We start from the raw sequence: 57,671 nt of genomic DNA, 5'->3' as shown, positions 1-57,671 counted from the left end.
TCCATAAGCTTTTCTATCCAAATCACTCCACAAATACGGAACTATTCCAAAGTGCTGAAATAACACTACTAGCGCGGCAATAATGACCATGATAATGTACAGATAGACAAACTGTTTCAAGATTTTTCCACGGCGCATTAAAATCAAAAAGAACACAAAAGAAAAATAGAATATCAAGAAATGATACATAAACAGTGTGGTTCGTAAAATCCATGTCAAACGTCCGTTTAGGTAACTAATAAAAAAGGTAAATATCATCATGAACATACTCCATCGGATGAATGTCCACAAGTAATACATGTACTTTTCGTTATTGATAAACATGAGCAAAAAAGTACGGTTTTGGTAGAACTGATATAAAACCAGCATTCCTACAAAATCGTATAAACGCAACTCATTATTTCCAGTAATACTGTAATTGAATACTGCCAAATTGTAGAAATACGAAATCAGAATTAGGAACAGCGTCAACTTGAGGAAGGTTGATTTCCCAAGCTTTTGCATCTGCTTTTCCATATATTCTGCGCGTGTTGCCATTTACAATTCGTTGTAAAAATTGATCAGTTGTTGTATGATTGCTTTTTGTGCAAAATTTTCTTGTATGTGTGCGTGTAAATTTTCCGCTTTCGCGAGTCGTTCCAGTTGATTTCCCATTAATAATTCCAATTTTTCAGCAAACTGTGTTGCATCATTTGGCGGTACGATATAGCCTTTCGTTTCGTCGGAAACAACTCGGTTGCATTCGCCAACATCAGTGGTGAGAACGGCCAATTCATGCAACCCATATTCTAAGAGCGCAATAGGCAAACCTTCTGATTTTGAAGATAGTACACCAACATGACACTGATTCAATATGTGCGACACATCTTCTCGACTTCCATACACAAATACTTTTCCGCTTAACTCATGATCGTGAATATACAACTTGATTTGTCGCGAATAATCATCTTCAAAGTCTTTTCCAACCAAATGCAATGTCCAATCCTCTTTTTGAACCGCTTTAAAAGCTTGCAATAACAATAAATGATCTTTTTGCGGACGTAAATTTGCCAAACATATAATTCGTTTTCCGTTCACTCCGTGCAATTGTGTCGCTGCTTTGACGGTTTCACTCTTTACAGGAAAATTTGATAAATACACAACTCTGGAAACTGCTAAATTATTTTCAGCCCAATCTTTCAATCGTTGATTTACAGAAATCACACCGCTCATAGCATACGAAGCCATTTTGATTACAAAAGACTTTCGTTCTTTTAAAAACTCACTATTCCCATAATGATCGTGCCAAACCATTTTGAATTTCGGGTAGATCAATTTTGTCAAAAACACGATAAAAAACGAAGTCGCATGTGCATGTACAATCTTGATCTCGTTTTCCTTGATAAATGCTTTCAATCGCTTGATTGCTCCAAAATCCAATGTCCTTTTTCGATTCAAAAACAAATAACCAACTTCTTCCGAAACCTGATTTTTCAACACACCTTCTTTACGCGTTACACACAAAAAAGAAGCTTCTACTTCCGTTGTCAAAGCGTTTGCATACGTAACGGCTAGTTTTTCGGCACCGCCAGTATCTAAGGTATCTATGACTTGAAGGGTTTTCATTTGTTGGGTTTTGGGTTTTTAAATGTAGTGTTTCAATTTAAAATTCAAAATTTAGCATTTAACATTTTGACTTCTTTGTTTGTTTGTTGATTTGTTGATTTGTTTGTTTGTTGATTTGTCTTTTTGTTATTTGTTTTACTCTTTCCGTCAGTTCGAGTGAATTTGCAAAGCAAATTTGTATCGAGAACTACTACAACATACTATAAACTCTTCAATTTCAAAGCTATTCTCGATACTAAATTCTTTCAGAATTTCACTCGAACTGACGTTTTGAACAATTTATACTTTGAAACTTCTCAATGCTCACTACTAACATCTCAAAACTAGTTTACAATCATTATTCAAAAATATCTCGACTGCGCTCGATATGACAATTTGAGCACTTATATTTTATCTTTCATCAACAGATCATGAATGCGTTCAAAAAAACTCGTAAGCGTTAGATATTCTTCCCAAAGCTTTCTATTTGCTTGTTGTATTTCTTCAAATTTTTCTTGTGTTAGGTTTTTATGAAATTCAACCAATCGCGCTTCCATTTCCTGTTCTTTTCCTTGCGGAATTCGAATGCAATGTTGCGTCCAATCAATGATTCCTTCTAGTGGCAACAAACAATCGGTATCAATCAGCACAGGAATTCTTCCCATCGCTAAGGTTTGATAAAAACGTACTGAAAAGTTTCCTGCTCCGCGCAAATTGAAAATATAATCTGAATCGTTGATATTTTCATAAAACTCATACGTTGTCTTGTCTACCGAACGATTTGTACGCACACCAGCACGGTAACGCTCACGATAAATGATATTCGTTTTAATGTCTTTATGTTTCTCTAATCGCTTTAAATATTTGTAACGCATAAACGGCGCTGCATACCATTGTTGTGGCTCTAAACGTGTTTTTCCTAGATGAAATTTTAGATTTCTATATACAATCAAACCAACATCTTTTGCTGCTTTTAAGAGATTTGGTGTTGCTTGTCCAACAAATCCAATCACAGGTTTTGCTGCTTTTACACGAACTTGATGATTTTCTTTTTCGATATAATGCACCAACGGATCTTTAAAAAATGCAGGAAATGAAATTTGATTTTTAAGTTTTTTGCTCTTGTAACCACTATTTCGAAACACATACACATCTTTATTTGTTGGCATGACACCTTGATCTCCAGAAATGTAGGTTAATACTTTTAAATTCTTTGCATGACATTCATCAATAAAATGCTCTGCTTCTGTTTGTAAATTTTTATTCAAATAGTAATTCCACGAAAATGGTAAAAACGCTACTTCCGCTTCGTCGATAGCGTCTACCAATTGATAATAGTTTTTGACTTCAGGAAATTCATTGCGTTCATCGAACAATAAGGCATAAATCAACGGAAACTTCTCTCCTTTCGGATGTTTCTCAATGAATTTTCTATCTGTGTACACATTCAGCATTTAGAGCAATGATTTAATTTCGTTTTCAAAAGTGTCAAGCGTATAAATTCTACTCCATTCAATCGCTTTGTCAACCTTTTCTTGATATTTTCTTGGTGATTGTAATACGTTTTCTATCGCTTCTACGGCAGTGGAAACATTCGGTTCAATCAAAATTCCGCGATTTCCTTCATCCAACATATATGGAACACAGGAAATTTTGGTGACAATTGGCAAGCTTCCCCAAAACATAGCTTCTGCCACGACTTTTGGCCAACCTTCTGATTTGGATGGAAGCATCATAAAATGTGCTGTTTTATGAACTTCTTTGACTTCTTCAGCAGTTACATTTCCATGCAACGTAATGAATTCTTTCAATTGATTCTCTGCAATATACGTTTCTAATTCTTCTCGCTTTGCGCCATCTCCGAACACGTCTAAACGCACATTATGGTTACGTTTACGTAGTTCTTCTACAATTTGAATAGTCAACAACGGACGTTTCCCAGGAGCTAACGAACCCACAAAACTGAAACGAATCGTGTTCTTCAAAGTACGTTTCAAAACTTCTCCTTTATCACTGTCTCTGTACGTTGCCGTGAAAAATGATTTAATATTTTTTGTTTGATTTTTCCAATCGCCATACACCAAAACGTTCATTTTTTTGGTTAAAAATGTATTGGAAAGTATTCTTTTTTGCAGTCTATAACTTAGTGGTTGCTTGCTCTTTGGATCCCAATTTCCAGCATATTTCGCTGTTTTGGTCTTCGACGGAAAGAAAATTTGTGCAATACATCCTATCAATCCGATATTTCCAGGGCAACGCAAATGAATATGATCTGCTTTTCGCATTGCGCCAATAATTTTAAAGAAAATAACTGGCAGCACCAACAATGTTTTTAAGATTGATTTAATGCTTAGTAAATTAAACGCAGGAATCGATCTAAAATCTATATTGTCATGTTGATACGCAATATCAATCGGACGAATCTCTTTGTCTGCTAATAACGGCGCTACTATCGTGACTTTATCTACATACTTTAACCACAAGTTCATTTCTTTCACATACGGCGCGTACGCAAGATATTTTGCCTCTTTTTTGGCATGTAAAACGTGTGTGATAATTAGGAATTTCATATTAGGCAACGCTATTTCCTGCAAAGGTTATAACTTCTCCATCTTTGTAAAAAACAGTCTTATACGGATAGTTTTTTGCTTCAAAGAATGCTTCTACTTTTTTATAGGTTTGCTCCTCATTTACCCAATGATAGCTTGCAATAGCAAAATTTGGTTTAAACTTTTCAAGCACATCTACCAAACCATCCATGGCTTCTATTTCTGCTCCTTCAATGTCCATTTTAATAAAGTCCAAACGCGCTAATTTTTCTCTATTTTGGAAAGCATCAATTGTAATGGCATCTTTTAAAATCGCTTTGGCATTTTCAGGTTTGTAATGAATGGATGAAGAAACTGTCCCAGCTTCAAAGAATTCTAGTTTTGTATTTTCATTCCAAATCAATTCTTCTTGAATTTGAATATTTTTCACATCAGCATTCAGCGCAATATTCGCTTCCATTTCAGCAATATTGATTTTATCTGGCTCAAAGGCAAATACTTTTCCAGCAGGGCCTACTTTTTTCCCATAGTAAATAGATAAATACGCATGATTTGCGCCCGCATCAATGACTATATCATCATTTTTTACGGTGTAAAACGTCTCGTATCTATTGATATCCTTCACAACGTAATACATTGGGAGTTTTGTAGCAACTTCAATATTTCCGTCAAAAATTGTAGAATAACAACCGTTTTTACGCTTAAATTTTTCTTTTCGAACTTGATTAAAATACACTTCTTTCAGTGATTCTTTCAAGCCTTTTGAAGGCAATAGTTTGTATATTTTTTTGAGAAAACTCATCTTTCAATTCGGGGTTTTTGAAACCATAATGAAAACCAAGCAGCAAATCTGCCCATTGATTCCGTAAAGGCTTCCTTTTTTTTAGGCTGGGTAAATATATTTGTAAATCTGAGAAATGCCAAGAACAAAGTGGTTGTATTCCATTTTATTCTGGCTTTTAATGCTGGTTTTGGATATTTTACACGCCAAACGTACCAACCATTTTTGACGACCATTTTTCCATAATTATATTGATTCGGACGACCAGAAGCATCATGATGATGTTCCAATTGCGCCGCTGTGTTTACGTATAATTGCCCCAATTTAGAGACTCTAAGCGTAAAATCGGTGTCTTCATACAAACCATATCCATCGAAATAAGTAGAAAAATTGATTTGTTTGAAGATTTCATTTTTAAACGACGAAACGCCGCCCATAAAGACTTCCACAGGATATGTGTTTCCAGATGGAGGTAAAAATCCAACCGCTCTACCATGTGCAAACGTTGGCATAATACACGGTTTTGTATTGTCTAATAAACCTAGTTTTTTTCGCAATCTATAACGCTGCGATTCGTTTCGAAACCAACCATCATATACAAATGAATTCGCAGAAGGTTTCGTGTTTTCAGTAATCTTTATCCAACTAATTTCGTTTGTAATATAGCCACCAACACCTAAAGCATTTGGATAGGTTTCGTACGTTTCAATAAGATTTTTGAAATAGTTGACATCTAAAATAGTATCATCATCCAAAAAACATACAATTTCGCTAGTTTCAGAAACATTTCTAATGCCAAAATTACGTTGTCTCGTTAAACCACGTTCTGAATCATTTACTTTGAAATAGATTAGATTTTTAAACGGATTTTGATCTAACATTTCTTTTGTTTCATCATTTCGAGAACCGTCTACAATGAGGATTTCATTTGGATGCAACGATTGCTTTACCACCGATTGCAATAGTGTTTGCAATGGTTTCGGGCGCATGTATGTACAAATGATCAATGTAAACTTCATGATGTTGCTGCTACTAAAGATTCATACACTGCTATATTTTGATCTGCTATTTTCATAATGTCAAATCGTTTGATGGCTTCTTTTCGTGCTTTTTTTGCCATGTTTGAAGCTAATTCTGGATTTGTTAATAACAGATTTATTTTTTCTGCAAATTCAACATGTGACTTCGGATTTACCAAAAAACCAGTTTCTCCATCTTCCACAATTTCTTTTGCCCAAGGATAATCAGTATTTACAAATGGTTTTTCTAGTGCCATCGCTTCAATCGTTACCATTCCGAAAGATTCTGCCAAGGAAGGAAATACACAAACATTGGCTTCATTGATGAGTTCTTTCATGCGATCGTAGTTGACAACTCCCAAATAGGTTACTTTTTGAGATGCTTCCGCAGATAGTATTTCTTTACAAATTTCCCAAGTCGAACGTTGTTCTTTCACATCTTTCGCATCATTTCCAACTAATACTAACTGACAATTGCTATTTTTTTGAATCAATTCATTGAAAATATGTGCGAGTTCTAAAATTCCTTTTTTCCTGATTAAGGTTCCGAAATATAGAATTACACCTTCTTTTTGTTTCGTTACATCAGATTGAAAATCATCTATATAAATTCCATTCGGAATTACCGTAATGTCTTTATTTGAAGTGAATAATGAATTTGTCTTTTCTGCCACAAACTGACTCACTGCAATGATTTTATCTGCCTTTTGATAAGCTTTTTGTTCACGATTAAAATTCGCTTGTTTGATCTCTCTTCCTTCCAAATGACAGAAAAACGTATCACTTCCGTGCAAACGCATCACTTGTGGAATAGAAAAGTTCATATTGGCCGTAATTCCTGTCCAATCCACCACTTCCAACACATCAATGTTATCTTTTTGAATGATTTTATTAATGTATTTGTTAATGATTCCTTCATTCAACTTCCATGTCAACACAGGATATTTTCGCAGTTTTATTTTGTGAATCGTAATGTCACCATCTTGAAATACTTCTTGTTGATCTTGAAAATAGGTAAACACTGTAATTTGCAAACCCTTGTCTACCAAAGCTTTGAGCAAGTTTTTCGTACTTGTCCCTATTCCCGCAGATTTCGGGAGCTTTTCATGTGGATATTCAGGAAGTAAGAAAGCGATATGCATTAACTCAATACGTTTTGAAAAGCGTGATACATTCTATCTTTAACTTCATTCAACGGATGTTTTGCAATACTTTTTGCCCAAGCTGAACGTTCCTCTCGATTTTGTTGTTCTAAGGTATCAAAATCTTGTAATATTTCCGCTAATGCTGCTGGTTTTCGCAACATGTGAACTGCTTCTGAATGCTTATCAAATGTCTTAAAGTGTACAAATTGATATAAACGATCGATATCAAAATCCTTATGGCCATTTGCTTGTTTGTAATAACAATAAAACGCTGGTTTTCCTAGTAGTATTGCGTCAAGCGCCATGGTAGAACCTATATTGAATATTGCATTACTGTAATATAATGTGCTGTATAAAACTCCTAAATTCGAGTTCACTGTATACGTTTTAGGTAACGGAAATTCTTCATGATTCCATGTGGGAATGATTTCCGTGATCACATCTTTATATTGTTCCAAAATTGGAATAAATCCTTGATTGTAATCTGCTGGATTGGCGCGTAAAATGACATGATATTGCGCTGAATTCGTTTGATTATGCTTTTTTACAGCTTCTGCCAAATCCTTTAGATACAATGGATCATCCATACCAATAGATGTAAAATTCCCTGAAAAGCAGAGCAATTTTTTATCCGTAGGCAAATTGTATGCTTTGTAGAACAATTCTTTTGGAATCAAATATTCAGACTTGGTATAACATACAAATTGTGGCGTTCCAGTAACCGTAATATTATTTTCTTTGACTTCATCGGGATAATACGCAGTCATTTCTTCTTTCATATAATCACTCCAAACCAAGTAATGATCGGCTTTGAGCATTTTATTTCCTTTCGGAAGATTGTCCCATGAGTGAATAAAACTCACCACAGGAATTCCCAAATCACGCGCAGCCAAAACTGGTGCTAATGACAAACTTGAAACCTGATGCGAACAATACATCATATCTGGCGTGTTTGACTTTAAATATGTCAAACATTCCTTATAATAGTTGGAATTTCGGGTCTGATTGAAAAATGAAGCTTCTAGTTTTTGAATTCCTTTTTTAGAAGCATAGAAACGTGATAGCACACTAATCAATCCAAATTTGAGCTTTTTCTTGAAATTGCTCTTTCCCGGCGCAACTCTGTATAATAAGTGCTTTTTCGTTGCTTGCGTTTTATCATTGTAACGCAAGGTAGATTTCGCTTTTAAATAGCGTAAAAAATCTGTTTTCCCTTTGTAATCAAACTCAGGAAGTTGTTGCGTTTGAATGTTTTTGGGTAATTTTTCCAATGCGGAAGACTTGACGTTGTGCCAAAGCAGCATGTCAATGTTTTCGGGAGTTTCAAAGAAATCACTTGCATAATGATTTTCAAAACTTTGGTATCCCACAAATATGGAAATTATCTTTTTTCGCATGGGGCAATCGCGTTATTGATATTGTCCGCAAATATAGCCATTGAAAGTATTCTGAAAAGAAAATAAACGCCTCTATTCGGACTTTTTTGTTGCTTTTTTGCCAAAGCCAGTACTTTCTTCGTGTCAAATACCGATTTTAACGCATCAATGTGCTTTTCTAAAAGTAAATATAACTTCTCTCCTATTTCGTTAGATATGCGATGATTCCAGTCCTGCACAGATACATCTGATTGGATTGGGTTTCTAAAAAAAGTTAGTAAATCTTGATTGGAATTATAGATAATTTCTTCGTGAATTTGATCGTTTTTGTAACGTTTATGCGGCAAATTATGTGTTTGTTTGATGAAATCTTCATGTAAAAACGGCGTGATTTTATTTCTAAAGACAGATAATATCTTGTGTCTGTTTCCAAAATTGCCTGGCAAACGTCCTTTTCTGTAAAAATTGACTAAGATTTCTGCATTCGAATTTCCTTCATAGTTTTTTGTGATTTCAGAAGAAACGTTTTCTGGATACGATTCCATAAACACATCATAATCAGCAATAAGTGTATCTGACAAAAACTCTTTTGGCGTCAAATAGTTGTGCAATGCTTTCGTGAGATTAGTAGCTGAAGGAAAAAACATGCGCACACATTCTCCTGCTTCTCCCATGACATAACTGTAATCGTTCGGAATTCCCTGATCGACAAATTTGAGCATATCTACATACGAAACCGTTCCTAAACCACCAGAAATACTGGCGATTTGCGTTGCGTAGTATTCAAATTCATTTTCATCACACAAAGTAGTGTGATCGTAAGAAACATCTAGTTTTACAGCAATTTCCTTTCCTTGCATGACATCTGCTGCATATACATTTCCAAAGTTTCCAGTTTTGATTTGTGCATTTCCTTCCTCAACTTGACTCAACAAAGTCAAACTATCTTTTCCTGCCGTAGCACCAAAAAATAGCTTTTCCGTCACATTCATTGCATTCTTTAGTGAAAATGATGGTTTTTCAGTTGAAAATTCAATCTGTAATTCTTTGGTTATATGTTCTAAATTTGACTCAAATACATGTAATTTTCCACCTTGAATTCGTGAAATTCCTTCGTATGGCAATGGAAAAGGTTGTACCTGATAACCAAATGCAAAATGTGCTTGCACACCAATTGTATCAAATGTTAATGGAACTTGAAATGTTGTGAAGTTTTGGAAGTTTAAAAAGAATTTTAAGCAATTTTCATTTATTAAATAAAAACTTCCATTCACACCATGTAAATCACTTACAATTAATAATTTATTATTTTTTTTATCATGAATAAAAATTTCAAAAACACTTCCTAAATATTGATATGTATTTTCTAGGATTTTATCGAAATCTTCATGTAACCTATTGACAAAATCTAGAATTTTTTCTTCCGTATGATCTGACGAATACCAAACAATTTCAAACAATTCACTGTCCAACCTATACAAATTGCTTCCTTGGTTTTCTTGTTTGAAGAGTTGTACAGCAAATCCGTTCTTATCAAAAGAAATGTGAAAGTTGGTTATGCTATGTTTTTCAAACTTCAAAGTGTAATCGTTTTTGCTAATTCCGTTGCTTTTTCCCAATCTTCTAGCGTATCAATATTCACGTAAAACTTCTCATCAGATACTATATACGCCAATGAACTTCCGTACAATGAGTTTTCCTGCATTAAGACATTCGTTTTTGTCATGTAAATACTTCCGTCTCTGTGATAAGCTTTTGGTAATTCTTGTCTTCTAGGAATGATATTTTTTTCACCTGTCGCAATCTCCAAAACACCATTTTCATTGGCTTCAAACGTCCAATGGGGATTGTATTGATGCGGAACTTCTAATACTGAAACCAACGAATCTGTTTGTTTTTCTTTGAATGTTTCTACTGCTCTGTCTAAAAATCCTTTTGGTCGGAATGGACTTGTTGGTTGCAATAAACAAATAGCATCAAAGTGTTTCCCTGCTTCTTTCAAGAATGAAACTGCATGTTGAATGACTGGTAATGTTGGTGTTGCGTCTTCTGCTAAGTGTTTTGGACGTACAAAAGGAACATTCGCACCAAGCGACTTCGCAATCGCAATGATTTCGGTATCATCCGTCGTCACCACAACTTCTGAAATGTATTTTGATTGCAAGGCAGCGTCAATACTGTATTGAATTAATGGTTTTCCATTGAGTAGTTTTTTGTTTTTCCCCGGAACACCTTTGCTTCCGCCTCTTGCTGGTATGACTGCGAGTATGTTCATTTTTTTGGTATTGGGTTTTTGGTTTTAGGTCGCCTTTAGCAAATGTATTGCTTCAATTTAACATTCAAAATTTATAATTCAACAATTTAACTTCGTTTGTTCGTTTTACTCTTACGTCAGTTCGAGTGGATTTGCAAAGCAAATTTGTATCGAGAACTACTTTGAAATCTAAACGTTTTTTATCATAGCTGTTCTCGATACAATTTTTCATTTCGTTTTACTCAATGTAAAATCACTCGAACTGACCTTTGGTATAATTTAAAATTCAGCATTCAACATTTAGCATTTCAATTAGTACATAATCGTTTTGTGAGCAATTAATTCTGTGTTTGCTAATGCTTCCGCGATTTGTTTTCCTGAGTTTCCATTTCCATAGATATGCTCTGAAAGTCTTCCTTTTTGACCAATTCGTTCTTGAATAGCCGCTATGATTGCATTGGTATCGTATTCTGCGTCAATGACATTTTTCCCGCGTTGACGGCGATTTTGACGTGTTCCAATGTTTACTGTCGGCACACCAATAAACGAACATTCACGAATTCCTACACTTGAATTTCCTACCAAACAATCACAGTTTTTCAGTAAGTGTAAAAAGTCGTTTGGCTCCATATTTTTGAAGAAACGAATATTATCTGGATTGAAATTTTCACGATAGTAACGAATTCCGTTCGAAGTTCCATCAGAACCTGCATCTACATTTGGCCAAAACCAAAACGTTGGAATGTTGAGCTCATGAATCGCTTTTAAAGTACATAATACGTCTTCTCTCGCCGATTTATACCGATTGGTTTCTGGATGCTGCATGACAACCAAATAACCGTTAGAAATATCTAAATCAGCTCCAACACCGCCATATTTTTTAATCGGATCAAATTCGTAATCGTTCGAGTCTAATACTTCTTTTGCAATGTCAATGGACGGACAACCTGTGTTGATTACATATTTTGGATCTTCTCCTAGTTTTATCACACGATCTTTCGCATCTTCAGAAGCCACTAAGTGCAAATCTGCCAATTTCGTATTCGCATGACGGACTTTTTCGTCTATATTTCCTGTAACTTCTCCTCCTTGAATATGCACCAATGGAATGTTTTGATACGCCGCCGCAATACTTGTAGCAATGGTTTCAAAACGATCTGCAATCGTAATTACCGCATCTGGTTTTAGATTGTAGAACACATTAGAAAGCTCCATTACACCTAAACCTGTGGTTTTTGCCATTGCGGTTGGATTTTCACCTTCCAACACCATAAATACCTTTTCATTGATCTTAAAACCATCTTTTTCAATAACATTAACAGCATTTCCATAACGACCTAACAAAGCAGAACCTGCTACCACAAGCTGTAATTCCAAGTCTGGATGCTCTTGAATCGCTTTGAGTGCAGTTTTGATTCTACTGTATGATGGTCGTGCGGTTACTACGGCACATATTTTTCTTTTGTTCATTTGTTGGGTGTTGGGTGTTGGGTTTTTGGTCTTTGGTGTTGGGTCTTGGGTCTTGGGTTTTTAGTTTAAATTTGTGAGTCTCCAACCTTTGTTGGGAATATAAATAATTTCTCCTAATTTCAGCCTTTTCACACTGGTAAGTAAGCCATCATAAATATATTCAATACGAAATTCATCTTCTGAAAAATAATACTCTTCTTTTCCTTGAAGTGCTTTTTTCCTCAAAATTTTACTAAAAGGCACCTTATCTAAGTCTTCATCTGACACCATTTTGTAGCTTGCTACAGTAGTATAAAAATCAATTCCACTGATATCATCAAATCTATCTTTTGTTAAAGGCTTTACATTTTCTTTAAATTCATGGATTCCCTTTGCAGGTGAACCACCATAATGTTGCCAAAGTTCAACAAATTCTTGTTCAGTAATATACATTTCCTGAATTTCCTTGTATTTTTTAGCTTTAAATGCCATGATTAAATTATAAACAAACGTCTTTATTCCTTCCGAATCATTTGATATAAATTCTCTTCTTTTATGAACAATATTTCCATTGATAAAAGTTGCTATTTCTTGCTCTTCTTCTTTAGAAAGTTTCGCATTTTTATATCTTTTAGCAAGGTTTAACAACAATTTGTATCCGCTTTTTGTCTTAGGGAAATCTGAAATAGAAAGATTCGCTTTTGCCAACCATTTAGCAAATTCAATTTGTTCATACGTTTGAAAAAATACACTATCATACACATAATACCATTCTTCTCCTTGTATTTTTTTGATTTTCCCATCAGAAAGAAAACACATTCCACTTACATTAAATGGTGCTATACCTAAAAGTGAATAATATTCATTCGTTGATGTGAAATAGAATTCTATATTTCCTTCAAATTCAGAAACTTCAATATCACTAATTTGAGTATTCCAAGTTTTAAATGATTCCAATCGTTTTAGAAATTTTTCACGAGTATTGAATGCAACAGAATCTTCTTCTACTACCAAAACATCTTCATGTAAATATTGAGATAAAGATGCTGTGTCTTGATTCGCTATTGATTTTAGAAATTTTTCGACAATTTCAGTATCATTTTGTGCATTTATAGTTTGCAAGCATAAAAGAACTACTAATAAATTCAGTATATTTTTTATCATAATCGATTTTTAACGGATATCGTCATTGTTTAAAAAATCCCACTGTTTCATGTCATTCACCAGCTTTTTTCCGATGACTTCTTGAAATTTTGAAGCTAGAATTCCGTAATTCTTAGGTTTCTTGGCTTCTAAATCGTTAAACGTTAAAACATGTCCTTTTGGTAAATCTTTGTTGATTGCTAACGATTTTTCAAAGATTTGCTTTAATTCTGAATATTGTGAGTTGTCTTTTTTGTCTATAGGATGATTCAACGCTTTGTCAATGTTTCTGATGGCGCTGACTAATTTTGTGGTTTCTGGAAATGTGAGTGATGATTTTGCATCTGGACCAAACATTTCTTTGTCAAACACAACATGAAATTCTAAAATCTCTGCTCCTAACGCAGCTGCTGCAATTCCCGCTTCGATTCCTGATGAATGATCGGAAAATCCAATTTTTACTTGGTAACGGTCTTTGAGTTCTTGAATCACGTTTAAACCAAACTGTTTTGGCGCTGTTGGATATGAAGTTGTACACTGTAATATAGAGAATTCGCAGTTTTTTTCTTTAAGAAAAGCAACGGTTTCATCCAATTCTGCAAACGAACTCATTCCCGAAGAAATGATGATTGGTTTTCCTGTGTTTGCTATTTTTTCTAGCAATAGAAAGTTATTGACTTCCCCAGAACCCACTTTGTATTGTTTTACACCAACTTCTTCCAACAAATCTACCGCTGCATTGCTAAACGGAGACGACAAAAAATCTATTCCAACTTCATCACAATGCGTTTTGAGTTCTTTCCATTGTTCTAATGAAAATTCCATACGCTGCCAGTATTCATAACGTGTTGCATCTTGCTTTGAGAATTTTACTCTAAAAGGTTCGTGAATGCTACTTTCCGCTACAGCAATATGTGTTTGAAATTTGATCGCGTTTGCGCCCGTTTTTGCCACAGCATCAATGTATGCATGCGCCATTCCGAGACTTCCGTCATGTGCTTGCGCGATTTCTGCTATGATGTAGGTTTGTTTCATTGGTTCTAGGTCTTTGGTGTTGGGTTTTTGTTCGTTTGTTTGTTTGTTTGTTTGTTTGTTTGTTTGTTTGTTTGTTTGTTTGTTTGTTTGTTTGTTTGTTTGTTTGTTTTACTCTTAACGTCAGTTCGAGTGAATTTGCAAAGCAAATTTGTATCGAGAACAGCTATGATATAAAAAACTCTTTGATTTCAAAGCTATTCTCGATACAATTTTTCATTTCGTTTTACTCAATGTAAAATCACTCGAACTGACGTTTATGCTATTTATTAATTTAAAATTCAGCATTCAACATTTATCATTTAAAGCTTCCAAAAACGTCTTCAACTTTTCCAACTGCTTCTCAGCTGTAAAGCTTTCCACAAACGTTTTTCGTGCATTATCGCCTATAAATATCCGTTTTTCTGTGTTGTTATACAAATCCACCAATTGTGTGGTCATGTGCTGTAAATCGTTGCTTAAGATACTATTTTGATCGTGAATGACTTCCGGATAACAACTTGCCGCTTCTTTGGTACATACTAATACCTGCGCATAATTAAATACTAAGGGAATTCGCGTGCGTGTTCCCGTGTTGTATTCCCATGGAATGATATGGATATCGTACGGTTTTAGTTCCTTTGTTAAGTCTTCTACGAAACCTAGACATTCTATTTGATGGTCTTCCAAGCGCTTTTTCAAAGATTCGGAAGCATATTTTAGATTTCCGATGACTTTGAGTTTTATGTTTGGTAATTTTTCTTTTAAATCATTCCAACAGACTTCTAAAAATCGTTCCAATCCGATTCGATTTGCCGTTGTTCCCATACCGCCTAAATGCACTATGGAAGGCGTTTTTACTTCGCTTTTAGTCAACTCAACTTGTTGATACGTTAACGGAATGTATAATGCGTTGGAATTTCCATAGTCTTTGATTTCCTGCGTTTCTGTGTACGATGCGGAAACACAAGCTGATACACTTTTTACTAGATCCAACTCTACTCTTTTCTTTTGTTGTAGGTGGAATTTTTGTAAGAACGAAAGCTTACTTTTTAGTTTTCTTAATTTGAATTCCCAATCGTGATGCGCATACACAATCGGAACATTCAGATTTGAATAATTCGCCAAAATCGCTGTCCAACGCCATTCTGTCCAAACAAGATTGATGTCATTTTGTGAAATATATTCTTTTAGAATTTTCTCATTTGCTGAATTCACAAAGAAATATTCAAACTTTTCAGGTGCAGAAATTGCCGTTTTGATACGATCCACAATTCCTTTTGGGTGAATTTGCGCGACTTGAAAGTGTTTGATTTCAGTATAAAACCCTTGTATTTCTTGAATATATGCTGAATTTACTTCTGACGAAAGTTTTGCTTTTTGTTTATCCGAGAAATCAACTAGCAATACATGAACTTTGTACTTTAGTTTCGCCAATAATTGCAAATGACTGAAATAGACAGATGCGCCGCCATTAGCATTTGGAGAGATTTTGGTGTTATTTACTAGAAAAAGTACGTTCATCTACATGAAATATTTATTCAAAAAACCCAATCCGTTTTTTATGAAAATACGTCCAATTTTCGATTTTATCGCTATCCTTTTCGGACTTCCCCATTTTTTATGAAAAATGATGTGTCCTTGCAATAGCTTTTTACGTTCCAGCATCCAACGGTTTTGTGGTGTGTAAATATATTTTGGAATGTCCTTTTCGGGAATTTCTACATCGTCAAAAAAAGCACTTTTCTTTTTCTCTAATTCTTTGGAAACTTTACTTTCTAGGTGTGAAACTTCTGATTTTGAGACAATCACATGTTTTTTACCATATTTCTGAAGCATCAAACTATAGTCATCATCTGCATAGAAAAAACTAAAACACTCGTCTAGTAAGCCTGTTTTATCAAACATCGCTTTTTCTGCAATGATGCACCAACCTACTACATGTCGTCTTACTTTATATCCGAAAAGATAATCTTTCCCTTCAAAAAAGCTTTTCGGCGTGAATTTAGAATCATAATCTACCGGACAAAACGATTGTACTTTCGGATGCAACTGTTTTACCTTTAGAATCTCCGTAAACCAATTCTTTTGAAAGATTAAATCGTTATTGAATAAACCAACAAAATCGCCCGTAGCAGCTTTGATTCCTATGTTTAGAAACTGATGAAAGTTAAAATCTTCCGTAGGAATGATCACTTTTACATAGTCTGGAAATTGATAAGGAGAATTTTGAATTTGCTTGTTACTTTCTATCAAAAGCACTTCAAATTGAACTTCTGAACTCTCTTTTTCTGCTGCTATCATACTTTCAATACAATGCAGCGTCATGTCGAAAATCGACTGACTTTTGGTATTGGACAATATGATGGCAGAGAACAACATGTTATTTTTTTACACAGCGAAATACGTACTGAAATGTAAAATAGTTTTTGAATAATCCTAATTTCTTGAAAATTCTCGGTATCAGTGGAAATCCGCCTTTGTATGCACTGTATCGCATGACACGCGTCAATTCTTCAATTTTCATGTCTGCTTGATCCACGAGTTCTTCGATGTTTTTAAGCGTAAACCAACGCATATGTGTTTTATCGTACAATCCGCTTGGTTCGTACGGGAATTTCCCTTTGAACACCAAGTGTTTCAAGGTTTCTATGTGCTGTACATTTGGCAAAGAAATGATCATTTTTCCTGTAGGTTTCAATGATTTTTCTAGTTGTGATAATACATGCCAAGGATCAATTAAGTGTTCTAAAACATCTCCCAAAATGATATAATCAAAACCTTCGTCTTTAAAACTTTGCAACAATGCTTCATCTTCAATACTTTTTTCAATCACTTTCGTGATGTTTTTTTTAGCATTGACTACCGATTCTTCGTGTGTTTCTACACCAATGACTTCAGTTGCCATTCCTTGATCGAGCAACCATTTTCCATTGATTCCATTGGAACAACCAACATCTAAGACTTTTAGATTTTCGCCTTCAATCAGTGCAATGATGTCTTTTCGAAGTTTTATGTAGGCTTGATTCATGTTCGGGTTATTTTGAGTCTAGAGGTTCTTTTTTTATTTTCCATGATAACATTGGACGTACAATTCCTGGCCATTTTCCTGCATACGATCCGCGTACGCCATCACCTGTGGTATCATCAAAGATTTCAAAACTTAATAAGTTATCTTCTATCGCGTGAATGATTTCTGGATTGTAGTTTCCAACTGCCACTAATAAACTAAATTGTCCTTCCGCTAAGAAATGACGTGGAATTTTACAGGTTGCTGTAACAATTCCTTTGGTTTTATCATGAAAATCGAGCCAATCTGGTGCGTTAAATTCATTGGAAGCAAATAAGCGTTGACCGCGTTCGTTGATCACATGAATGATTGCTGTATTGTTGTATTCCGTATTTAAATCCCAATATTCAACATTCACATAAATATCATCACGCACACTAAAACGATTGCATAATTCGCCTTTTTCATCACGAATTGCGGCACTTTTTAAGCGTCCAAAATCATTTCCTGGCGCGGTTTCCAAGCTTTCCCATTCGTGATAAGGTTTCGTATCTAATCCTTGACTTAAGTATGCTTGAATTGCTTTGTCTGTATCGCCATCAAAAATCACTTCTCCATCAGCTAACACTACCGTACGCTGCGTTAATTTCTGAATGGCGTCCATATCATGACTTACAAATAAAACTGTTCTTCCTTCACCTTTGGCTATGTCTTGCATTTTTCCAATGGCTTTTTTCTGAAATTCCGCATCACCAACTGCCAATACTTCATCTACAACTAAAATTTCAGGTTCTAAATGTGCTGCAACGGCAAATGCCAAGCGTACTTTCATTCCCGAAGAATAGCGTTTTACAGGCGTATCTACATAGCGTTGAACTCCTGCAAATTCTACAATTTCGTCGAATTTTGATTTGATTTCTGCTTTGGTCATTCCCAAAATAGCACCATTTAGGAAGATATTTTCTTTTCCAGTCAATTCTGGATGAAATCCGGTTCCTACTTCTAATAAAGAAGCAATTCTACCTTTGGAGCGAATAAGTCCTTGTGTCGGCATCGTTACTTTCGAAAGAATCTTTAACAGTGTTGACTTTCCTGCTCCGTTTTTACCAATAATTCCCAACACTTCACCTTGTCGCACATCAAAACTAATGTCTTTGATTGCCCAAACATAGTTAGAAGTTCCAACCGTATTTCGTTTGTTTCGTTCGCCAATACGCGTATATGGATCTTCTTTTCCACGAATTTTATGCCACCAACGGTTCAAATCATGACTGATAGTTCCTGTACCAATAACGCCTAAACGATATTGTTTGGATAGACCTTCTACACGTAATATGATATCTTTCTCCTGCATTATACCGTATCTATGAAATTACGTTCTGTTTTGTTGAATATGATCAAACCGAATAGAAATATGATGACTGAAATTGCTAAAGTGATGAATATATATTGTAATGAGAATTCTCCTTCTTGAAACACCATGTAACGAAATGATTCTATCACACGTGCCAACGGATTGTATTCTACGATCCACGAAACGTACGAAGGTAATTTTTGCGTTACAATTGCCATAGGATACATCACCGCAGAAACGTACATCATCAGTTGAATTCCGAATTGTACTAAAAATGTTAAATCGCGGTATTTTGTCACCATTGACGAAATAATCATTCCCAATCCTAAACCTAATAAGCCCATAATTAGTACGATTAAAGGCAATAATAGTAAGAATGGCGAAAGATCTCCTGCTTTTCCTTGTGATGCAAAGAATATATAAAATGCTGTAAATATCAATACTTGAATTCCGAACTTTAATAAGTTAGAAACCGTAATTGATAATGGCATAATCACTCTTGGAAAATAGACTTTTCCGAAGATATTTTCATTTTTTTTGAAGGTATCGGAAGTCGCTTTGAGACATTCTGCAAAGTAATTCCAAATGGTGATTCCCGCAAGGTTAAATAAAAATGCATTGACCGTTCCTGTTTGAATGTCTGCAATTCCATTAAAAACCAAGGTGAAGATTACCGAAGTAAGCAACGGTTGAATTAAATACCATAACGGACCTAATACGGTTTGCTTGTATAAAGTCACAACGTCACGGCGTACAAAAAGCATCAATAAGTCGCGATATTGCCAAATTTCTTTGAATTTGAAATCGAGAAGATTGCTTTTTGGAGATATTTCAAATAACCAAATATGTTTTTGGGGCTTGTCCAAATGGATTGAATTTTAGGTTACCAAATATTTTCTAAATCTTTTTTTGTGTAGGTATGATTACGTTCTACAAAAGTGGTTTTAGAATCATTTTTTAATTTAAGCGCACTTTTTTTCGAGAATATTCTTGATAACATTGCAAATGGCGTTAGAAATATAAAGAATACGGCTGATAAGAGGATTCGTGTATTAATCCATCCTAAACCTAAGGCAAATTTTCCCCAAACCCATACGATGGCACTCTCAATGAAAAGAGATAAAACACCCGCTCCTAAAGCGATAAAGAATAAAACTCTAGCTGCAGTTGCATATTCAGTTTTCCAATGAAGGTAGGTTGCAATAAGCAAGAAGCCTATTACCATCACCAAGATAACTTTTGAATTATTTTCTTTCATAGTCTAAAATAATGCATAGATAAATGGTGCTACTGCTGAACTACTACCAATAACGATGATAACTCCTAATAGTAATAACACAATGATCATTGGCAATAACCAGAATTTTTTTCGCTCTTTTAAGAATCTGAATAGATCTTTTAAAAACTCCATATTTTTATTGATTTAAGGTCTTTATAAATGTTGCTAATTCGTCTCCCATTTTTTTGTTTCCTGCTGGATTAAAATGGCAATCGTCATATAAGTAGGTACTTGTCTTCGGAATAATAGAATCTGTTTTGAATACAGGAATTGAAAATCTCATACTTTCATTTACCGTTATATCATTGATGCTATCTACTTTTTGTTGTAGCATTTTTGCATTGTAACGAATGCCGCCACGCGATGTCATCCAATGCCAATTCTGTAAGGCTTCTTCCTCCGTATCCCAAGTCACTACTTGCGTGGCAAATATAAGCTTTATATCATTTGCCTGACAAATCCCGATTAAGGTTTTTAATTTATTTGTATAATTCCCGTAATCGGTTGTAGGTAATTGATTTTCAACAGGTCGTGCTTGCGTCTTTGTTACTTTTTTCTTGTAATTTGATTCTATTTCAATCGTTTCTAGTGCATTTTCTTCACTTTTGAAAGCGTAATACAAACGTCTTGGAATTTGGAATTCATATAGAAAAACACCTAACATTTTCCCGAAACTAACATTTTTATCCACTTTTTCAGTCACGTTGAATTTTAGCGGATTGTCGTCCAACATTAAACGTGTAACATCGTTGATTCCACAAAAAACAATGACTTCATCGGGTTGCAAGTGAATGATTCTGTGTGACAACATCGCCAAGTGATCTTGAATATTATCGCCCGATTTCCCAGCATTGTAGACTTTTACCGTTTTGTTTTTATAATTATCACGGTTTAAATTGTTTTGCAATACTTGCGTCCACACATCTGCATCATCTACATAGAGACTTTCCGTAGAACTTCCGCCAATAGCGAAAATTCGATATTCATTGTCTGGCTTTGGTATTTTTAATTCATCGCCACGAAAACCAACATTATTTACTGTGAAATTGGTCTTTTCCTTATAGTTTTCAAATCCTAACAAACCTTCTTCCGTTGCAAATTCGAATTTTGTATTTGGATCAAATTGCGATTCGATATATTGATTTCCAATTGGCGGAAAAAACATGTTTTGCTTGGCATTTTCATACGGATCTGGCACCGGAAAAAACTGCAAGATGATTTCTATCAGTACAATGAGCACCAATAGCACGATAAGATTGTATTTAATTGTTTTCCACACAGGTACTAATCTAATAAAAATTCTTCTTTCCAATCGTCAGCATCTTGCCAACTTGGTTGTTCCTCTTTTTTGTATACATAATTTCCTATCACCAAATAGTCCATTTCCGTTCGCATAAAACAGCGATACGCATCGTTTGGCGTACATACAATTGGTTCTCCACGAACGTTGAAACTTGTATTTACCACAACACCAACTCCTGTAATTTTCTTGAATTCGTTGATGAGTTCCCAATATTCTGAGTTCGTTTCTTTGTGTACCGTTTGAATTCTCCCTGAGAAATCAATATGCGTAATTGCAGGCAATGACGAACGTTGTACATACAATTTTTCGCGAATTGGTAATTCGTGATAGTTTACTGGAATTTCATGTTTTATTTTTGGGTGTATTTTGTGCACCAATAACATGTATGGTGAAATTCCTTTGTAGTCAAAGAATTCGTTTACATCTTCCGAAAGCACTGACGGCGCAAATGGTCGAAACGATTCTCTGTATTTTATTTTTAGGTTGAGTTTTTTCTGCATTTCTGGATTTCGCGCATCACCTAAGATACTTCTACGTCCTAACGCACGCGGTCCAAATTCCATACGTCCTTGCATCCAACCAATGGCATTTCCTTCTGAAATGTATTTTGCAACTTCTTTCGTTAAATCGTTAAAATCTGAAAAATGCGTTGCTTTTGCATTGTATTTTCTGTTAATTTTTTCAACATCTAAGTCTGAGAACTCAGGTCCTAAATACGAGCCATGCATTGCATCGTTTGGTTCTACTTTGCGTTCTTGTTCAAAGTAAGTATAATATGCTGTTAAGGCAGCTCCTAACGATCCGCCTGCGTCTCCTGCTGCAGGTTGAATGAAGATTTCTTTGAAGATATTTTCATTCTGCAATTTGCCATTCGCAACACAATTTAAGGCAACTCCACCAGCCATACACAGATATTCTGCTCCTGTAATTTCTTTGGCGTGTTTTGCGAGTTTGATGATAATTTCTTCCGTTACTTCTTGAATTGCCAATCCTAAATCGGAATGGTGTTGTTCAAATTCAGATTCGGAAGTTCTTTTTGGGAAACCAAATAATTCTTCCCACTTTTTATCATACACCATGCGCAGTCCTACCGCATAGTTAAAGTATTTTTGATCTAACCAAATAGAACCATCATCGTTGATTTTGATGAGTTTCGTTTTGATGATTTCTTTGAATTTATGTACGCGTTCTGAGCTTGGGTTTCCATACGGTGCCAATCCCATGAGCTTGTATTCTCCTGAGTTTACTTTGAATCCTAAGAAATAGGTAAATGCTGAATACAATAATCCGACAGAATGTGGAAATTGCAATTCTTTCAACATCGTAATGTCTTTACCATTTCCAAGACTTATGGAAGCTGTTGCCCATTCTCCTACTCCATCAAGCGTTAAAATTGCGGCTTTTTCATAAGGCGAAGGATAAAAAGCACTTGCTGCGTGTGACAAGTGATGTTCTGGAAAAAGTAGTTTTAGCTTTTTCTTGTTGAATGGTTGTACTTCTTTTAATTCATCCTTGATCAGCTTTTTTAAGAACATTTTCTCTTTCAACCAAACCGGAATTGAGGTAATGAAAGAAGTTACTCCTTTTGGCGAAAAACCATAATAGGTTTCTAGCAAACGTTCAAACTTCAATAATGGTTTGTCATAAAAAACTACGGCATCAAGCTCGTCAATCGTTTTTCCTGCATAATCTAAACAGTATTTTACTGCATTTGTTGGAAATGCAGGATCGTGTTTTTTACGTGTAAAACGTTCTTCTTGTGCTGCAGCTAGAATGTTTCCATCTTGAACAATTGCTGCTGCAGAATCGTGGTAAAATGCTGATATTCCTAATATCGTCATAATCGCTTTCTATTGAAATACCTAAAAAAGCATTTCATATTTGGGGATTGTTAGTTTATCTCTTTTTAAAAGGTTTCAAAAGTCTCGATACTAAAGATCGGCGTTCTTCTTCATGATAACCATTTCCATAGCTTCCATAACCATATCCGTATCCGTAACCATATCCATACCCGTAACCATACTTGGCTTTTTGACGGTAATCATTGAATATGAAACTTATATTTTTGACTTCTCCCTTTTTGTACTTTTCATTAATAATGTTCAACATGGCTTTCTTTGAATAGTCTTGTCGAACCATATATATTGTGGCATCTGCATGATTTATTAAATCCAACGCATCCGAAACCAAGCCTAATGGCGGTGTATCTAATACGATGTAATCATAACGTTGCTTTAATTCTGCGATAAATTCTTCGAGTTGTTGACTGATCAATAATTCAGAAGGATTTGGTGGCACTGGTCCTGAAGTAATCACATCTAAATTGTCATATTTTGTGTGTTGAATCACTTCATCCAATTCTTTTTGACCGATCAAATAATTTACAACTCCGGTTTCATTCGTAATTCCAAAATCACCAAAAATCTTAGGTTTACGCAAGTCCAACCCAACTAAGATGGTCTTTTTTCCTGTGAGAGAAAATACCGAAGCAATATTGATAGAACAGAATGTTTTTCCTTCTCCACTTACCGAAGAAGTGATCATTACTGTTTTCGTTTTGTCTTTATCTAAATTTTTATAGATATATTGTAAACTCGATCGAATTCCCCTAAAGGATTCTGCCACCGATGATTTTGGACTTTCAAATACTGCCAAATTCGATTCCGTTCTACTTCTGCTTACAATTCCTAGAATTGGAATGTTGGAGAGTTTTTTAATGTCATCTGGCGTATTGATATTATTATCTAACACTGTAACCAAGAATACAAATCCTAGCGGAAGCAGCAAGCCTAAAAATAACGCTATGGAATAGTTTTTCTTTGTATTTGGCAAAATAGAACCTTGTCCTAAATCTTTAGCACTGTCAATTACTTTGACGTCCGAAACATTTGCGGCTTTTACAATTCCTGCTTCGTTTTTCTTTTCTAGAAGCAATGTATACGAAGCTTCGCTTAATTTATAACTACGCTCAATATTGAACAATTGCTGTTCTTCTTCAGGCAACTTTCTGAATTCTGCATTGGCTCTTGCCGTTCTGCTTTCTACATTAGAAATATCAATATTTGTAGAAGAACGCGCTGTTTTTACATTTTCGAGCAATACACGTTTTGTGGCATCAATATCTTGATCGATTTCTTTAAAGAAGATATCATTTTTAACAGTTTCTCCCAACTTCGCTCTTCGGATAGATAATTGCACAATTTTAGATACATTGTTTACAATATTAGCATCATCAATTCCTGAAGAAGCTGGCGCTGGCAACGATCTAAAGTCGGTACTGCTTGTTAAGTAATCTTCCAAGAGTTTATAATACTCAAGCTTTAGCATATAGCCGTTTTTCTCAATACTGTATTGATTCAATTTGGCAAATACTTCTTCTCCTTTTAAGGATGGATTGAAAACTTTATTGTCTTGCTTGTATTTTTTGAGCTTTTGTTCGTCTTTTCGAAGTGAATCTTCCACTCCAGAAATCATTTTATCAATAAACGCTAGTGTATTTGTAGCAAATTGGTTTTTTTCTTCGAGTTGTTTCTGTTTTAAGATTTCGGTCGTTACATTCAAATAATCCGCCAAAATAGCACGATTCGGTCCTGTAAGACTCAACACCAGCATCGAAGCTCCTTGCACTTTTAAACCAACACCAATAGAACGATATTTAGATATCTCTGAATTGAGGTTTGTTAAGAAAATATAATACGGTTGTCCGACTTTAATTTTTGTATCACGTCGATGCGTCAATGCAAATTTAAAATACGGTGATTTTACTTCCGCATTCATAACAAAATTGCCTGTGAATGAAGGATTTTCTGGTGAAAAACTAGAAACTTTATTCAGCTTATAATTGATTCCTCTGTAGATTTCATCGCCAGAAAAATCAATACTTGCGGTATAATTTTCCTCATCCTTAAACACAATTTTAATCGGCGTGTTCATGAGTTGCGGAATATTCTCGTCCAAACTCACAATAAAAGGTGCGTTTGTGTGAATGTCTTCCAAGCGATATTGCCCATCTTTTTTGTAATGAATGTATGATTGCAACACACGTACTACATTTTCGTTGTGTGCTCTCGATTTTAAAATCGTTTTGATGGTTTCTACCTTATCACTCGCACCGCCCCAATTAAAAGTAAGGTTCATGCTCGAAGAAAAGAATGGATTCTGCTCTTCTTTGATAGAAATTAAACTTTCAACGCGATAAATTCGTTCGAGTTGTTTGTTGTAGAAATAAGTCACTACAAAAGCAATTCCTAGGGTAATCACAAATAGATACCAATAATTGAGCGCTCGAAATGCGAGTGCTTTGATATCAAAAGAATTTTGTGATTTTAATTCGTCAAATTCCTCTCCCATGCTCTTATAGATTTCTTGACAATACTAATACACTTGTAACTAGCGACAACACCGTAACTACAGTTGTAATGGATTGTACTAAGGTAGTTCCTGTTCCTAGTGATTTTTGCTTCAACGGTTTTACATATACCATATCATTCGGTTGAATATAGTAATATGGAGAACTCAACGCATCTACACTTGTTAGATCGATATGATGAATTTTTTGTCCTTGCGGATATTGACGAATGATCAATACATCTTTTCTATTTCCTACTGTCGTAATATCTCCCGCACTTGCTAAAGCTTCAATAATATTGACACGATCTTGATACAAAGTATAAATTCCGGTACTAGAAACCTCTCCGGTAACGGTAAAGCGCAGACCTGCTAATTTCACCACAATAAACAAATCTTCTGCTTTGTTAAAATATTCTTCTAGTAGTTTTTTATTGATGGATTCTTCTATTTCATCTAAGGTATAACCTAATACATTTAGCTTCCCAAGAATTGGAATTTCAATATTTCCGTGTTTAGTTACCGTAAAACCATTGTAATATAAGCTTTGCTCCGACTGCAATGCTGCTGCATTTTCGGCCGCTACAGGCTGAAACATGGCCACTAATTTCGCATCGGTAGATTTTATACTAATAGATAATAAATCTCCAATTTGAACTCTATATGGCTTTTCATTTAATTTTATCGACTGCTGAATCAGCGCTTCATCGCCTTCTTTTTCTCCAAAATACGTAAGTTCCTTATTGGTGACACAAGAAGCAAACATGAAGAAAATGATCAGAATTGATATCGGGGCTTTCAAATTCATTAAATAGGTGCTGTTGTTTAACAAGCAAATATAAGTTTTACGCACTAATAATAAAATTCTATGCAACATATCTGATCTTTTTATTTTTAATTTGTAAAAAAATCAACAACGTGAATTATTTATCCGTCGAAAATATCTCTAAGTCTTTTGGTGAACGTGTTTTGTTTCAAGACATCTCTTTTGGAATCAACAAAGATCAAAAAGTAGCTTTTATCGCCAAGAATGGAACTGGGAAAACATCTTTACTTAATATTATTACAGGTCGTGAAGAATCTGATAGCGGACAAATTATTTCCCGAAAAGGAATTCACATGGCGTTTTTATCTCAGAATGAACGTTTGGATCCGACGCTTACGATTGAAGAAACCATTTTTGCTTCCGATAATCCAATTTTAGATATCATTGCCAATTATGAACGTGCCTTGCTAAATCCTGATGATACTGATACTTATCAGAAAGCATTTGAACAAATGGAATTGCACAATGCATGGGATTTTGAAACCCAATACAAGCAAATTCTGTTTAAACTAAAACTTGAAGATTTAACTCAAAAAGTCAGCAATTTGTCTGGTGGACAGAAAAAACGCTTAGGTTTGGCTACAATTCTCATCAATAAACCAGATTTATTAATCTTAGATGAACCTACCAATCACCTCGATTTGGAAATGATTGAATGGTTGGAAGAATATTTCAAAAAAGAAAATATTACACTCTTTATGGTCACGCACGACCGTTATTTTTTAGAACGTGTGTGCAATGAGATTGTGGAACTCGAAAACGGACAATTATACAGTTACAAAGGAAGTTACTCGTATTATTTAGATAAAAAAGAAGCACGTATTCAAGCGGCACAGGCTTCGGTTGAAAAAGCTAAGAATTTATATAAAAAGGAACTCGATTGGATGCGTCGTCAGCCAAAAGCACGAACTACCAAATCGAAATCTCGTATCGATGATTTTTATGTAATTAAAGAAAAAGCGCATCAACGCCGTAACGAACACGAAGTACAATTGGAAATCAATATGGAACGTATGGGAAGTAAAATTCTGGAGTTGCATACTATTTCTAAATCATTTCAAGATAAAGTCCTGCTCGATAAGTTTGAATATGTGTTTAAAAAGGGCGAACGCATCGGAATTATAGGAAAAAACGGAACAGGGAAATCTACCTTTTTGAATATGATTACAGGACGTTTGAAACCTGACGGTGGAAAAGTGATTGTGGGAGATACTATTAAATTTGGGTATTATACACAAAGCGGAATCAATCCGAAAGAAGGACAAAAAGTGATTGATATCATCAAAGAATATGGTGAATATATTCCGCTGAAAAAAGGACGTATGATTTCGGCTGCGCAGTTGTTAGAACGCTTTTTGTTTGACCGAAAACGTCAATATGATTTTGTAGAAAAATTATCTGGTGGCGAATTGAAACGTTTGTATTTGTGTACCGTTTTGATTCAGAATCCTAATTTTTTAATTCTGGATGAGCCAACAAACGACTTAGATATTGTAACACTGAATGTTTTGGAAAGCTTTTTACTAGATTTTCCAGGTTGTTTGTTAGTCGTTTCGCATGATCGATATTTTATGGATAAAATTGTAGATCATTTATTTGTGTTCCGCGGAAACGGCGTCATTGAAGATTTTCCAGGGAATTATACCGATTATAGAGTGTACGAAGACAGTATTGAACCTGTTTCAAAATCTACTGAAAAGAAAGAAAAGAAATCGTGGCGACAAGATGAAAGCGAAAAATTAAGCTATAACGAACAAAAAGAATACAAACGTTTGGAAAAAGACATTCAACGTTTGGAAGAAGAAAAAGAAAAGATTGAAGCTGAATTTGTCTCAGGTGAATTGTCGCAAGAAGAAATTCAAGAAAAGTCGATAGAATTGCAGAAAATCATCAATGAATCGGAAGAAAAAACAGAGCGTTGGTTTGAATTGGCGGCTAAAATTGAAGAATAATTAATTATGTGGTATCAAATCTTTGCCTACTTCAAATTCTTTTTTAAATCTACCAATCAACATGGTGTGCATTCGCCTTTTGTGTACGATTTAATTACGAAGTGTTTTTATGATAAAAAGAAGTTTCATGCATATCCTATTATAGATCAATATAGAAAGGATTTACTTCAGAATCATTCCATTATTGAGGTAAAAGATTTTGGTGCAGGAAGCAGAGTATTTTCATCCAACAAACGAAAAGTTTCCGCCATTGCAAAAAACGCGGGAATTACACGAAAAAGAGCGCATTTACTCTATAGATTGACACATTATCTCAAACTGAAAAAATCGCTAGAAATTGGCACTTCATTAGGATTAGCTTCAAATGCTTTACACAACAATACGAATGAATTAATCACTATAGAAGGTTGTCCAGAAACTGCAAAAGTTGCACAAAATCAATTTGATAAGTATGAAATGGAAGAAACCAAACTCATTATTGGTGAGTTTGAAACTGAACTTTCTAAACTTACCAATACGAGCTATGATTTGGTATATTTTGACGGAAATCACCAAAAAGAAGCCACACTTTCCTATTTTGAAACCTTGCTAAAAACGGTTCATAACGACACAGTTTTTATTTTTGACGATATTCATTGGAGTAAAGACATGACCGAAGCTTGGGAGATTATTAAAAATCGTCCTGAAGTCACCGTAACGATTGACACCTTTTTTTGGGGATTTGTATTTTTCCGCAAAGAGCAAGTAAAAGAACATTTTATTGTACGTTTGTAATTGTATGATCGCACTTATCATCAAAACCATATTAGTCGTAGTTTCTCTTTTGGGAAGCATGATTTTTGTACAGCGTAAATTCAACATTTATGCTGGCTTCTCGCCTATTTTGACCTTTTGTAGCATAGGTGTTTTATTGACACTTGCACTTATGTTCAACATGCTGCAAATAGTTGCTTATCTTGTGTATGCGCTTGGTTTGATCGGTTTTGGATATTATACTTTTCAATACTTTAAAAGCAATCGTACGGAAGTTTTTATTGAATTTCCACTGCGAATTTTCATCGTACTATTCGGGTTTAGTTTTTTACTTTATGGAAACTCTTATTTTTCTGCTTGGGACGAATTTAGTTTTTGGGCAGTTGCGTTGAAAGAATTGGTTGTTACCAACGAAATGTATGGTTTAAACTTTACCGATTTTCCTGAATATCCTCGAATTACAACGCTCATTCAATACTATTTCAACAAAACCATTTCGGGTACTTTACATGAAGGCATTGCCATTTCGGCACATGTAATCTTTTCATTGGCATTTATTCCTATGATTTGCTATCAGCGAAAACGAAATTATATCAACCTAATTTTAACTTGCATTATCCTTTTTGTAGCATATCAAGTATTGTGTACGCCTATTTACTTTTTATATGCTGATAATTTCATTGCAATGTTATTAGGCGTTGGTTTGGTATTTTATTTCTTATTGGACGATAAACACAAAGCCTTGCTATTTGCGGCGATTCCTTTAGCGACATTGACATTAACAAAACCGATTGGAATTCTTTTCAGTCTTATTGGTTTGGGAATTATTGCTGTACATTATCTCTTTACAAGTAATGTTCGTGAGCAATTCATTCATAAAATAAAACCATTGGTATTTGCTGGTTTGATGGTGTTGGCATGCTTTGGAAGTTGGAAAGTATTTATTTCCTTTAAAAACACGCAACCAATTTCCAAAACCACTTCGCAGATTACGTTTGAAAATATCATGAATCCGCCCGATCATTATTATCCGATTCGCGATTCATTTATCGATGCTTTTTTCTTTGGCGGACAAGAAATCGGAAGTGCAATTTTAAAACCTGCGACACTCCAAAAAGACATTAAAAAATATACAGGAATCAACTTGTCGTTTCTGAAAGATGCTTCCAATATAAAAATCAGTGCTTTGGTTATTCTGCTGTTATTAATGAGCATTGCCTTGTATCACAGAAAGCAGCTTCTATCCTATTTTCCAAAAAAATATAGTTTCCTCATCGTAGCAATTACAATGTTTCTTGCCATTGTTGGATATGCAATTTTGTTATTATTTATTTATGCCTTTGTTTTTTATGAAATTACGCAAAAGGAAGCTGGCGAATTGGCAAGTTATTATCGTTATATGGGAAGTTTGCTATTGGCTTTCTTCTTTTTCTTTAGCTTATTAATTTACAATTCGAAAAGAAGATATACGTATTATATCATTGCGATATTGCTATTCTTTATGCTCGTTTTACCGCGATCGTTCTTTTCTAATTTGACAAGTTCAACTCCAAATGCAACCGTAGAAAACAGATTGCGCATTGGAACACAATTTGATGCTTTTATTCATAATGAAAACGTTCAGAACATAGCATTTATAACGTATGATAACATTGAAGATATTACACAATATCATTTAAAATACGAATTCTTACCTGTTCAAACCAATAGTGAACCGATGACCTTCAAAGCGCTAACAACATCAAACACTGTTCAGGAAATCAAAGAAAAGTTAGCTTTGTACGACATGATCATCATTAACGAAGAAAAAAGTGATGAAATTCAGCAATACTTTATGAAGAATGGAATTATGAATCCTGTTTTTGTATTGAAAAATTAGATATGTTTTGCTTTTAGATTGTTAGACTTGTTAGACTTGTTAGACTTGTTAGACTTGTTAGACTTGTTAGACTTGTTAGAAACTATAAATTTTGGATTTTAAAAACGTCATTTCGAGTGGTTTTTCGTAATAAAATGAAGAAAAATTGTATCGAGAAATACTTAGAATACCAATTATTACTTGCTGCGAATTCACGAATATCTTTCTTCTTTATTATTCTTGTGAAGGTTATAATTTATTTTTAGCTTGTTTATCGGCACGAGTTACAAATTCGCACTAACGTTTATTATTAGACGCGCTATGCTTTTAAATTGTTAGACTTGCTTTGCTCTTAGACAGATTTCGTTCCGGAATCCATTCATTAGATTATCCCATTTAGAAATCAGCTATGATTTTACAAATTAAACTTCGTTTTAACTCTTTGCCACAATGAACTATGTCCATTATTAGCATATTCATAAGAAGCTAATTCAATCCAATTGTCAGAACTCCACGTGAATTCGTTTTGGAGTCTTCTAGACCCTTGATTAAGCGCAAAATTGATTAAAATTGAACTTCTTCTTTTACAGTTATCAAGACTTGCTTTATTAGAAATATAGGTCTTGTCTATTTTTTTGTAATAATTCTTTAGTGCATCAACATTAAACTTCACCGTTTTTAACGATCCCCAAACATTTTCAGTTGATTCTTTCGCGTGAGTAGATTCTGGAAACCATAATTCAAGAATATCGTACAATGAATATTTATATCCATCATCTAAATTAATAAAAGATAGTTCTACAGCTCCATGATCGCAGAAAAAAGATAATTCCCAAGTTCGATTTCTATAACGAACACAATGATCTTCTTCTTTTGCAATTAGTTCAAAGTTATTTTCTTCAGCAAATATTTTCATTTCTGCCGCTACTTGTTCGGGAAATTCCTTGTAACTGTACATTGTTTTCTTGATTAATGCTAACGTATTACTAGCAGTATTTATTTCATTTCAAATGTTTTCCAAGTATCAATGATGTCATCTGTATTTTCAGATGTTATTTCTCTCATTCGGAATGTATTTGTCGCAATCTTTTCAATCCTTTTTTCTTTTTCAGGCTCTTTATAGAAGATATCAAAAGTTACTCGACCTTTAATTTTCCATTGTTCTTGGGTTAAACTGATTAATTCTAAGCTTTTAAAACGACTTGAACAAGACGTATAATATTTTCCTAATTCAATATTCCCATCGTTATTAATGTCTTCTACAGGAAAAAAGTAATCGGTTTCCAAACAAGGAACATCAACTTTTATGCGAGGAATTTTTTTGTCAGTAAAGATTGCAGAAGCGCCATTTTCATAACTATTTTCTTCAGTGATAAATAATTCTGGTATGATTATAATTGAATCATTTATTCCGTCGTAATTTATGTCTCCCAACGATTTTATAATAGAATATCTCTCAAGGTCTTCTATCAATGTTGATGTTATGACAACAATTGTGGTATCGCGTAAACATTCCTTTATTCGTTCGTGAATTTTTGAATTAGAAAGTAATTGCGCTTTTTGATTTGGATTTTCCCAATGGTCTCTCCAACTATTAAATTCAGGAAACTCTGCTTTGGTTGTATTTTTACTATTCAATTTATTTTTACACGATACTAGAATCATTATCAGAAGTAAAATTGAAATAGAGAATGTTTTTTTCATATTATTTACGTGCTTTTGTATAGTTGGCTACATTAGCAAAAACTAAGTTAGCAAAAGAAAACGTATTACAGGAAAATCTTTAGGATTTCCCAATTAATATATACATGTTGTTATGACTAGTTTTAATTCAGCCTTTCTAATTTTGGTTTACATCTAACAACAAAGTGCATCCAACAATCTAAAAGCGAAGCGTGTCTGAGGCAATATTCCTGTAAAATAACGTAATTTAATTGCAATTTTTAGTTAATTTGCATCGTCCCAATAAAAACCCAATTAAAGTGAGTGATACACGTTTACAAGAAGTCTTAGAAGTCAACAAAAAACAGAAAGAATTCTACAATGTAAAAAAGAAGAATTTTGCAACAAAGCTTTGGTCTTTTATGCGAAATAAGTTATTATCTGATTTCCGAAAAGAACTGCAAATCAACGAACAAGTTTATGAAAAACACAAAACTTGGTTGGGCGATTTGTCTGATAAGAAAGTGCTTGATTTAGGATGTTACGCAGGAAATCACCTGAGCTTATATTTAGCTGAAAACTCTAAAAGTTACTTGGGAATTGATTTAAGCGACAAAGCGATTGGACAGTTAAACGAGCGTTTGAAAGATTTACCAAATGCCAAAGCGGAAGCTGTTGATTTTTTATCGCCAGAATTTAAAGAAACTGATTTTGATATTATATATGCATACGGCGTGTTGCATCACTTTGAAAGTTTGGACCTTTTATTTGGCAAACTCAAAGAAAAACTAGCTGATAATGGAAAACTAATTTCCTATGATCCGTTAAAAACAAGTTTACCTTTGCGCATTATCCGTGGTATGTACAGACCTTTTCAATCGGATGCAGATTGGGAATGGCCTTTTTCCAAAAAAACGGTGCAACGCTTTCACAAAGAGTTTACAGTTGTGGAACGCAGAGCTATCTTAGGAAGTTCTAAATGGGCATTTTTCCTCAACTTGCTTCCTATGAGTTCGACAAAAAAATTAAATTACATCAAAAAACTGCATCAAAAAGACTGGGAACAATCGAAAACAAACGATCGACACTTGTATAAATGTATGCATTTAACGATGTTGATGGAACAAAATAGCTAATATATGAGTACAGAGTTAATTGTCTTTATTGTCATTGTAGGTGTATTAGCGCCTCTTTTATTCATAAATACTCGAAAAAACAAAAGGCGCACTAATAGCCGTAAAGATCGTCGATTTATGAATGATTATTTAAGAAACAAAGACGAAGAAAAAAATGACTAATTGGTTATTACCAGTAGCTGTAAGTGTTGGACTTTTCTTTGTGTATCTGTCCAACAAAAAAATCGGTAAAAAAATAATTGATTACTATACAAAAAAGGAAAACGAAGAAAAGAAAGACAAGTAAAATATCTAGTTTTTCCTTACTGATTGTAACAAAGACGAAAAAAAGTAAACTGATAATAGCAAAGCATAAAACAAAAAAATATGACTGTTAGAGTAATTCTTATTGGTATTGTGGTCTTTGCTGTTGCTTATATATACGCATACCAAAAAACGAAGAGAAACTAGATCTCTCAAAAAAAGAAAAAGAAAAGAATGAAAATTTATACAAAAACTGGTGATAAAGGAACCACTGCCCTATTTGGCGGAACACGTGTTCCAAAGCATCATATCCGCATTGATAGTTACGGAACTGTGGACGAATTGAACTCATATATTGGTTTAATTCGCGATCAAGATATCAATCCACATTACCAAAATGTATTGATGGAAATTCAAGATTTACTATTTACCGTTGGTGCTGTCTTAGCGACAGATCCTGAAAAGGCAACTTTAAAAAACGGAAAAGATCGCTTAAACATTCCTAGAATCTCAGAAGCTAATATTGCGGTTTTAGAAAGAGAAATGGATACCATGAATGATGCATTGCCACCAATGACGCACTTTGTATTACCTGGCGGACATCAAACTGTGTCATTCTGTCACATTGCGCGTTGTGTTTGCAGAAGAGCAGAGCGTTTAGCATCAGCACTTTATGAAATAGAGCCTTTTGACGAACATACTTTAAAGTACCTAAACCGACTTTCTGACTATCTTTTTGTATTGGCACGAAAGTTGTCGAATGACTTACAAGCGAACGAAATAAAATGGATTCCTAAAAAGAATTCGTAAACAGCTGTAAATTAGAGGAATAAACATCCTTGAAAAAACGTTCTTAAAAATAATGTGTAAATAATGATTTTTTTACTTGACTTTTTCATTTAAAAATTTATTTTTGCAAAAAATTAATATCGAAGAATATGTATTGGACATTAGAATTAGCATCGCATTTAAGTGATGCGCCTTGGCCAGCTACAAAAGATGAGTTGATCGATTATGCAATTAGAACTGGAGCTCCATTAGAAGTTGTAGAAAATTTGCAATCAATTGAAGATGAAGGAGATTCTTATGAATCTATTGAAGAAATATGGCCTGATTACCCAACAGAGGAAGATTACCTCTGGAACGAAGATGAATATTAAAACAAATTTAAGCAAGGAAAAAAGTCTCCATTAACGAGGCTTTTTTTTTGGTTTAATATAAAACCACATACACCATGAGTTTTTTAAATTCAGTGTTAAAAATGTTTGTTGGAGATAAATCCAAGAAAGACATTAAGCTTATCCAACCACTTGTTACCCAAATAAAGGCACACGAGCAACAACTATCGCAGTTAACGCTTGACGAGTTGAGAGCTAAAACAACACACTTTAAGTCGCGCATCACAGAAGCGTGCAAAGAAGTAAATGCTAAAATTATAGCATTACAAGAAGAAGCTGAAACTATCTCAGATATTGAGCGTAAAGAAGATATTTATCAAGAAATTGATAAACTGAGAGATGAAGAATATGATCTTTCTGAAGGCGTTTTATTTGAAATCTTACCAGAAGCTTTTGCAGTGGTAAAAGAAACGGCGAAACGTTTTACAAACAATACTGAACTAAATGTAACTGCAACTCCGTATGACAGAGAGTTGTCTGGAATGCATGAATATGTAACTTTAGATGGCGATAATGCGATTTGGCAAAACTCTTGGGATGCTGCCGGAAAGCAAGTTACTTGGGACATGATTCACTATGACGTACAGTTAATTGGTGGTATTACCATGCATCAAGGAAAAATTGCAGAGATGCAAACTGGTGAAGGTAAAACTTTAGTAGCCACACTTTCAGTATACTTAAATGCCTTGCCAGGGAAAGGAGTTCACTTAGTAACCGTGAATGACTACTTAGCAAAACGTGATAGCGCATGGATGGCACCTATCTTCCAATTCCACGGATTATCGATTGATTGTATTGATTACCATCAACCGAATTCGGAAGCTAGAAGAAAAGCTTATTTAGCAGACATCACTTATGGTACCAATAATGAATTTGGTTTTGATTACTTACGTGATAATATGTCGCACTCACCAAATGATTTAGTACAACGTCCACACAACTATGCCATTGTCGATGAGGTCGATTCTGTATTAGTCGATGACGCACGTACACCATTGATCATTTCTGGACCAATTCCGCAAGGAGATTTACACGAATTCAACGAGTTAAAGCCAAAAGTATCTGACATTGTTCAAAAGCAACGTCAATACTTAACAGGTGTTTTAGCAGAAGCAAAGAAATTAATCAAAGACGGGGAAACTAAAGAAGGTGGATTCTTATTATTAAGAGTGTACAGAGGTTTACCTAAAAATAAAGCATTAATCAAGTTCTTAAGTCAAGAAGGAATCAAACAATTACTTCAAAAAACGGAGAACTTTTACATGCAAGACAACAATCGCGAAATGCACAAAGTAGATGCAGAATTGTTATTCGTGATTGAAGAAAAGAACAATCAAATTGATTTAACAGACAAAGGAATTGAATATTTATCGGTAGGAAGTAACGATAAAGAATTCTTTGTCATGCCAGATATTGGTGGAGAAATTGCCAAAATTGAAGCACAAGAGCTTGAAAAAGACAAAGAAATTGAGCTAAAAGAGCAATTATTTAGTGAGTTTCAAGTAAAAAGTGAGCGTATTCACACCATGAATCAGTTGTTGAAAGCGTATACCCTTTTTGTGAAAGATGTGGAATACGTTGTGATGGACAACAAGGTGAAGATTGTAGATGAGCAAACAGGTCGTATTATGGATGGTCGTCGTTATTCTGACGGATTACACCAAGCGATTGAAGCGAAAGAAAATGTAAAAATTGAAGACGCTACACAAACCTTTGCTACCATTACTTTACAGAACTATTTCAGAATGTATCGTAAACTTTCTGGAATGACAGGTACGGCAATTACAGAAGCAGGAGAATTATGGGAGATCTATAAGTTGGATGTAATCGAAATTCCAACAAACAGACCTATTGCACGTAAGGACAGAGAAGATTTAATCTACAAAACGAAACGTGAAAAATACAACGCCATTATTGATGAGGTAACTGAATTGTCGAAACAAGGAAGACCTGTATTGATTGGTACTACTTCGGTAGAAATTTCGGAATTGTTAGGAAGAATGCTTTCTATTCGTAAAGTTCCTCACAATGTATTAAATGCGAAATTACACCAACGTGAAGCAGATATTGTTGCCGAAGCTGGTCGTCCAGGACAGGTTACTATTGCAACAAACATGGCAGGTCGTGGTACCGATATTAAGTTGAGTGACGAAGTAAAAGCCGCTGGTGGTTTGGCCATTATTGGTACAGAACGTCATGATTCCCGTCGTGTAGATAGACAGTTACGTGGTCGTTCAGGTCGTCAAGGAGATCCAGGAAGTTCACAGTTTTATGTGTCTTTAGAAGATAACCTAATGCGTTTATTTGGTTCTGACAGAGTTGCAAAGATGATGGACAGAATGGGACTGAAAGAAGGTGAAGTAATTCAGCACTCAATGATGACCAAATCTATTGAACGTGCGCAGAAGAAAGTAGAAGAAAATAACTTCGGAATTCGTAAGCGTCTCTTAGAATATGATGATGTCATGAATGCTCAACGTGAAGTCGTATACAAACGTCGTCGTCACGCCTTACATGGAGAGCGTTTAAAGGTAGATATTTCGAATATGGTATATGATACTACCGAAATCATTATCCAAACAAACAAAGCAGCGAGTGACTTTAAAAACTTTGAGTTTGAGTTATACCGCTACTTCTCTATCGAAAGTCCTGTGACAGAAGAGCAATTTGGGACAATGACGGAAGAAGAAATCATTGGAAAAGTATATACAGAAGCGTTTAGAAGCTATAATGAGAAAATGGAAATCAATGCCGAAATGGTATATCCAGTGATCAAAGATGTGTATGAAAATCCAGAGAATAAATACGAACGTATTGTTGTTAAGTTTACGGATGGAACGAAAGAATTAAACGTAATTAGTGACTTAAAAGAAGCATACGAATCGGAAGGAAAGCAAATGATCAACGATTTTGAGAAGAATATTTCTCTTGCAATTATTGATGATGCTTGGAAAACACACTTGCGTAAGATGGACGAATTGAAGCAATCGGTTCAGTTAGCCGTTCACGAACAAAAAGATCCATTATTGATTTATAAGTTTGAAGCATTCGAATTATTTAAAGAAGTAATTGATAAGGTAAATCGTGAAATATTATCGTTCTTATTCAAAGGAGGATTAGCCGATAACAATCCTGATCGTGTTCGTGAAGCTCGTGAGCAAAAACGTAAAAAGGACAACTATACAACTACGAAAGAAGAAGTATTAAACAGTGATGAAAAAGAAGCGGCACAACGCGCTGCAATGCAACAATCACAACAACGTCCGCAAATAACGGAAACAATTACGCGCGACAAGCCAAAAATTGGACGTAACGAACGTGTAACGATCAAAAACGTGATGACTGGTGAAAACAAAACTGTAAAATTCAAACAAGCAGAACCATTGATCAGCAAAGGACAATGGGTATTGGTTGAAGAATAGTTTTGACAAATACATAATAGTACACTTTGACTCTGCTCAGTGTACTATAAGCATACAAAAACTCTCATGGAAACGTGGGAGTTTTTGTTTTCCATCAATTCTAAACCGTAAAACTTTGCGATTGTTTAAGAATATTGTAGATTTAAAACGTACAGACTTAAATAGATTTGGAAGCAAATTTTAAAATAAGAGGCGTCGTTTTTGGAAGTTTATATCCTAAAAAAATTCATATTCATGTTGGGTATGGAATTGGTATGATGGACGGTGGCGGATTGTTAATGGTAGCTACCGAAAAAGTTCCGCTAAATTGTAGAATGCCCAATACACTCGTTTGGGTAATGGGACAAGGTCATCCATATGAAAATGTAACCATTAAAAAAATGACGTACTCAGAAGCTTTGGCAAATCCTGTGCATACATATATTAATACAACCCAATAAATATGCACTTTATGCGTATAAAAACTACAGTATTTTCCACATATCAATGACTTCAGAACAAAAAACTTTATGGAATAAAATAGAAGCATTCCAATTGGATGATTCTCAATCCACATTTACATTTACAGACAGACTTTGCAGAGAAAATGGTTGGAAATATGAATATGGAGTGAGAGCAATTCATGAATATAAAAAGTTTATGTTTCTCATTTGTATTGCTGATCATCCGTTAACTCCATCCGATCAAGTAGACCAAGTATGGCATTTGCATCTTTTATATACCAGATCGTATTGGACAGAATTTTGTCAACATATATTAGAGCGAGAAATTCATCATGGTCCCACGAAAGGTGGAGCTAACGAAAAAGAAAAGTTTAACGATTGGTATGAAAAAACCAAAGAATTGTATGTAACAATATTTAAAAAAAATGTACCAACTGATATATGGCCTTCTTCCAAAATTAGATTTGGAGAAAAAAACTTTAGAAGAGTTAATCTTCACAGAAATTGGGTGTTTCCAAAATTTAAAAAAATATGATAAAAGAATTAATTGAGTTATCTCCTGCCGAAGTATTACTTCTTGAAGATCCAAAAATCAAAATTGACACATTGGCAAGAGTTACTTTTCTTGATTTACTTTTAAAAGAAGTACTTGAAATACTACCCGATCCTAAAGCTACAGAAGAGGAAAATAAAAACCCAATTATACGTATCGGAAAAGCATATAGAACCTATCAACCGTTAAAGCACGAATCTATATTTGTTGCAATATTCTCAAAAGATGATACTTTACAAATAAGTCTCTCCAATCTTTTAAAAGCTGCCTTTGAAAAGGTAAAAAATAGTGAAGAATACAAGTTAAAATATGTGTATACCGACGAACGCATGAAACCATATTTCAAATCAAACTTTTTTCAAAGATTGTTAGGGGTAAGAGTCATTACGGAAGCAGGAATTAATGCGCAAAAAGAAATTACAAGAGAACTAAGACGCATTAAAATAAATGCCAGTAGAAAGACTAAAAATGCTGTTGAAATACTACTATCAATCCAAGGAAATATTGTTCTAATTCCTAAAATTCCAACGGAAGTCTTTGAAAAAATAGAAAAAGAAAAACCAAATTTTAAATCCGCAAATTCAACTGTTCTCTACGGAAACTTAAGCTATACAAGCTTATACAATCATAATGTCACAAAAAATCAGTTTGATCTAATTTCGCTCAATGATACTGACTTTATGCCTTTTATAGAATCTATACATGGATTTGAAGGTGCTTCAAGCGATGATGGTTGTGGCTCAGATGGCGGTTTCAGTGCTTGCGCTGGCTGTGGCGGTTGCGGAGGTTGCGGTGGCTGCGGAGGTTGAAAACAAAAAATAACACTTTCTATTTTTTTATAAGTCCAAATACAATGCACTAAGCGGAGTCGAAGTGTACTTTTACAATACAAAACTCTCATGGAAACATGGGAGTTTTTTGCGTTTATCAAAAATTGCTGTGATGATTTTGTGTAAAAGATTTACCGTAAGATTATACAGTTTCTGAACTTTTCGTTTTTAAAAAATAAGAAACATTTTTTTACAAAAAGGATGTTAAAACCCTAAAATATAGAGGTTTATTTCTACTTCACGGAAAAATTATTAAGTCTAGTTTTAGCTATAACAAATACGAATATTAACCAAACACCAATTTACCATGAAGAAAATTAACTTACTCTTACTCGCCCTAATTAGTTTACCAATGTTGCTTATGGGGCAAAGCACAGTTTACACACCTGGAAGTGGAATTACATCAGCAGGATTAAATGCAGCAACATCAAATTACGGAAGCACCTATTTTGGGGAAAATACAGGTGGATCTTCTGGCTATTCCAATACTTTTGTAGGAAATAGTGCTGGCGATGTAAATTACGGTTCTGGCGGCGTTTTTATAGGGAGTGGCGCAGGAAGATTTAATACCTCTGGAGGAAATAATATTTTTATCGGTATTTCTTCTGGATATAAAAACACTACTAGTTCATACAATACATTTACGGGAAGTTCTTCTGGGTTTAACAATACTACGGGAAGCAATAATACCTTTTTTGGATATCGTTCTGGATATCAAAACATTTCTGGATCAGGAAATGTATTTCTAGGAAAAGAAGCTGGCTATAATGAAACTGGAAGTAATAAATTATACATAGATAATTCCAATACGACTACGCCACTCGTACATGGTGATTTTTCTATTAATAGAATTACCATCAATGGACAACAAGAAGTATCTGATCATTTTAACGTAAAAAAATGGCTGTGTGTAGGCGCAAGTACTCTAAATGGAAGTGGCGTTTTGAGCGCATTTTTTTCTGTACGACCAGATGCTGAAAATGTAGTCATAGGAACACCTTATGCCATCGGAAATATTGGAAGTACACAATTAACCAATTACAAACTGTATGTAAATGGAGGAATTTTAGCCAAAGAAGTACGTGTGAGAACCGATTGGGCCGATTATGTATTTGACAAAGAATATAAATTAAAACCGCTAAGCGAAGTAGAAACTTTTATCAAAGAAAACGGGCATTTGCCTAATGTACCTTCTGCTAAAAAAGTAGAAACTGATGGAATAGAACTTGGAGATATTACCAAAATACAGCAAGAAAAAATTGAAGAATTGACACTTTACATTATTGCTTTAGAAAAAAGATTGAAAGCTTTAGAAGACAAATCTTCTAACTAATCACTCATAGTTTAACAAGATAAATTTTAAATTATGAAAACTTTTAATCAATTAATACATATATGTATACTATTCTTTTCTTATGCAATTGTTGCTCAAAACCCAATATATAAAAAGGTTCAACTAGCAAAAGAGGAAACAAAAAACATTCTTGAACTCAGCGTTTTTTCAAAAGAAAACTATAAAAATACTGAGGTTCTGAAACAGTTTGATAATACGAAAGATGTGCATTTTTTACAATATGAAGCAACAGCAATCTTACAAAATGATCAAAAATTATGTGCGTTAACGCTGCCATTAGGGAACAAAACAATCGTTTTAGAACTATTAGAGGTCGAAAAATCCTTTTATGATTATCAAATTGTAACCAGTAGCGGAGAAGATCGCATGCCAAATATACATACGAAACACTTTAGAGGAATTATTAAAAACGATCCCAATAGTTTAGTCGCGATTAGCTTTTATAAAAACAATATTATTGGTACTATTTCTTCGAATGAAACAAATTACACCATAGCAAAGCTAAAAGGTTCACAAAGCTTCATTGCTTATGAAATTACAAATTTGAAAAAGAAACCTAGTTTTGAATGTGAAATAGATGATGACAACAATTTTAAAGGCTATGATTACAATACCTTATTTAATCAAAATGGAGTTGCAAAAATGGCTAATGAACCATGTGTAGAACTCTATTTTGAAACGGAATTTGATATATTTGATGATCTTGGAAGTCTTGGCAATGTAGAAGATTATGTTGTCGGAGTTTTTAATCAAGTTGCAGCTATTTACGAAAATGAAAATATAAACACGCGACTTTCTTTAATTAAAATATGGGACACTACAGATCCGTATACGGCTACAAATACAGCAGATTTACTGCAACAATTTCAAAATAATCTAGGGAATTTTTATGGAGACTTAGGACAATTATTGACATTTAGAAATGCTGGTGGCGGTAGAGCTGCTGGTTTTAATGGTCTGTGCAATAGTAATTCAGATAATAGTCTTTCTGTCTCAGCAAACTTAAATGATACCGTGACATTATTCCCGCTTTACAGTTGGAATGTATATGTAATAGCACATGAATTTGGACATCTTTTTGGTTCACGACATACACATGCATGTGTTTGGAATGGCAACAACACAGCAATAGATCATTGTGGTAGTTTCTTCCAATTTCAAACAGGAAGACCAATAGAAGGTGAAAACTGTCTTGATACTGTTAATCCTGATTTTCCTGCTGCTGGTGGTACCATAATGAGCTATTGTCATTTGCAAGCAACCGGAATTAATTTCAATGAAGGTTTCGGAGCACAACCTGGTAACGTTATTAGAAGTTTTGTGCAAAATGCTAGTTGCTTGGAAATTTGTTGTCTTAATTATTTGACAATTACCAATAATGTCAATTCAAGTTTAGATAATGAAGAAGCAGAAATTGGAATTACAGCAAGGAATTATATTTCCAACAATGCCATTGCAGATTACCATGCAGGTCAGCAGGTTTTAATGACGCATGGCTTTTTTGTTGAAAATGCTAATTTTAGAGGACATATTGAAGGTTGTACAGGGGAATATTACGTGACTTCTAGAGTTGCAACTAACAATACTAATATTGATCGGATTGATCCTGTAAACAATAAAAATGCAAGTCTACCACATGATCAATCATTAGGAGAAATTAAAATCTATCCAAATCCTACAAAAGGAATTGTGACGGTTCAATTTAGTAATACACTAGAAAAAACAATTGAAATTTATACAATTACTGGTATTTCTGTATTCACTCAGAGAATTGAAAAAGAAGGTATTAGCAATACTGAGATTGATCTATCAAAATTTCAAACAGGAATTTATATGATGAAAATTACGGATGTTCATGGAGCAATCACAATCAGAAGAATCATGAAACAATAATTAATTTAATACACTAATACACCAAATATATCTGGCAAGTTTTCGGACTTGTCAGGTATTCTTCTGAATATCAGTTTTTATTTTTTGATAAACTTTAAACGATCACTATTCTCTAAGTGTAAAATATACATTCCTGCAGATAACATACTAGTATCTATTGTTTGGTTATCATTTATAAGTCCGTCACTTACCTTCGCGCCGTTGATTGTAAATATTTTATATTTTTTCTGTTCTTTTAATCCAGTGATCTTGATAAAATTTGCTGTAGGGTTTGGAAATACGCTAACTGTATTGTTTTGTTCTATGATGTCTTCTGTGGAAAGTATCGATGTAATATTAACTTTAGAAATTTTATTTTCATTGTATTCCGTTATGTACAACTCATTATTATAAATGGCCAAGCCACTAGGTTCAGAAACATTTGAAACCGTTTCTGTAGTTGAAGTTTGATTCGATGAAACATTGATATGTGATATTTTATTGCCATCTGCCTCCGCAATGAAAAGAATATTTCCTGCAAAACATAATCCTGATGGACTAGAAACATTACTTATCACTTCTTGAACCATCGGATTCGATTCGGTGATGTTTATCTTACTAATTCTGTTTCCATCATATTCTGCAATATACAATTCATCATTATGCAAAGCGATCCCGTAAGGTGTTGACAATCCATCAACAACCTCTATAAGCGTAGGATTTGGAGATGAAATATCAATTTTATAAATTTTATTTTGGATATATGCAGAAATATATAAAGTCGAACCTTGCAACGCAAAGTCATAAAGTCGAATGTTTGAGATAATTTCAGTGACTCCAAGAGCAATATTGTCTGTTGCTATTTTAGAGATATTGTTTCCTATAAGTTGTCCGAAGTATAAATCATCATCTTTAAAAATTAAACCAATTGCCCAATCAGTATTCTGCACTATTTCGACTGGTACAATTGCAGCATCTACATCAATCGCTGAAATTTTTCCATCGCCTCCATTATATTCAGCATAATACAATGTATTTCCATTAAAGACTAAAGAAATTGGTTGCGTCAATCCTGTAATGACATCTGTTGTCTGCGAAAAAGCATTTAAACTAAGAAATAAAAAAAGGAGTAATGTATTTATATTCTTCATGAATCTCGTTTTATTTGAATTTGTTGGCATAAAAGTAGCAAATGTATCTTTCAAACAATAGTGAGGTTTATTACAATTCACGGAATTGTATTGTTTTACTTAAAACTTATTAAGGCTTTCATTTTTATTGATAATTGTTAATCGTTTCTTTAAATATTATTTACGTACTCTTTTTATTAATGGACTTTTCGGGATATAGCCTTTATTTAACCCAAAACTAAGTACGGCTGGTTGGTAGCAAAAGAGATAATCAAATCATTCATCAAGCAAACAATAGCTAAATTGCAATGCATGCATAATAATTTGAAAAAAAATATTAATTTTAAGCAAAATTGTTAATTCTATGGAAGCCTACGCCAATGCACTCTTATATGCAATTCCTTTCTTTTCTCTTTTGGTGATTACTGAAATTGCTTATGGGTATTTTGTCAAAAATCAAACACATACAATTAATGATACAATTTCTAGTATCAGCTCTGGCTTAACAAGTATTATAAAAGATTCATTAGGTTTAGCCGTTATTTTAATTTCATATCCTTTCTTATTAGAAAGTTTAGCAATTTTTTCTATTTCTGAAACTTGGCATGCCTATCTCCTAGCCTTTATTGCTATTGACTTTGCAAGCTATTGGAACCACAGATTGAGTCATAAAATAAACTTCTTTTGGAATCAACACGTAATTCATCATAGCAGTGAAGAATTCAATTTAGCCTGTGCATTACGACAGTCTATTTCAAATATTCTGGGTTATTTTCCTTTATTACTAATTCCGGCTGCATTGGTAGGAATTCCGTATAAAATCATAGCTATTTTAACGCCAATTCATCTATTTGCACAGTTTTGGTATCATACCAAACATATTGGAAAACTAGGTGTTTTGGAATATATCATTGTCACGCCTTCACAACATCGAGTACATCATGCAATCAATCCAGAATATATTGATAAAAATTTGGCAGCTGTTTTTTGTATTTGGGATCGTATATTTGGAACATTCCAAGAAGAACTCGATGATGTACCACCCGTTTTTGGAGTTCTAAAACCTGCGGCAACTTGGAATCCGATACTCATCAATTTTCAACATTTATGGCGATTACTAAAAGATGCATGGCACACCAAAAGTTATTATGACAAATTTAGAATTTGGTTGATGCCTACAGGTTGGCGTCCAAAAGATGTACAATCAAAATATCCTATAACTATCATAGAAAACGTTTATTCTTTTAAAAAATATAGTACCACTACTTCCTTTGCATTACAAGTTTGGTCTGTAATTCAGTTGCTAATTACCATACTGCTAATGCTATTTTTATTTTATAATTTTGGAAACATTCTGAAAACTAATGGTTATAGCATGTTGGTATTGTATGGAATAATTGTCTTTGTTGGAATTTACAGCTACACAAGTTTACTAGATAGATATAAGTACACGATTGTATTTGAAACAGCAAAAATTGTATTAGGGCTTTTTGCAATTCTTACTTTAAAAGGTTGGTACGGAATTGATGTTTATTTTCAGTATGGAAGTCTATTAATGGCGATATATTTTGTCATCAGCTTTTTAGCAACAATATATTTTTCTTTTTTAGAAAAAATGTGGGTTGCTATAAAAGTTCCAGCGTAGCCTAATGATATTAAGAATTGTGTTTTACTATACTAAGATAAATTATGGAAATTCTTATCCAATTGCTTTCGGATCATTTTCACTTGAATCACCACAAAAACTAATAAAAAGAAGAAGCAATATGCGTAAGTTATAGGAATATCTACTTTTGGTTCGTATTTTTCAATGACTAAGCTTGACAAATTCCAATCGCCTAAAATGGAGAAGCCTAATGAAAAACGTGTCAACACAAACGCAAAAATCAAGAATAAAGCACCAATAATAAGCCAACCAACTTTGGTAATCAAAGGTTTATAGACTTTAATAGGTACTTCTTCAATGGAAACTGCTGCCATAACATTGGCTAAGAAATCTGTAGAAGGGCTAGCCAAACCAGCGTCTTGCAACACACCTTTTGTAAATTGATCTAACTTCTTATTTTCTGCTTCCATGATTCAAATATATAGGTTCTACAACATTTTTTAAAATATGAAATAACTTTTTACGACTGCGATGCAGTTTAATTTTTACATTATCATACGATATTTTGACAATTTCTGAGATTTCTTTCAGCGATAATTCTTCAAAATAAAACAAGGTTAATAACACACGTTCTTCTTCTGGCAACTGCAACAACGCTTTTTCTATCGTTTCTTTTTTCTCCTTTGCTTCAATATACGTTAAAGCATTTTGCATGCTTCCAATATCTGATTCGTTAATCTCATCAATATGTTCAGACAAAACGACTCTTTTGTTCTTTTTAATATAATCCAGACTTGTATTGTAAACAATTCTATACAACCATGTAGAAAATTTAGACGTTCCTTTAAATGATCCTAAAGATTTATAGGCTTTTACAAAAGTATCTTGGGAAACTTCTTCAGCATCTTCCCTATTCCCAACCATACGCAATGCCAACGTGAACACCATATTCTTATACTTTGTTACAAGTGCCGAATATGCATTTACGTTTCCAGAACGTATCTGATGTATATAATCTTGGTCAGTGTTTTGAGTCATTTGTAGTTAAGACGATCACTTTTTTGTTTTGGTTACAGTTTTTTTAGATTTTATTTTAGGTATTGGATCTTGGGCATTTAATATTAGGTGTTTTTATCTTTCATCTGTAGTTAAACACTAGTATGAACCTACATAATTTTAGTTTAGAAAAACATTAAAATGAAAAAAAATTAAATTTTTTGTAACCGAAACAAAAAACCGTTCGTCATAATGGGCAAATACAAAAACTAAACTTAAAAAAATATTAGTATGGGATCAGAAGTAATTATAGTACCAGCAATTTTTGGAGTCATTTTCGGAATGTATTATTTATACATTTCATCAAGAAACAAAGAACGTTTGGCATTGATAGAAAAAGGTGGAGACGCTTCCATGTTTTTCAATGCAAAAAAATCATTAACACCTACGTGGAAAGTATTAGTCATCAATTTTGCCATTTTAATGATGGGCATCGGATTGGGCATCTTTATAGGCTACATGCTTCATCGTGTATTATTATTACCTGAAGGAGTAGCATATCCAGGAACTATTTTCTTAATGGGTGGAACAGCTTTATTCACAGGTTTCTTTGTCACAAAGAAGCTTATTCATCAAAACTAAACGACTGCATCAATCAAAAAACCAGTTAGTTAATCAAAATGCTGAAACGATTGTTTTTCTTAAGAAAGGCAATCGTTTTTGTGTTATGTAGACTTCGAGAGCCTCAGTCTAAAAATCTAAACTAGTCTAATCATCTAAGAAAGTCTAATAATCTAAGCAAGTCTAACCATCTAAAAAGTCTAACATCCAATTCGTATCTTTGCAACTATGAAAATTTAAAATCCAGTTCCGCCATTTTTTTAGCGTAAGTTTTAAAATTGTGTACGACTGATACAAAAACTAATTTAATTGCTATGAAATCTATTTATTTGCCTTTGATTGCTATTGTATTTTTTACCTTAAGCTGTAATTCAAATACAAGTACGACCAATACCATACAGAAAGAACAATTTACACAAGACCAACTAAACAAGTATGAAACTGCCTATTTTGCAAGTGGATGTTTTTGGTGTGTAGAAGCTATTTTTGAAAGTGTAAAAGGTGTAAAAGAAGTAGTATCGGGTTATGCTGGTGGAAAAGCTGAAACGGCTAATTACCAATTGGTAAGTGCTGGTAGAACAGATCACGCGGAAGCAGTAAAAGTATATTACGATTCAAAAGTAGTTTCGTATGAAACCTTAGTCAAAGTATTTTTCGGTTCTCACGATCCAACTACTTTAAACAGACAAGGTCCTGATGCAGGAAGACAATACCGTTCGGCGATTTTCTATAAAAATGATGGCGAAAAGAAAATTGTGGATACGTACATCGCACAATTGAAAAAGGAAAACGTATTCCGTGGAACGATCACTACAGAAATTGCTAAATACACTGCGTTTTACGATGCTGAAGATTATCATCAAGATTACGAAGCTAGAAACCCAAACAATCCGTATATCAAAGGTGTTTCGATTCCTAGACTAAAACGATTCCAAAAGAAATTTCCTGAATTATTGAAGAAAGGAAGTCACTAAATACATATAAAAGTATACTATACGACTTCTCAATAGTATACACATAACATACTAAAAAAACCGATAACTTTTGTTATCGGTTTTTTAGTTTTGAAAACGTAAATAATTAATAATGAGTGAATTATTAATTAAAAATAGTAGCTCATTCTAAATTAATAAACCTTTCTTCTATCCTTTTTTGCATTTTCTTATGGAAATATGACAATTACACATAAAAAAATGACATTCACACAACTTCACGAAAACGATTGCGAGATTTTCCTACTTTTGTCATTGTAATTACATATCAAGTCGCGACTTTACACTTTAACATCGTAAAACTATAACCATGAGGAAAAAAATGACTGCATTTGTTTCTTTAGGATTGGTGTGTATTCCATTATTCCTAAGTTGCGAAACAAATCAGCAAACAGAAGAAGCGCAACTCAATGCTGCGCTAGAGAAACCCGAAAAGATCATTTCAACTGTAAAAGCAGCAACTCTTTTCAACAACGACCACACAACCAGACTCTCTTCCATTGGAAAATCGAAAACTACTTTTGAAGACAAAGCCATTCATTTTGAGTTGGATGTACTGACAAATTACATACAACATTTAGAAAAAGTAGCGGTTTCAAAGAAGATTCCAATTACAGGAGTTAGCTTTGTGTTTGGTACAGATGCGCATGGAGAACGTACTACGTTTATGATGCCATCTACTAGAAATGCTGAATTAGATTATCAAGAATCATTTACGATTGAGAATGATCAATTTTTGACTTTTAGGCATATTGATACGTTTTTATTAGCTAGTAAAACAACTGGAAACGATGAAAACTTAATACTTTCTACGGAAGGTTACCTTTCATTTAATGAAGCTGTCACTATGTTTAACAGGTATCAAGCAAACTATATTGAACAAATAGCTGTAAAAGTACCGAGAGATTTTTATACAAAAGCAGTTTGGTATTCTTTGGATGAAATCAACGCATATATTACCTATCTAAAAAAGAAATCAAACAAACACCATCTTGATATTACAGGAATTGATGTGTTTTTTGGTGTGTATGATAAGAATCCTGATTTAGAATTGAAATCCAATGCGCAAACCGTATTTTTAGCGGCTAGTACACAAAATCAAACCATCATCAATACCAAAGGAACACTTTTAAATGATGTTCTAAAAAATGATGATTTCCACAAAAACGATGCTACTGACAACGAAGAAGATGAAAGTTTAGCATACAATATGGGGCAATTATCGCCTCCGCCAGTTACCAATTAATTAGATTATTTCCTCCAAGCCTATCTAATTATTTCCTCTCAACTACAATTACCTCCAATTTTCTTTCAAACTTAATTATGTAGTCTTTTTCTTAAAATTATTCAATTTACCACTTTTTGTAAAAAGGGAAAAACACCCAATTTTTGATTTACAATTTTTTTTCTAAAAAGATTGGCTAATTTTAACACAAATTAAAAAAGACTAACAAAACTACAACCCTTATGAAAAATTTAGTACGCACCATTGCGCCTTTAATTATAGGAGCGGCCATTGGTTTCTTTGTTTGTAAAGAATATTTCTGTGAGAAATGCCCTGACTGCCCTGACTGTCCACCAAATACAAGTGCTTGTGCTCCAACAAGCGAAACTCCAGGAGGAATTATTTCTGTGAATGACGCTATCAATCTTCATGAAAACTATGTTGGAGACCATTATACAGCGATTAACAATGCCATGGGAGATGACTTCTTAGATACACAATTTGTATGGTTTGAATATGATAGAATAAAACAATATATAAGTTATTTGGAAGCTGTACAGCAAAAAAATCCTAATAATGACCGTATTTCTGGAATAAGAATATATTTTGGAGCTCATAATGCCAGTAATGATGAATATCCAAGGCAACAAACGGTTTTCTTAACACCTACGGTAGATGCTAAATTGAATGATAATAATTCAAATATGAATAATTTGCCATTCTTTATAAAACCAACAAATGCAAGTGATCCATTAGTTGGACAATATAAAGTTATTGCACGATTATTAATTGATCAGTACCTAAACCCTGATGAACGAGCATTCTTGGCCAATAATAATTTAGCTAATAGAAAATCACAAGAAGCAAAAGGAAATACTACACAAAAATCAGCGAATGCAGCAGAAAATGATGATGATGATGATAAAACAAGTTTATCTTTTAATATGGGACAATTAAGTCCTCCACCAAGAAATTAATTATTTAAATTTCTATAATTGAACAATATAACATCATTATTACAAAAAGGAAGTCTATATATTGAGATTTTAACTGCAATTGTTGCCACAATCTATTTCTATAAATATAAATCATCACATTTGAAATTTATACTTCCATTGTTATGGTATATAGTTTTAAATGAAATACTTGGTTGGTATTTACACGCCGTATTGAAATTAAAGTATAATGCTATAATTTATAATATCTATGGTTTAATCAGTTTTGTCTTACTATTGAACATATATAGACTTTCTTTATTAAAAGTAAAGTTTAAAAAATATCTCTTTTTCTTTACAGTAAGTTATGTTATAATTTTTATTATCAATGCTTTCTTTATAGATTTTACCAAGCAAATATTAACTATATCTTATATATATGGATCAATAGTTCTGATAATTAGTATTTTATTTTATCTTATTGAAATTCTTAATTCTGAGAGAATACTCTTAGTTTCGAAAGAAATTTTATTTTGGATTAGTGTTGGGTTATTTTTATTTCAAATAGGAATAATTCCATATATGGTAATTAGGGAATATTATATAGAACATGTTGATATGGAATCAAACCTACTACTCTATTATATTCTTATTTATTTATTAAATATTTGTTACATAGTTGGATTTATATGGGGACAGAAGCAGAAGAAACAATAGCATTAATCACCGCTATTGTATTTATATTTTTAGTAATTATAATAATAATTCTTTTTTTAGTTTTCATTAAGAGAAAGAATAAACTCCTAACTGAAAAACAACAAGCACAACGTGAGTTTGAAAATGCTATTGCAGAAACTCAAATTGAGATTCGTGAGCAAACTTTGCGCAATATTAGTTGGGAATTGCATGATAATATTGGACAACTCTTAACCTTAGCCAAAATACAATTGCATCAATTAGCAGATTGTAATGAAGATATTTCGGGTGTAAGCGATACCATTTCAAAGAGTTTGACAGAATTACGCGCACTTTCTAAATTGATCAATCCGGATGCATTGAAAAATATTATGTTGCCCGAAGCTGTAAGTCTGGAAGTAGCTCGTTTCAATCGACTGAATTTTATTGAAGCAACTTTAACCATTGATGGTGACGAAAAAATTATCGATGATAAAGCAGAAATCATTCTGTTTCGTATCTTACAAGAGTTCTTTTCAAATACCATCAAACATGCAAAAGCCTCACAGCTAGATGTTCAACTGAAGTATACTGACAAAAAACTAACGATTGTTGCTACAGATAACGGAAAAGGCTTTGACAAATCGGTTGAAAAACCCAATAAAGGAATCGGATTGCAAAACATGAAGAATAGAGGAAAATTGATTGGTGCCGAAATTGAACTCGAATCACAAGTAGGAAAAGGGACACAACTAACGATTATTCATTATCTTTAGACTGGTGTTGGGTGTTAGGTGTTAGGTGTTAGGTGTTAGGGAAAATAAACTTTTAAACATCTAAACCTATAAACTGATAAGCAAAATAAAAATTAATCAAAAGCTAGCGGCAAATAGCCAAGAGCTAAAATATAAAATCAAGAAAAATTGAAAACATATTCAGTTGTCATCGTAGAAGATCATGTATTACTATCGCAAGCCATTGGCGGTTTAGTAGATTCGTTTGATCGTTTTAAAGTAAGCTATTTGTGTAAAAACGGAAAAGAGTTGATTACACGCTTGGAGGAAAAAAATACGAATGTTCCTGATATTGTACTCATGGACATCAACATGCCATTGATGAATGGTATTGAAACGACTACCTGGATTACAGAACACTTCCCTAATATTGATGTCATTGGACTTTCTATTGAAGAAGACGAACGTACTATTATTCAAATGCTGCGTGCTGGAGCTAAAGGATATTTGATGAAAGATGTGGAAAAAAGTGTGTTAGAAATGGCTTTAAATGAAGTAACTACCAATGGATTTTATCATTCAAAACATGTTACTAATATTTTAATTGGCTCGTTGAACGGAAAAGGAAGTTCTGGAACGAAATTGAAAGAGAATGAAATTGAGTTTATGAAGTTGGTCTGTACGGAAATGACCTATAAACAAATTGCCGATCAAATGTGTTTGAGTCCAAAAACAATTGATGGCTATAGAGATGCTTTGTTTGAAAAGCTGAATGTAAAAAATAGAATTGGACTTGTTATCTACGCAATAAAGAATAAGATTTACTTACCTTGATTTAGTTACTAGCTGTTTTTGCAACTTATAACGAATACATTAAGACTTTTTATTGAGTGAAACCTTGCTATACTTAGCATTGATATTGATTTCACTACCAGAATTTGCATTCTTTTGATATCCACGAACAATGGTATTGAATTGTGTTTTATTTTCAGTTCCTGTCACGGTTTCTGGATATGAAATTTTAGAACTAGAACCAATATAATATAATTTAAAAGCAGAAGCAGGTAATTGAATACGCGCATCTGTATTTTCTAAAATGATATCTAAGGTTTTAAAGTTTTCACCAATATTGTGAATCAATAAATTTCCAAAAGTTCCACTAATAATTCCCTTCTCTCCTAGCGTTCCTACACTGACTTTGGAAGAATTTGACATTAAATTGATATTCTGTACCGTTTGCAAATCTACATTTTCAACAAAATTTACTTTCAATGCGCCGTCATTCCATTTGGTCACATGAATAGGTGCATACGACGTTTCTATCGTCGTATTTGCACCCTGAATCACATTGGCGTACAAAGCTGCGTGTGACAGCTTTGCATCCATATTTTCACCTATTGCAGCAATGGTTACTTCTCCATGACGTACATTGAGTTTTAACTTTGCTTTTTTAGGCATTTTAATTTTGATTGTTTTCTTTACTTTCAAATGTTTTCCATCAGAAGATAAAAAGAAAATATTATCGTGTTGTCCATTGTTAATATGCGCTTTTCCTTTCAATTCAAGTACTCTGGCTTTTTCTAACTTTTTTAAGGCTTTTTCTTGATAGATTTTTGCTTTTTCTAGAGCTCTCTCTTGGTAGACTTTTGCCTTTTCCAATGCTTTCTCTTGTACTTTTGCCAATTTTTCTTGTCGAACCTTCTGCTTTTCCATGAATTTTTCTAGCACTTTCTCACGCTTTTTTTGCTGTGCTTGAAATTTCTTCTGCCATTTTTCCATGCTTTCTTTGAACTTTTCCTCGTCAAAGTCAGACTTGAATTCTTTTTTCCATTTTTCTAAATACGCTTCTCCATCTTTCTCAAAAGCTTCATAGTCAAACTTTAAATCAGACATCGACTCAATAACTGTGATTGGCAATTCTGGAATTTCAACAATCTCTACCATTTCTGAAATCTCTGGCATTTCTGCCAGTTCAGGCATTTCAATGACAAGAGGTGTTTCTAATTGTTCAATAATAATTGGTTCTCCTAATACAAATTCTCCAGAGTTTCCAAATAAAGAATGACTTCCTTTTGAAGTAATAGTTACTTTTTCGCTGTTTCCAATGGCTTTAAAGTTCCACTTTTTCATGTATGCTTCTACTTCTTCATCAGTAGCATCTTCTACTTCAATAGTAGCCGTGATTTCGACTTTGTTCTTATTCCAAGTATCAAATTCTACATCGGCATGAGATGTATTAATATCTAAGGTAACGTCTTTGTTTACAGTAAAAACTTCCTTCTTTGTTCGTTTTTTTGATTGTGAATATCCAAAGCTAATGATCAATAGTGCGATCAATAGACTTTGTATGCGTTTTGATTTATGCATCGTTTTCTGATTTTTTTAGTTCACTTAATTTTTCCTTTAATTGGTATAACAATTTCAGTCTAAATTGTAGATTGTCAATCATTGCATTGATCGTTTGTTCGTTGGGTCCAATATCTGTTAACTCTTGCTGCAACACTTTATGTTCTTCGTTTAATTGCGACAATTTTTGCATATAACTTTCAAACAATTGCTTTCCGATTTCAGAAACTTCTACCTGTGTCAATTCATAATTAATATTCGCCACATAGTAATCTTCTATCTTTTTTAAATCGGGAGAAACATCGCCCAAACTCGTTAAAGAAGGTTTCTTTTCATCTTGCGTATTTGTATCAGTCAATTCAGTATCTGGAAGTGCTGGTTTTTCTATTAATTGTTGATAGGCCAATCCTCCTAAACTGAAAATTAAAACAACGGCAGCGGCAATTTTATAGAAAGAAAACGACGGTTTTTTAATCGGTTCTTCTTCTAAAGGCAATGCAGCTTCCAATCGTTCCAAAAAACGAGCTTCATGTCCGTCAGACAATTCTTTTTGAATATGTAATTGTTCTTTTTTCAACAAATCTTTAATATCCTGTCCCATGACTTCTCTTTTTTAATGCTTGTTGTAACTTCTTTTTTCCTCGTAATAATTGTGTTCGTGATGCTGTTGTTGAAATGTTTAGTATTTCTGAAATTTCTTGATGATCGTATCCTTCTAACAAGAATAAAATCACGACGACTCGATATTTATCGGGTAAATTTTCAATCTCAGTTTTTACTTCTTCCAAGGTAGTTTCATCACTCGTTTGCCAATTATCTTCGTCGGCAACTACTTCTAGCTGCGCTTCGTCAATGGTGATATAATAATTCTGTTTAGCGCGTAATTTGTCTAAACTTTTATTAATGACAATCTTTTTTAGCCAAGCTCCAAAACTTACTGCAGCGGTGTATTGATCGATCTTTTGAAATGCATTGATGAATGCTTCTTGCATGGCATCTTCGGCATCTTCTGTATGTTTCAAGAATCGGTTGGCAACAATAAACATTCCTTCACAATACTGCCTGTACAGATGCAGTTGTGCTTTCCTGTCGTTATTCTTACACTTTTCGATGAGCTCAATTTGAGACATACTGTGAGTTCGCTTTTTGGTTTTGGTTATTGCTATACATTTCTAAAGACGTAGCAGTTTTTACAATGTGACAATAAATTATAAAAAACATGCAAATTATAGTGTTTTTTATTCTTTATTCTTGCCTACATTCCGCTTACGCTAGATTTTACAATAGGTTTGAGAGATACTAGTATAGTAAGAAAATAGCTTGTTTTTCTTTTAAAAATGTTGATTTCCTTTCACTTTTTTATGGTTTAACCATATATACTTCTTTCTACTTTTTTATAATTTATAAGAATAACCACAAAAATTAACTATCATGAAAAAAAGAAATTTAAAAAGTAAATTAGCTATTAGTAAAAACGTTGTTAGCAATTTTAAGGTAGCAGCTACTAAAGGAGGAACAGGTAATACATTTAATTGTGGACCTTCTAACAATCCTATGTGCACGTTTGATAATGCTTGCTTCAGCAAAGGTCCAGGATGCAGTAGATGGCAAGTGTGCTAAATCAATAAAGAATTTGATCCAACAAGCAGGAATACAAACAAGTTGTTCCTGCTTTTTTATTCGAAATAAAGTCAACGCACACAAATTTGCAGGAATCATGTTGCAGAATTTCATATTTTTTTTGAAATTTAGAATCTAAACTTACATGATATGAATATTATCGATGCACTTTACGGAGGTCAATATTCCGAATTAAAGAATAAAGGATACGATGTTCAAAAAGGACGTTTTTATGGAAACTTATTGTTCACCGCAATCATTCTGATTTACCTTTTTGTGACGATTATTATTTTAAATTTTATTTCTGAAGATATTCTCGACGATCTATTGAAACCATTGCGAAAAGTATTTGGAAGAAGTATGGGCAAAGCAATGAGTAAAATTGTAGCCATTCCTTTAATTGTCATCATTTATGCTGTTGTAGCATTGTTGTTTGGTTCTAAGAAACGGTATGAAAAGAGTTATCAAACTTTTTCAAAAGCAACAAAAGAAGAAAAAGACAAAGCTTCTGGAAAGTTGATTGGTGCCTTTATTATCGGACTTCTGTTATTGGTGGTTTTGGCGATTACGAGTTTGTTTTTGTAGGTGTTAGGGAAAATACTTTTTCATTTTACATTTTGAATTTTACATTTTAAATTTTGTTCGTTTCTTCGTTTTACTGCGAAAAATCACTCAATATGACGTTTTTTATAATCAAATAACCTAAGATTCGTCATTACGAACGATAGTGAAGTAATTTGTTTATAGTACAACGTTGCTGTTGTTGGAAGAAACAGATTCCAGCGTCATGCTTCCTCGCAAAGACGTATTAAAAAAATAGTGTTTCCTAGTATATCTCGATACAATTTTTCTTCGTTTTACTGCGAAAAACCACTCGATATGACGTTTTTTATAATCAAATAACCTAAGATTCGTCATTACGAACTATAGTGAAGTAATTTGTTTATAGTACAACGTTGCTGTTGTTGGAAGAAACAGATTCCAGCGTCATGCTTCCTCTCAAAGACGTATTAAAAAAATAGTGTTTTCTAGTATATCTCGATACAATTTTTCTTCGTTTTACTGCGAAAAACCACTCGATATGACGTTTTTTATAATCAAATAA

Annotated in this window: 53 protein-coding genes (1 of these 53 running past the window's edge); 21 read left to right on the top strand and 32 right to left on the bottom strand. The window is 33.7% G+C overall.

Going from position 1 to position 57,671, the window contains the following annotated elements:
* From Q0845_RS17630 to Q0845_RS17515, 24 genes are all read right to left on the bottom strand, one after another.
* Positions 1-537: the 5' portion of a hypothetical protein gene (locus Q0845_RS17630; protein ID WP_298516037.1), read on the bottom strand. It extends 780 nt beyond the left edge of the window; the window shows 537 of its 1,317 coding nt (coding positions 1-537); it begins with the start codon at positions 535-537; its stop codon lies beyond the left edge, outside the window.
* Positions 538-1,605, bottom strand: coding sequence for a glycosyltransferase family 4 protein (locus Q0845_RS17625; RefSeq protein ID WP_298516035.1), 1,068 nt, complete (start codon positions 1,603-1,605; stop codon positions 538-540). It lies immediately after the preceding gene.
* A gap of 383 nt (positions 1,606-1,988) precedes the next feature.
* Entirely contained in the window at positions 1,989-3,038 is a 1,050-nt protein-coding gene (locus Q0845_RS17620; protein ID WP_298516033.1) for a hypothetical protein, read from the bottom strand.
* Positions 3,039-4,154 (bottom strand): glycosyltransferase family 4 protein, encoded by a 1,116-nt coding sequence (locus Q0845_RS17615; protein ID WP_298516031.1) that lies wholly within the window; start codon positions 4,152-4,154, stop codon positions 3,039-3,041.
* Position 4,155: 1 nt separating this feature from the next.
* Positions 4,156-4,935 carry an FkbM family methyltransferase gene (locus Q0845_RS17610; protein WP_298516029.1) on the bottom strand — a complete coding sequence of 260 codons (780 nt, stop codon included), beginning with the start codon at positions 4,933-4,935 and terminating at the stop codon, positions 4,156-4,158.
* Entirely contained in the window at positions 4,932-5,933 is a 1,002-nt protein-coding gene (locus Q0845_RS17605; RefSeq protein WP_298516027.1) for a glycosyltransferase, read from the bottom strand. The genes Q0845_RS17610 and Q0845_RS17605 overlap by 4 nt, the downstream gene beginning before the upstream one ends.
* A complete protein-coding gene (locus tag Q0845_RS17600; protein ID WP_298516025.1) occupies positions 5,930-7,075 on the bottom strand; it encodes a glycosyltransferase family 4 protein in 1,146 nt (381 codons plus the stop codon). Before Q0845_RS17600 ends, Q0845_RS17605 begins: the two co-directional genes overlap by 4 nt.
* The gene (locus tag Q0845_RS17595) at positions 7,075-8,475 is read right to left on the bottom strand and encodes a hypothetical protein (protein WP_298516021.1); all 1,401 of its coding nucleotides are present in this window, start codon (positions 8,473-8,475) and stop codon (positions 7,075-7,077) included. Before Q0845_RS17595 ends, Q0845_RS17600 begins: the two co-directional genes overlap by 1 nt.
* Positions 8,460-10,034, bottom strand: a complete 1,575-nt coding sequence (locus Q0845_RS17590) for a hypothetical protein (protein WP_298516019.1) — start codon at positions 10,032-10,034, stop codon at positions 8,460-8,462. Before Q0845_RS17590 ends, Q0845_RS17595 begins: the two co-directional genes overlap by 16 nt.
* Positions 10,031-10,729 (bottom strand): acylneuraminate cytidylyltransferase family protein, encoded by a 699-nt coding sequence (locus Q0845_RS17585; protein WP_298516017.1) that lies wholly within the window; start codon positions 10,727-10,729, stop codon positions 10,031-10,033. Before Q0845_RS17585 ends, Q0845_RS17590 begins: the two co-directional genes overlap by 4 nt.
* Positions 10,730-11,020: 291 nt before the next feature.
* Positions 11,021-12,178, bottom strand: coding sequence for a UDP-N-acetylglucosamine 2-epimerase (gene neuC, locus Q0845_RS17580; RefSeq protein WP_298516015.1), 1,158 nt, complete (start codon positions 12,176-12,178; stop codon positions 11,021-11,023).
* Between the two features lie 60 nt (positions 12,179-12,238).
* Positions 12,239-13,321: a hypothetical protein gene (locus Q0845_RS17575; RefSeq protein WP_298516013.1), complete on the bottom strand. Its 1,083-nt coding sequence runs from the start codon at positions 13,319-13,321 to the stop codon at positions 12,239-12,241.
* A gap of 9 nt (positions 13,322-13,330) precedes the next feature.
* A complete protein-coding gene (locus Q0845_RS17570) occupies positions 13,331-14,335 on the bottom strand; it encodes an N-acetylneuraminate synthase family protein (RefSeq protein ID WP_298516011.1) in 1,005 nt (334 codons plus the stop codon).
* A gap of 285 nt (positions 14,336-14,620) precedes the next feature.
* Positions 14,621-15,835, bottom strand: a complete 1,215-nt coding sequence (locus Q0845_RS17565) for a glycosyltransferase (RefSeq protein WP_298516009.1) — start codon at positions 15,833-15,835, stop codon at positions 14,621-14,623.
* Complete coding sequence (locus tag Q0845_RS17560; protein ID WP_298516310.1) at positions 15,836-16,639, bottom strand: glycosyltransferase; 804 nt, start codon at positions 16,637-16,639, stop codon at positions 15,836-15,838.
* A gap of 55 nt (positions 16,640-16,694) precedes the next feature.
* Positions 16,695-17,342 (bottom strand): class I SAM-dependent methyltransferase, encoded by a 648-nt coding sequence (locus tag Q0845_RS17555; protein WP_298516006.1) that lies wholly within the window; start codon positions 17,340-17,342, stop codon positions 16,695-16,697.
* Positions 17,343-17,349: 7 nt separating this feature from the next.
* A complete protein-coding gene (locus Q0845_RS17550) occupies positions 17,350-18,675 on the bottom strand; it encodes an ABC transporter ATP-binding protein (protein ID WP_298516004.1) in 1,326 nt (441 codons plus the stop codon).
* Positions 18,675-19,541: an ABC transporter permease gene (locus tag Q0845_RS17545; RefSeq protein ID WP_298516002.1), complete on the bottom strand. Its 867-nt coding sequence runs from the start codon at positions 19,539-19,541 to the stop codon at positions 18,675-18,677. The genes Q0845_RS17550 and Q0845_RS17545 overlap by 1 nt, the downstream gene beginning before the upstream one ends.
* 17 nt (positions 19,542-19,558) lie before the next feature.
* Positions 19,559-19,933 carry a hypothetical protein gene (locus Q0845_RS17540; protein WP_298516000.1) on the bottom strand — a complete coding sequence of 125 codons (375 nt, stop codon included), beginning with the start codon at positions 19,931-19,933 and terminating at the stop codon, positions 19,559-19,561.
* A 3-nt stretch (positions 19,934-19,936) separates the two neighbouring features.
* Positions 19,937-20,086: a DUF5989 family protein gene (locus tag Q0845_RS17535; protein ID WP_298515998.1), complete on the bottom strand. Its 150-nt coding sequence runs from the start codon at positions 20,084-20,086 to the stop codon at positions 19,937-19,939.
* 4 nt (positions 20,087-20,090) lie between these two features.
* Entirely contained in the window at positions 20,091-21,233 is a 1,143-nt protein-coding gene (locus tag Q0845_RS17530; protein WP_298515996.1) for an SGNH/GDSL hydrolase family protein, read from the bottom strand.
* Between the two features lie 5 nt (positions 21,234-21,238).
* Entirely contained in the window at positions 21,239-23,098 is a 1,860-nt protein-coding gene (locus Q0845_RS17525; RefSeq protein ID WP_298515994.1) for a carbamoyltransferase, read from the bottom strand.
* Positions 23,099-23,153: 55 nt separating this feature from the next.
* Complete coding sequence (locus tag Q0845_RS17520; RefSeq protein ID WP_298515992.1) at positions 23,154-25,607, bottom strand: tyrosine-protein kinase family protein; 2,454 nt, start codon at positions 25,605-25,607, stop codon at positions 23,154-23,156.
* A gap of 4 nt (positions 25,608-25,611) precedes the next feature.
* Positions 25,612-26,481, bottom strand: a complete 870-nt coding sequence (locus tag Q0845_RS17515; RefSeq protein WP_367180683.1) for a polysaccharide biosynthesis/export family protein — start codon at positions 26,479-26,481, stop codon at positions 25,612-25,614.
* A 41-nt stretch (positions 26,482-26,522) separates the two neighbouring features.
* Between Q0845_RS17515 and Q0845_RS17510 the strand changes: the two genes are divergently transcribed.
* From Q0845_RS17510 to Q0845_RS17500, 3 genes are read left to right on the top strand one after another with little or no spacing between them, the layout of a single operon-like run.
* Positions 26,523-28,382 (top strand): ABC-F family ATP-binding cassette domain-containing protein, encoded by a 1,860-nt coding sequence (locus tag Q0845_RS17510; RefSeq protein WP_298515990.1) that lies wholly within the window; start codon positions 26,523-26,525, stop codon positions 28,380-28,382.
* Positions 28,383-28,388: 6 nt separating this feature from the next.
* Positions 28,389-29,156 (top strand): O-methyltransferase, encoded by a 768-nt coding sequence (locus Q0845_RS17505; protein WP_298515988.1) that lies wholly within the window; start codon positions 28,389-28,391, stop codon positions 29,154-29,156.
* A gap of 4 nt (positions 29,157-29,160) precedes the next feature.
* Positions 29,161-31,014: a hypothetical protein gene (locus Q0845_RS17500; protein ID WP_298515986.1), complete on the top strand. Its 1,854-nt coding sequence runs from the start codon at positions 29,161-29,163 to the stop codon at positions 31,012-31,014.
* Between the two features lie 394 nt (positions 31,015-31,408).
* Here the strand turns inward: Q0845_RS17500 and Q0845_RS17495 are convergent, their stop codons facing one another.
* Together Q0845_RS17495 and Q0845_RS17490 are read right to left on the bottom strand one after the other, a co-directional pair.
* Positions 31,409-31,951 (bottom strand): hypothetical protein, encoded by a 543-nt coding sequence (locus Q0845_RS17495; RefSeq protein WP_298515984.1) that lies wholly within the window; start codon positions 31,949-31,951, stop codon positions 31,409-31,411.
* Between the two features lie 38 nt (positions 31,952-31,989).
* A complete protein-coding gene (locus tag Q0845_RS17490; RefSeq protein ID WP_298515982.1) occupies positions 31,990-32,697 on the bottom strand; it encodes a hypothetical protein in 708 nt (235 codons plus the stop codon).
* A gap of 278 nt (positions 32,698-32,975) precedes the next feature.
* On the opposite strand from Q0845_RS17490, the gene Q0845_RS17485 reads away from it, so the two are divergent.
* The 9 genes from Q0845_RS17485 to Q0845_RS17445 all read left to right on the top strand — a co-directional run bounded on the left by Q0845_RS17485 (position 32,976) and on the right by Q0845_RS17445 (position 43,707).
* A complete protein-coding gene (locus tag Q0845_RS17485; protein ID WP_298515980.1) occupies positions 32,976-33,791 on the top strand; it encodes a class I SAM-dependent methyltransferase in 816 nt (271 codons plus the stop codon).
* A 477-nt stretch (positions 33,792-34,268) separates the two neighbouring features.
* Positions 34,269-34,844: a cob(I)yrinic acid a,c-diamide adenosyltransferase gene (locus Q0845_RS17480; RefSeq protein ID WP_298515978.1), complete on the top strand. Its 576-nt coding sequence runs from the start codon at positions 34,269-34,271 to the stop codon at positions 34,842-34,844.
* A 128-nt stretch (positions 34,845-34,972) separates the two neighbouring features.
* Positions 34,973-35,194, top strand: a complete 222-nt coding sequence (locus Q0845_RS17475) for a DUF2795 domain-containing protein (protein WP_007093625.1) — start codon at positions 34,973-34,975, stop codon at positions 35,192-35,194.
* A 74-nt stretch (positions 35,195-35,268) separates the two neighbouring features.
* Positions 35,269-38,634 carry a preprotein translocase subunit SecA gene (gene secA / locus Q0845_RS17470; RefSeq protein ID WP_298515972.1) on the top strand — a complete coding sequence of 1,122 codons (3,366 nt, stop codon included), beginning with the start codon at positions 35,269-35,271 and terminating at the stop codon, positions 38,632-38,634.
* 167 nt (positions 38,635-38,801) lie between these two features.
* Positions 38,802-39,074 carry a hypothetical protein gene (locus Q0845_RS17465; protein WP_298515970.1) on the top strand — a complete coding sequence of 91 codons (273 nt, stop codon included), beginning with the start codon at positions 38,802-38,804 and terminating at the stop codon, positions 39,072-39,074.
* Between the two features lie 46 nt (positions 39,075-39,120).
* A complete protein-coding gene (locus Q0845_RS17460) occupies positions 39,121-39,612 on the top strand; it encodes a hypothetical protein (protein WP_298515968.1) in 492 nt (163 codons plus the stop codon).
* Positions 39,609-40,439, top strand: a complete 831-nt coding sequence (locus Q0845_RS17455; protein WP_298515966.1) for a hypothetical protein — start codon at positions 39,609-39,611, stop codon at positions 40,437-40,439. Before Q0845_RS17460 ends, Q0845_RS17455 begins: the two co-directional genes overlap by 4 nt.
* A 328-nt stretch (positions 40,440-40,767) precedes the next feature.
* A complete protein-coding gene (locus tag Q0845_RS17450; RefSeq protein WP_298515964.1) occupies positions 40,768-41,793 on the top strand; it encodes a hypothetical protein in 1,026 nt (341 codons plus the stop codon).
* A 33-nt stretch (positions 41,794-41,826) separates the two neighbouring features.
* Entirely contained in the window at positions 41,827-43,707 is a 1,881-nt protein-coding gene (locus Q0845_RS17445; RefSeq protein WP_298515962.1) for a zinc-dependent metalloprotease, read from the top strand.
* 77 nt (positions 43,708-43,784) lie between these two features.
* On the opposite strand, the gene Q0845_RS17440 is transcribed toward Q0845_RS17445, so the two are convergent.
* Positions 43,785-44,837: a T9SS type A sorting domain-containing protein gene (locus Q0845_RS17440; RefSeq protein ID WP_298515961.1), complete on the bottom strand. Its 1,053-nt coding sequence runs from the start codon at positions 44,835-44,837 to the stop codon at positions 43,785-43,787.
* 343 nt (positions 44,838-45,180) lie between these two features.
* Between Q0845_RS17440 and Q0845_RS17435 the strand changes: the two genes are divergently transcribed.
* Positions 45,181-46,461, top strand: a complete 1,281-nt coding sequence (locus Q0845_RS17435) for a sterol desaturase family protein (protein WP_298515959.1) — start codon at positions 45,181-45,183, stop codon at positions 46,459-46,461.
* A gap of 32 nt (positions 46,462-46,493) precedes the next feature.
* Here Q0845_RS17435 and Q0845_RS17430 read toward each other — a convergent pair whose 3' ends face one another.
* Positions 46,494-46,892 carry a hypothetical protein gene (locus tag Q0845_RS17430; protein WP_298515957.1) on the bottom strand — a complete coding sequence of 133 codons (399 nt, stop codon included), beginning with the start codon at positions 46,890-46,892 and terminating at the stop codon, positions 46,494-46,496.
* Positions 46,876-47,460: a sigma-70 family RNA polymerase sigma factor gene (locus tag Q0845_RS17425; protein ID WP_298515955.1), complete on the bottom strand. Its 585-nt coding sequence runs from the start codon at positions 47,458-47,460 to the stop codon at positions 46,876-46,878. The genes Q0845_RS17430 and Q0845_RS17425 overlap by 17 nt, the downstream gene beginning before the upstream one ends.
* Positions 47,461-47,709: 249 nt before the next feature.
* Here Q0845_RS17425 and Q0845_RS17420 point away from each other — a divergent pair, with 249 nt between their 5' ends.
* From Q0845_RS17420 to Q0845_RS17395, 6 genes are all read left to right on the top strand, one after another.
* Positions 47,710-48,060, top strand: a complete 351-nt coding sequence (locus Q0845_RS17420) for a DUF6249 domain-containing protein (RefSeq protein WP_298515953.1) — start codon at positions 47,710-47,712, stop codon at positions 48,058-48,060.
* 293 nt (positions 48,061-48,353) lie between these two features.
* Positions 48,354-49,013 carry a peptide-methionine (S)-S-oxide reductase MsrA gene (gene msrA, locus Q0845_RS17415; protein ID WP_298515951.1) on the top strand — a complete coding sequence of 220 codons (660 nt, stop codon included), beginning with the start codon at positions 48,354-48,356 and terminating at the stop codon, positions 49,011-49,013.
* Between the two features lie 328 nt (positions 49,014-49,341).
* A complete protein-coding gene (locus Q0845_RS17410) occupies positions 49,342-50,277 on the top strand; it encodes a hypothetical protein (RefSeq protein WP_298515949.1) in 936 nt (311 codons plus the stop codon).
* Between the two features lie 221 nt (positions 50,278-50,498).
* A complete protein-coding gene (locus Q0845_RS17405; RefSeq protein WP_298515947.1) occupies positions 50,499-51,233 on the top strand; it encodes a hypothetical protein in 735 nt (244 codons plus the stop codon).
* 647 nt (positions 51,234-51,880) lie between these two features.
* On the top strand, positions 51,881-52,642 hold the full coding sequence (locus Q0845_RS17400; RefSeq protein WP_298515945.1) for an ATP-binding protein: 762 nt from the start codon (positions 51,881-51,883) through the stop codon (positions 52,640-52,642).
* Positions 52,643-52,789: 147 nt separating this feature from the next.
* Positions 52,790-53,434 carry a response regulator transcription factor gene (locus Q0845_RS17395; protein ID WP_298515943.1) on the top strand — a complete coding sequence of 215 codons (645 nt, stop codon included), beginning with the start codon at positions 52,790-52,792 and terminating at the stop codon, positions 53,432-53,434.
* Positions 53,435-53,473: 39 nt separating this feature from the next.
* Here Q0845_RS17395 and Q0845_RS17390 read toward each other — a convergent pair whose 3' ends face one another.
* From Q0845_RS17390 to Q0845_RS17380, 3 genes are read right to left on the bottom strand one after another with little or no spacing between them, the layout of a single operon-like run.
* Complete coding sequence (locus Q0845_RS17390; RefSeq protein WP_298515941.1) at positions 53,474-54,967, bottom strand: hypothetical protein; 1,494 nt, start codon at positions 54,965-54,967, stop codon at positions 53,474-53,476.
* Complete coding sequence (locus Q0845_RS17385; RefSeq protein ID WP_298515939.1) at positions 54,960-55,547, bottom strand: hypothetical protein; 588 nt, start codon at positions 55,545-55,547, stop codon at positions 54,960-54,962. Before Q0845_RS17385 ends, Q0845_RS17390 begins: the two co-directional genes overlap by 8 nt.
* Complete coding sequence (locus Q0845_RS17380) at positions 55,531-56,076, bottom strand: sigma-70 family RNA polymerase sigma factor (protein ID WP_298515937.1); 546 nt, start codon at positions 56,074-56,076, stop codon at positions 55,531-55,533. Before Q0845_RS17380 ends, Q0845_RS17385 begins: the two co-directional genes overlap by 17 nt.
* Positions 56,077-56,377: 301 nt before the next feature.
* Between Q0845_RS17380 and Q0845_RS17375 the strand changes: the two genes are divergently transcribed.
* Together Q0845_RS17375 and Q0845_RS17370 are read left to right on the top strand one after the other, a co-directional pair.
* A complete protein-coding gene (locus tag Q0845_RS17375; RefSeq protein ID WP_298515936.1) occupies positions 56,378-56,566 on the top strand; it encodes a hypothetical protein in 189 nt (62 codons plus the stop codon).
* 150 nt (positions 56,567-56,716) lie between these two features.
* Positions 56,717-57,151 carry a hypothetical protein gene (locus tag Q0845_RS17370; RefSeq protein WP_298515934.1) on the top strand — a complete coding sequence of 145 codons (435 nt, stop codon included), beginning with the start codon at positions 56,717-56,719 and terminating at the stop codon, positions 57,149-57,151.
* Positions 57,152-57,671 lie beyond the last annotated feature (520 nt).

Source organism: uncultured Kordia sp. (assembly GCF_947489565.1).
In the GTDB taxonomy this organism is placed as follows: Bacteria; Bacteroidota; Bacteroidia; order Flavobacteriales; family Flavobacteriaceae; genus Kordia.
Note: the sequence above shows the minus strand (reverse complement) of the source record. Positions and strands in the feature narration are given on the sequence as shown.

Coding starts and splice junctions, on each gene's coding strand:
- Q0845_RS17450 (WP_298515964.1), top strand. CDS start 40,768: ATGAAGAAAATTAACTTACTCTTACTCGCCCTAATTAGTTTACCAATG.
- Q0845_RS17425 (WP_298515955.1), bottom strand. CDS start 47,460: ATGACTCAAAACACTGACCAAGATTATATACATCAGATACGTTCTGGA.
- Q0845_RS17555 (WP_298516006.1), bottom strand. CDS start 17,342: ATGAATCAAGCCTACATAAAACTTCGAAAAGACATCATTGCACTGATT.
- Q0845_RS17370 (WP_298515934.1), top strand. CDS start 56,717: ATGAATATTATCGATGCACTTTACGGAGGTCAATATTCCGAATTAAAG.
- Q0845_RS17390 (WP_298515941.1), bottom strand. CDS start 54,967: ATGCATAAATCAAAACGCATACAAAGTCTATTGATCGCACTATTGATC.
- Q0845_RS17500 (WP_298515986.1), top strand. CDS start 29,161: ATGATCGCACTTATCATCAAAACCATATTAGTCGTAGTTTCTCTTTTG.
- Q0845_RS17400 (WP_298515945.1), top strand. CDS start 51,881: ATGGGGACAGAAGCAGAAGAAACAATAGCATTAATCACCGCTATTGTA.
- Q0845_RS17620 (WP_298516033.1), bottom strand. CDS start 3,038: ATGCTGAATGTGTACACAGATAGAAAATTCATTGAGAAACATCCGAAA.
- Q0845_RS17515 (WP_367180683.1), bottom strand. CDS start 26,481: ATGTTGCATAGAATTTTATTATTAGTGCGTAAAACTTATATTTGCTTG.
- Q0845_RS17420 (WP_298515953.1), top strand. CDS start 47,710: ATGGGATCAGAAGTAATTATAGTACCAGCAATTTTTGGAGTCATTTTC.
- Q0845_RS17520 (WP_298515992.1), bottom strand. CDS start 25,607: ATGGGAGAGGAATTTGACGAATTAAAATCACAAAATTCTTTTGATATC.
- Q0845_RS17610 (WP_298516029.1), bottom strand. CDS start 4,935: ATGAGTTTTCTCAAAAAAATATACAAACTATTGCCTTCAAAAGGCTTG.
- Q0845_RS17375 (WP_298515936.1), top strand. CDS start 56,378: ATGAAAAAAAGAAATTTAAAAAGTAAATTAGCTATTAGTAAAAACGTT.
- Q0845_RS17480 (WP_298515978.1), top strand. CDS start 34,269: ATGAAAATTTATACAAAAACTGGTGATAAAGGAACCACTGCCCTATTT.
- secA (WP_298515972.1), top strand. CDS start 35,269: ATGAGTTTTTTAAATTCAGTGTTAAAAATGTTTGTTGGAGATAAATCC.
- Q0845_RS17605 (WP_298516027.1), bottom strand. CDS start 5,933: ATGAAGTTTACATTGATCATTTGTACATACATGCGCCCGAAACCATTG.
- Q0845_RS17495 (WP_298515984.1), bottom strand. CDS start 31,951: ATGTACAGTTACAAGGAATTTCCCGAACAAGTAGCGGCAGAAATGAAA.
- Q0845_RS17625 (WP_298516035.1), bottom strand. CDS start 1,605: ATGAAAACCCTTCAAGTCATAGATACCTTAGATACTGGCGGTGCCGAA.
- Q0845_RS17455 (WP_298515966.1), top strand. CDS start 39,609: ATGATAAAAGAATTAATTGAGTTATCTCCTGCCGAAGTATTACTTCTT.
- Q0845_RS17460 (WP_298515968.1), top strand. CDS start 39,121: ATGACTTCAGAACAAAAAACTTTATGGAATAAAATAGAAGCATTCCAA.
- neuC (WP_298516015.1), bottom strand. CDS start 12,178: ATGAACAAAAGAAAAATATGTGCCGTAGTAACCGCACGACCATCATAC.
- Q0845_RS17560 (WP_298516310.1), bottom strand. CDS start 16,639: ATGACGCTGCATTGTATTGAAAGTATGATAGCAGCAGAAAAAGAGAGT.
- Q0845_RS17435 (WP_298515959.1), top strand. CDS start 45,181: ATGGAAGCCTACGCCAATGCACTCTTATATGCAATTCCTTTCTTTTCT.
- Q0845_RS17405 (WP_298515947.1), top strand. CDS start 50,499: ATGAAAAATTTAGTACGCACCATTGCGCCTTTAATTATAGGAGCGGCC.
- Q0845_RS17575 (WP_298516013.1), bottom strand. CDS start 13,321: ATGATAAAAAATATACTGAATTTATTAGTAGTTCTTTTATGCTTGCAA.
- Q0845_RS17600 (WP_298516025.1), bottom strand. CDS start 7,075: ATGCATATCGCTTTCTTACTTCCTGAATATCCACATGAAAAGCTCCCG.
- Q0845_RS17475 (WP_007093625.1), top strand. CDS start 34,973: ATGTATTGGACATTAGAATTAGCATCGCATTTAAGTGATGCGCCTTGG.
- Q0845_RS17595 (WP_298516021.1), bottom strand. CDS start 8,475: ATGCGAAAAAAGATAATTTCCATATTTGTGGGATACCAAAGTTTTGAA.
- Q0845_RS17410 (WP_298515949.1), top strand. CDS start 49,342: ATGAGGAAAAAAATGACTGCATTTGTTTCTTTAGGATTGGTGTGTATT.
- Q0845_RS17440 (WP_298515961.1), bottom strand. CDS start 44,837: ATGAAGAATATAAATACATTACTCCTTTTTTTATTTCTTAGTTTAAAT.
- Q0845_RS17430 (WP_298515957.1), bottom strand. CDS start 46,892: ATGGAAGCAGAAAATAAGAAGTTAGATCAATTTACAAAAGGTGTGTTG.
- Q0845_RS17505 (WP_298515988.1), top strand. CDS start 28,389: ATGTGGTATCAAATCTTTGCCTACTTCAAATTCTTTTTTAAATCTACC.
- Q0845_RS17380 (WP_298515937.1), bottom strand. CDS start 56,076: ATGTCTCAAATTGAGCTCATCGAAAAGTGTAAGAATAACGACAGGAAA.
- Q0845_RS17385 (WP_298515939.1), bottom strand. CDS start 55,547: ATGGGACAGGATATTAAAGATTTGTTGAAAAAAGAACAATTACATATT.
- Q0845_RS17565 (WP_298516009.1), bottom strand. CDS start 15,835: ATGAACGTACTTTTTCTAGTAAATAACACCAAAATCTCTCCAAATGCT.
- Q0845_RS17550 (WP_298516004.1), bottom strand. CDS start 18,675: ATGCAGGAGAAAGATATCATATTACGTGTAGAAGGTCTATCCAAACAA.
- Q0845_RS17585 (WP_298516017.1), bottom strand. CDS start 10,729: ATGAACATACTCGCAGTCATACCAGCAAGAGGCGGAAGCAAAGGTGTT.
- msrA (WP_298515951.1), top strand. CDS start 48,354: ATGAAATCTATTTATTTGCCTTTGATTGCTATTGTATTTTTTACCTTA.
- Q0845_RS17615 (WP_298516031.1), bottom strand. CDS start 4,154: ATGAAATTCCTAATTATCACACACGTTTTACATGCCAAAAAAGAGGCA.
- Q0845_RS17570 (WP_298516011.1), bottom strand. CDS start 14,335: ATGAAACAAACCTACATCATAGCAGAAATCGCGCAAGCACATGACGGA.
- Q0845_RS17445 (WP_298515962.1), top strand. CDS start 41,827: ATGAAAACTTTTAATCAATTAATACATATATGTATACTATTCTTTTCT.
- Q0845_RS17540 (WP_298516000.1), bottom strand. CDS start 19,933: ATGAAAGAAAATAATTCAAAAGTTATCTTGGTGATGGTAATAGGCTTC.
- Q0845_RS17535 (WP_298515998.1), bottom strand. CDS start 20,086: ATGGAGTTTTTAAAAGATCTATTCAGATTCTTAAAAGAGCGAAAAAAA.
- Q0845_RS17490 (WP_298515982.1), bottom strand. CDS start 32,697: ATGAAAAAAACATTCTCTATTTCAATTTTACTTCTGATAATGATTCTA.
- Q0845_RS17525 (WP_298515994.1), bottom strand. CDS start 23,098: ATGACGATATTAGGAATATCAGCATTTTACCACGATTCTGCAGCAGCA.